Source organism: Pseudomonas sp. NPDC090592 (assembly GCF_044769185.1).
Taxonomy (GTDB): Bacteria; Pseudomonadota; Gammaproteobacteria; order Pseudomonadales; family Pseudomonadaceae; genus Aquipseudomonas.
In genome coordinates this window covers 1-56,329 of the sequence record NZ_JBIVXJ010000002.1, presented here as the reverse complement: position 1 = coordinate 56,329, position 56,329 = coordinate 1, and the positions used below count along the sequence as shown (strand labels likewise).

Annotated in this window: 54 protein-coding genes and 1 other RNA gene (1 of these 55 cut by a window edge); 15 read left to right on the top strand and 40 right to left on the bottom strand. The window is 62.0% G+C overall.

Annotated features, from left to right (window positions below; genetic code table 11):
* From ACIQUI_RS01795 to secA, 3 genes are all read right to left on the bottom strand, one after another.
* Positions 1–27, bottom strand: partial view of a glutathione S-transferase family protein gene (locus ACIQUI_RS01795; protein ID WP_403194484.1) — the 5' portion only. Its footprint begins 606 nt before the window's first position; only the first 27 of its 633 coding nucleotides appear in the window; the start codon lies at positions 25–27; its stop codon lies beyond the left edge, outside the window.
* A 154-nt stretch (positions 28–181) separates the two neighbouring features.
* Entirely contained in the window at positions 182–1,399 is a 1,218-nt protein-coding gene (gene argJ / locus ACIQUI_RS01790) for a bifunctional glutamate N-acetyltransferase/amino-acid acetyltransferase ArgJ (protein ID WP_403194482.1), read from the bottom strand.
* 173 nt (positions 1,400–1,572) lie between these two features.
* Positions 1,573–4,308, bottom strand: coding sequence for a preprotein translocase subunit SecA (gene secA, locus ACIQUI_RS01785; RefSeq protein WP_403194479.1), 2,736 nt, complete (start codon positions 4,306–4,308; stop codon positions 1,573–1,575).
* Positions 4,309–4,697: 389 nt separating this feature from the next.
* Between secA and ACIQUI_RS01780 the strand changes: the two genes are divergently transcribed.
* Positions 4,698–5,153: a DUF721 domain-containing protein gene (locus tag ACIQUI_RS01780; protein ID WP_403194477.1), complete on the top strand. Its 456-nt coding sequence runs from the start codon at positions 4,698–4,700 to the stop codon at positions 5,151–5,153.
* A 53-nt stretch (positions 5,154–5,206) separates the two neighbouring features.
* On the opposite strand, the gene lpxC is transcribed toward ACIQUI_RS01780, so the two are convergent.
* From lpxC to rsmI, 18 genes are all read right to left on the bottom strand, one after another.
* On the bottom strand, positions 5,207–6,118 hold the full coding sequence (lpxC, locus tag ACIQUI_RS01775; RefSeq protein WP_391127704.1) for a UDP-3-O-acyl-N-acetylglucosamine deacetylase: 912 nt from the start codon (positions 6,116–6,118) through the stop codon (positions 5,207–5,209).
* A 112-nt stretch (positions 6,119–6,230) separates the two neighbouring features.
* The gene (gene ftsZ, locus ACIQUI_RS01770; protein WP_284354440.1) at positions 6,231–7,427 is read right to left on the bottom strand and encodes a cell division protein FtsZ; all 1,197 of its coding nucleotides are present in this window, start codon (positions 7,425–7,427) and stop codon (positions 6,231–6,233) included.
* Between the two features lie 55 nt (positions 7,428–7,482).
* The gene (ftsA, locus tag ACIQUI_RS01765) at positions 7,483–8,745 is read right to left on the bottom strand and encodes a cell division protein FtsA (RefSeq protein WP_403194474.1); all 1,263 of its coding nucleotides are present in this window, start codon (positions 8,743–8,745) and stop codon (positions 7,483–7,485) included.
* A gap of 14 nt (positions 8,746–8,759) precedes the next feature.
* Positions 8,760–9,629, bottom strand: a complete 870-nt coding sequence (locus tag ACIQUI_RS01760) for a cell division protein FtsQ/DivIB (RefSeq protein ID WP_016498051.1) — start codon at positions 9,627–9,629, stop codon at positions 8,760–8,762.
* Positions 9,630–9,634: 5 nt separating this feature from the next.
* Positions 9,635–10,591, bottom strand: coding sequence for a D-alanine--D-alanine ligase (locus tag ACIQUI_RS01755; RefSeq protein ID WP_403194472.1), 957 nt, complete (start codon positions 10,589–10,591; stop codon positions 9,635–9,637).
* Positions 10,588–12,036: a UDP-N-acetylmuramate--L-alanine ligase gene (gene murC / locus ACIQUI_RS01750; RefSeq protein WP_016713564.1), complete on the bottom strand. Its 1,449-nt coding sequence runs from the start codon at positions 12,034–12,036 to the stop codon at positions 10,588–10,590. The genes ACIQUI_RS01755 and murC overlap by 4 nt, the downstream gene beginning before the upstream one ends.
* Positions 12,029–13,108, bottom strand: a complete 1,080-nt coding sequence (gene murG / locus ACIQUI_RS01745) for an undecaprenyldiphospho-muramoylpentapeptide beta-N-acetylglucosaminyltransferase (RefSeq protein WP_403194470.1) — start codon at positions 13,106–13,108, stop codon at positions 12,029–12,031. The genes murC and murG overlap by 8 nt, the downstream gene beginning before the upstream one ends.
* Complete coding sequence (ftsW, locus tag ACIQUI_RS01740) at positions 13,098–14,312, bottom strand: putative lipid II flippase FtsW (protein WP_060499795.1); 1,215 nt, start codon at positions 14,310–14,312, stop codon at positions 13,098–13,100. The genes murG and ftsW overlap by 11 nt, the downstream gene beginning before the upstream one ends.
* Entirely contained in the window at positions 14,309–15,655 is a 1,347-nt protein-coding gene (murD, locus tag ACIQUI_RS01735; RefSeq protein ID WP_403194808.1) for a UDP-N-acetylmuramoyl-L-alanine--D-glutamate ligase, read from the bottom strand. Before murD ends, ftsW begins: the two co-directional genes overlap by 4 nt.
* A gap of 6 nt (positions 15,656–15,661) precedes the next feature.
* Positions 15,662–16,744, bottom strand: a complete 1,083-nt coding sequence (gene mraY, locus ACIQUI_RS01730; protein ID WP_003251852.1) for a phospho-N-acetylmuramoyl-pentapeptide-transferase — start codon at positions 16,742–16,744, stop codon at positions 15,662–15,664.
* Entirely contained in the window at positions 16,744–18,111 is a 1,368-nt protein-coding gene (gene murF, locus ACIQUI_RS01725; protein WP_403194467.1) for a UDP-N-acetylmuramoyl-tripeptide--D-alanyl-D-alanine ligase, read from the bottom strand. Before murF ends, mraY begins: the two co-directional genes overlap by 1 nt.
* Complete coding sequence (gene murE / locus ACIQUI_RS01720; RefSeq protein ID WP_403194465.1) at positions 18,104–19,594, bottom strand: UDP-N-acetylmuramoyl-L-alanyl-D-glutamate--2,6-diaminopimelate ligase; 1,491 nt, start codon at positions 19,592–19,594, stop codon at positions 18,104–18,106. Before murE ends, murF begins: the two co-directional genes overlap by 8 nt.
* Complete coding sequence (locus tag ACIQUI_RS01715; protein ID WP_403194806.1) at positions 19,591–21,339, bottom strand: peptidoglycan D,D-transpeptidase FtsI family protein; 1,749 nt, start codon at positions 21,337–21,339, stop codon at positions 19,591–19,593. The genes murE and ACIQUI_RS01715 overlap by 4 nt, the downstream gene beginning before the upstream one ends.
* Complete coding sequence (gene ftsL, locus ACIQUI_RS01710; protein ID WP_003260787.1) at positions 21,339–21,632, bottom strand: cell division protein FtsL; 294 nt, start codon at positions 21,630–21,632, stop codon at positions 21,339–21,341. The genes ACIQUI_RS01715 and ftsL overlap by 1 nt, the downstream gene beginning before the upstream one ends.
* The gene (rsmH, locus tag ACIQUI_RS01705) at positions 21,629–22,576 is read right to left on the bottom strand and encodes a 16S rRNA (cytosine(1402)-N(4))-methyltransferase RsmH (protein ID WP_403194463.1); all 948 of its coding nucleotides are present in this window, start codon (positions 22,574–22,576) and stop codon (positions 21,629–21,631) included. The genes ftsL and rsmH overlap by 4 nt, the downstream gene beginning before the upstream one ends.
* The gene (gene mraZ, locus ACIQUI_RS01700; protein WP_004575120.1) at positions 22,573–23,028 is read right to left on the bottom strand and encodes a division/cell wall cluster transcriptional repressor MraZ; all 456 of its coding nucleotides are present in this window, start codon (positions 23,026–23,028) and stop codon (positions 22,573–22,575) included. The genes rsmH and mraZ overlap by 4 nt, the downstream gene beginning before the upstream one ends.
* 309 nt (positions 23,029–23,337) lie before the next feature.
* An RNA gene (gene rnpB, locus ACIQUI_RS01695) (RNase P RNA component class A) lies at positions 23,338–23,712 on the bottom strand.
* 67 nt (positions 23,713–23,779) lie between these two features.
* The gene (gene rsmI / locus ACIQUI_RS01690) at positions 23,780–24,655 is read right to left on the bottom strand and encodes a 16S rRNA (cytidine(1402)-2'-O)-methyltransferase (RefSeq protein WP_403194461.1); all 876 of its coding nucleotides are present in this window, start codon (positions 24,653–24,655) and stop codon (positions 23,780–23,782) included.
* Positions 24,656–24,841: 186 nt separating this feature from the next.
* Here rsmI and ACIQUI_RS01685 point away from each other — a divergent pair, with 186 nt between their 5' ends.
* The 5 genes from ACIQUI_RS01685 (at position 24,842) to ACIQUI_RS01665 (ending at position 28,667) form a co-directional block, all read left to right on the top strand.
* Positions 24,842–26,659 (top strand): penicillin-binding protein activator, encoded by a 1,818-nt coding sequence (locus ACIQUI_RS01685; protein ID WP_403194459.1) that lies wholly within the window; start codon positions 24,842–24,844, stop codon positions 26,657–26,659.
* Positions 26,659–27,030: a YraN family protein gene (locus ACIQUI_RS01680; RefSeq protein WP_403194457.1), complete on the top strand. Its 372-nt coding sequence runs from the start codon at positions 26,659–26,661 to the stop codon at positions 27,028–27,030. The genes ACIQUI_RS01685 and ACIQUI_RS01680 overlap by 1 nt, the downstream gene beginning before the upstream one ends.
* Positions 27,031–27,116: 86 nt before the next feature.
* On the top strand, positions 27,117–27,710 hold the full coding sequence (locus ACIQUI_RS01675; RefSeq protein WP_012274070.1) for a phosphoheptose isomerase: 594 nt from the start codon (positions 27,117–27,119) through the stop codon (positions 27,708–27,710).
* Positions 27,707–28,285 (top strand): BON domain-containing protein, encoded by a 579-nt coding sequence (locus tag ACIQUI_RS01670; protein ID WP_016713549.1) that lies wholly within the window; start codon positions 27,707–27,709, stop codon positions 28,283–28,285. Before ACIQUI_RS01675 ends, ACIQUI_RS01670 begins: the two co-directional genes overlap by 4 nt.
* A 163-nt stretch (positions 28,286–28,448) precedes the next feature.
* Complete coding sequence (locus ACIQUI_RS01665) at positions 28,449–28,667, top strand: YgdI/YgdR family lipoprotein (RefSeq protein WP_391127666.1); 219 nt, start codon at positions 28,449–28,451, stop codon at positions 28,665–28,667.
* A gap of 52 nt (positions 28,668–28,719) precedes the next feature.
* Here the strand turns inward: ACIQUI_RS01665 and ACIQUI_RS01660 are convergent, their stop codons facing one another.
* The 7 genes from ACIQUI_RS01660 to rplM all read right to left on the bottom strand — a co-directional run bounded on the left by ACIQUI_RS01660 (position 28,720) and on the right by rplM (position 33,583).
* Positions 28,720–29,148, bottom strand: coding sequence for a ClpXP protease specificity-enhancing factor (locus ACIQUI_RS01660; RefSeq protein ID WP_403194455.1), 429 nt, complete (start codon positions 29,146–29,148; stop codon positions 28,720–28,722).
* A 10-nt stretch (positions 29,149–29,158) separates the two neighbouring features.
* Entirely contained in the window at positions 29,159–29,782 is a 624-nt protein-coding gene (locus ACIQUI_RS01655) for a glutathione S-transferase N-terminal domain-containing protein (protein ID WP_403194453.1), read from the bottom strand.
* Between the two features lie 117 nt (positions 29,783–29,899).
* On the bottom strand, positions 29,900–30,679 hold the full coding sequence (locus ACIQUI_RS01650; protein WP_403194451.1) for a cytochrome c1: 780 nt from the start codon (positions 30,677–30,679) through the stop codon (positions 29,900–29,902).
* Positions 30,679–31,890: a cytochrome b N-terminal domain-containing protein gene (locus ACIQUI_RS01645; RefSeq protein ID WP_391127788.1), complete on the bottom strand. Its 1,212-nt coding sequence runs from the start codon at positions 31,888–31,890 to the stop codon at positions 30,679–30,681. Before ACIQUI_RS01645 ends, ACIQUI_RS01650 begins: the two co-directional genes overlap by 1 nt.
* On the bottom strand, positions 31,890–32,483 hold the full coding sequence (petA, locus tag ACIQUI_RS01640) for a ubiquinol-cytochrome c reductase iron-sulfur subunit (RefSeq protein ID WP_403194450.1): 594 nt from the start codon (positions 32,481–32,483) through the stop codon (positions 31,890–31,892). The genes ACIQUI_RS01645 and petA overlap by 1 nt, the downstream gene beginning before the upstream one ends.
* A gap of 264 nt (positions 32,484–32,747) precedes the next feature.
* Positions 32,748–33,140, bottom strand: coding sequence for a 30S ribosomal protein S9 (rpsI, locus tag ACIQUI_RS01635; RefSeq protein ID WP_003260797.1), 393 nt, complete (start codon positions 33,138–33,140; stop codon positions 32,748–32,750).
* 14 nt (positions 33,141–33,154) lie between these two features.
* Positions 33,155–33,583 (bottom strand): 50S ribosomal protein L13, encoded by a 429-nt coding sequence (gene rplM / locus ACIQUI_RS01630; RefSeq protein ID WP_003251819.1) that lies wholly within the window; start codon positions 33,581–33,583, stop codon positions 33,155–33,157.
* A 258-nt stretch (positions 33,584–33,841) separates the two neighbouring features.
* Between rplM and ACIQUI_RS01625 the strand changes: the two genes are divergently transcribed.
* Together ACIQUI_RS01625 and ACIQUI_RS01620 are read left to right on the top strand one after the other, a co-directional pair.
* Positions 33,842–34,882, top strand: a complete 1,041-nt coding sequence (locus ACIQUI_RS01625) for an NADP(H)-dependent aldo-keto reductase (RefSeq protein WP_403194447.1) — start codon at positions 33,842–33,844, stop codon at positions 34,880–34,882.
* Positions 34,883–35,170: 288 nt separating this feature from the next.
* A complete protein-coding gene (locus ACIQUI_RS01620; protein ID WP_391127785.1) occupies positions 35,171–36,091 on the top strand; it encodes a helix-turn-helix domain-containing protein in 921 nt (306 codons plus the stop codon).
* A gap of 123 nt (positions 36,092–36,214) precedes the next feature.
* Here ACIQUI_RS01620 and zapE read toward each other — a convergent pair whose 3' ends face one another.
* The 3 genes from zapE to ACIQUI_RS01605 all read right to left on the bottom strand — a co-directional run bounded on the left by zapE (position 36,215) and on the right by ACIQUI_RS01605 (position 39,404).
* The gene (gene zapE, locus ACIQUI_RS01615) at positions 36,215–37,309 is read right to left on the bottom strand and encodes a cell division protein ZapE (protein ID WP_403194445.1); all 1,095 of its coding nucleotides are present in this window, start codon (positions 37,307–37,309) and stop codon (positions 36,215–36,217) included.
* Positions 37,310–37,393: 84 nt separating this feature from the next.
* Positions 37,394–38,743, bottom strand: coding sequence for a tryptophan--tRNA ligase (locus ACIQUI_RS01610; RefSeq protein ID WP_403194443.1), 1,350 nt, complete (start codon positions 38,741–38,743; stop codon positions 37,394–37,396).
* Positions 38,744–38,768: 25 nt separating this feature from the next.
* Complete coding sequence (locus ACIQUI_RS01605; protein WP_403194441.1) at positions 38,769–39,404, bottom strand: alpha/beta hydrolase; 636 nt, start codon at positions 39,402–39,404, stop codon at positions 38,769–38,771.
* 135 nt (positions 39,405–39,539) lie between these two features.
* Between ACIQUI_RS01605 and ACIQUI_RS01600 the strand changes: the two genes are divergently transcribed.
* Positions 39,540–39,977, top strand: coding sequence for a ZapG family protein (locus ACIQUI_RS01600; RefSeq protein WP_391127640.1), 438 nt, complete (start codon positions 39,540–39,542; stop codon positions 39,975–39,977).
* A gap of 162 nt (positions 39,978–40,139) precedes the next feature.
* Here the strand turns inward: ACIQUI_RS01600 and ACIQUI_RS01595 are convergent, their stop codons facing one another.
* Entirely contained in the window at positions 40,140–41,336 is a 1,197-nt protein-coding gene (locus tag ACIQUI_RS01595) for a methionine gamma-lyase (RefSeq protein ID WP_403194439.1), read from the bottom strand.
* A 127-nt stretch (positions 41,337–41,463) separates the two neighbouring features.
* Between ACIQUI_RS01595 and ACIQUI_RS01590 the strand changes: the two genes are divergently transcribed.
* From ACIQUI_RS01590 to ACIQUI_RS01580, 3 genes are all read left to right on the top strand, one after another.
* Positions 41,464–41,943 (top strand): Lrp/AsnC family transcriptional regulator, encoded by a 480-nt coding sequence (locus tag ACIQUI_RS01590; protein WP_016488989.1) that lies wholly within the window; start codon positions 41,464–41,466, stop codon positions 41,941–41,943.
* A 114-nt stretch (positions 41,944–42,057) separates the two neighbouring features.
* Positions 42,058–42,378 (top strand): S-type pyocin, encoded by a 321-nt coding sequence (locus ACIQUI_RS01585; RefSeq protein ID WP_403194437.1) that lies wholly within the window; start codon positions 42,058–42,060, stop codon positions 42,376–42,378.
* Positions 42,372–42,653 carry a bacteriocin immunity protein gene (locus ACIQUI_RS01580; protein WP_403194435.1) on the top strand — a complete coding sequence of 94 codons (282 nt, stop codon included), beginning with the start codon at positions 42,372–42,374 and terminating at the stop codon, positions 42,651–42,653. The genes ACIQUI_RS01585 and ACIQUI_RS01580 overlap by 7 nt, the downstream gene beginning before the upstream one ends.
* A gap of 276 nt (positions 42,654–42,929) precedes the next feature.
* Here ACIQUI_RS01580 and ACIQUI_RS01575 read toward each other — a convergent pair whose 3' ends face one another.
* The 4 genes from ACIQUI_RS01575 to ACIQUI_RS01560 form a co-directional block, all read right to left on the bottom strand.
* Positions 42,930–43,562 carry a helix-turn-helix transcriptional regulator gene (locus tag ACIQUI_RS01575; RefSeq protein WP_403194433.1) on the bottom strand — a complete coding sequence of 211 codons (633 nt, stop codon included), beginning with the start codon at positions 43,560–43,562 and terminating at the stop codon, positions 42,930–42,932.
* Positions 43,563–44,170: 608 nt separating this feature from the next.
* Positions 44,171–46,072, bottom strand: coding sequence for a sulfate adenylyltransferase subunit CysN (gene cysN / locus ACIQUI_RS01570; protein ID WP_403194431.1), 1,902 nt, complete (start codon positions 46,070–46,072; stop codon positions 44,171–44,173).
* Positions 46,073–46,088: 16 nt separating this feature from the next.
* Positions 46,089–47,006, bottom strand: a complete 918-nt coding sequence (gene cysD, locus ACIQUI_RS01565) for a sulfate adenylyltransferase subunit CysD (protein ID WP_003251799.1) — start codon at positions 47,004–47,006, stop codon at positions 46,089–46,091.
* Positions 47,007–47,236: 230 nt separating this feature from the next.
* Positions 47,237–47,995 (bottom strand): Nif3-like dinuclear metal center hexameric protein, encoded by a 759-nt coding sequence (locus ACIQUI_RS01560; RefSeq protein ID WP_403194429.1) that lies wholly within the window; start codon positions 47,993–47,995, stop codon positions 47,237–47,239.
* A 157-nt stretch (positions 47,996–48,152) separates the two neighbouring features.
* Between ACIQUI_RS01560 and algW the strand changes: the two genes are divergently transcribed.
* Positions 48,153–49,313, top strand: a complete 1,161-nt coding sequence (algW, locus tag ACIQUI_RS01555) for a Do family serine endopeptidase AlgW (RefSeq protein WP_403194427.1) — start codon at positions 48,153–48,155, stop codon at positions 49,311–49,313.
* 129 nt (positions 49,314–49,442) lie between these two features.
* Here the strand turns inward: algW and ACIQUI_RS01550 are convergent, their stop codons facing one another.
* From ACIQUI_RS01550 to ACIQUI_RS01535, 4 genes are all read right to left on the bottom strand, one after another.
* The gene (locus ACIQUI_RS01550) at positions 49,443–50,207 is read right to left on the bottom strand and encodes an amino acid ABC transporter ATP-binding protein (RefSeq protein WP_016498022.1); all 765 of its coding nucleotides are present in this window, start codon (positions 50,205–50,207) and stop codon (positions 49,443–49,445) included.
* A gap of 10 nt (positions 50,208–50,217) precedes the next feature.
* Positions 50,218–51,315: an amino acid ABC transporter permease gene (locus ACIQUI_RS01545; protein ID WP_403194425.1), complete on the bottom strand. Its 1,098-nt coding sequence runs from the start codon at positions 51,313–51,315 to the stop codon at positions 50,218–50,220.
* A 10-nt stretch (positions 51,316–51,325) separates the two neighbouring features.
* Positions 51,326–52,504, bottom strand: a complete 1,179-nt coding sequence (locus ACIQUI_RS01540; protein ID WP_403194424.1) for an amino acid ABC transporter permease — start codon at positions 52,502–52,504, stop codon at positions 51,326–51,328.
* A gap of 67 nt (positions 52,505–52,571) precedes the next feature.
* On the bottom strand, positions 52,572–53,600 hold the full coding sequence (locus ACIQUI_RS01535; RefSeq protein WP_403194422.1) for an amino acid ABC transporter substrate-binding protein: 1,029 nt from the start codon (positions 53,598–53,600) through the stop codon (positions 52,572–52,574).
* Between the two features lie 332 nt (positions 53,601–53,932).
* Between ACIQUI_RS01535 and ACIQUI_RS01530 the strand changes: the two genes are divergently transcribed.
* The gene (locus tag ACIQUI_RS01530) at positions 53,933–54,589 is read left to right on the top strand and encodes an alpha/beta hydrolase (protein ID WP_403194420.1); all 657 of its coding nucleotides are present in this window, start codon (positions 53,933–53,935) and stop codon (positions 54,587–54,589) included.
* A 107-nt stretch (positions 54,590–54,696) separates the two neighbouring features.
* The gene (gene rhlB, locus ACIQUI_RS01525; RefSeq protein ID WP_403194418.1) at positions 54,697–56,157 is read left to right on the top strand and encodes an ATP-dependent RNA helicase RhlB; all 1,461 of its coding nucleotides are present in this window, start codon (positions 54,697–54,699) and stop codon (positions 56,155–56,157) included.
* Positions 56,158–56,329: the final 172 nt, after the last annotated feature.

Genomic DNA, 56,329 nt, shown 5'->3' with positions numbered 1-56,329 from the left:
GTCGCCGATGATCAGGTGATAGCTCATGGTTCGGCTCCATCGGTTTGGATTTTCTGGGGCTGCTTTGCAGCCCATCGCCGGCAAGCCAGCTCCCACAGGTACAGCACAGGGCCTGAAGGATACGCTGTACCTGTGGGAGCTGGCTTGCCGGCGATCGGGCCGCAAAGCGGCCCCATTTGGATCAGGTACGGTACTCGGCGTTGATCTTCACGTATTCGTGGGACAGGTCGGTAGTCCAGATGGTTTCGCTGCACGCACCACGGCCCAGTTCGATACGGATGGTGATCTCTTCCTGGGCCATCACGGCCGAACCTTGCGCTTCGGTGTAGCTTGGGCTGCGGCCGCCCTGGCTGGCGATGCACACGTTGTCCAGGTACACGTCGATCAGGCTCACATCCAGCTCCGGCACACCCGCACGGCCAACAGCGGCAAGGATACGGCCCCAGTTCGGGTCAGAGGCGAACAGTGCGGTCTTGATCAGTGGCGAATGCGCCACCGCATAGCCCACGTCCAGGCACTCCTGGTGGTTACCGCCACCGTTGACCTGCACGGTCACGAACTTGGTAGCGCCTTCACCATCACGGACGATGGCCTGAGCGACTTCCATGCACACTTCGAACACGGCCTTTTTCAGCGCGTCGAACAACGCACCGCTGGCTTCGGTCACTTCCGGCAGATTGGCCTTGCCCGTAGCGATCAGCATGCAGCAATCGTTGGTCGAAGTATCGCCATCGATGGTGATGCGGTTGAACGACTTGTTGGCGCCGTCCAGCATCAGGTCCTTGAGCACCGCCGGGGCAACCTTGGCGTCGGTGGCGATGTAGCCGAGCATGGTGGCCATGTTCGGGCGGATCATGCCTGCACCCTTGCTGATGCCAGTGACAGTCACGGTCACGCCATCGTGCTGGAACTGGCGGCTGGCACCCTTGGGCAGGGTATCGGTGGTCATGATGCCGGTGGCAGCTTCAGCCCAGTGGTTTTCCGACAGGTTGTCGAGGGCGGCCTGCAGTGCACCTTCGATCTTCTCGACCGGCAGCGGCTCGCCGATCACGCCGGTGGAGAACGGCAGTACCGATTCGGCCGGCACGCCCGTCAGCTCGGCCAGCTTGGCGCAGGTACGCTCGGCAGCAGCCAGGCCTGGCGCGCCGGTACCGGCGTTGGCGTTACCGGTGTTGGTCAGCAGGTAGCGCACGGTGCCCTGTACACGCTGCTTGGACAGGATCACTGGCGCTGCGCAGAAGGCGTTGAGGGTGAACACGCCTGCCACGCTGGAGCCTTCGGCACAGCGCATGACCACCACATCCTTGCGCCCAGGGCGCTTGATGCCGGCAGAAGCGATGCCGAGTTCAAAACCCGGAACCGGGTGCAGGGTGGGCAAAGGACCAAGACCAACAGCCATTAGAGCGCTCCTAGAAAAATCGGTTGATGTACAAAAAGCGGGGCCGCTTCGCGCCCCATCGCGACACAAGGCCGCTCCTACAGGTTGTCACTATTCCTGTAGGAGCGGCCTTGTGTCGCGAAAGGGCCGCAAAGCGGCCCCAGGATGTATCAGGTGACAACAACCCGGTCAGATCACTCGATCTGCCCGTGGCAATGCTTGAACTTCTTGCCCGAACCACACCAGCACGGCTCGTTGCGGCCCAGCTTCTGGTCGTTGCGTACAGGTGCCGAGGCAACGGCCACTTCGTCGCCCTCCTCGCTCAACTGCTCGCTCTCAAGGCCTGGGGCAGCGGCATGCTGGAACTGCATGCGGCTGGCCAGCTCCTCGGCCTCGCGGCGCAGGCGGGCTTCCTCTTCGGCCGGGTCTTCGCGGCGAACCTGAACGTGCGACAGCACGCGGATGGTGTCGCGCTTGATCGACTCGAGCAGCTCCTGGAACAGGGTGAACGATTCGCGCTTGTACTCCTGCTTCGGGTTCTTCTGCGCATAGCCGCGCAGGTGAATACCGTGACGCAGGTGGTCCATGGTCGACAGGTGGTCTTTCCACAGGTCGTCCAGCACGCGCAGCAGGATCTGCTTCTCGAAGGTACGCAGCGCGTCGATACCGGCCTGGTCTTCCTTCTCGGTGTAGGCGGTAGTGATCTCGTTCAGCAGCTTCTCGCGCAATGTCTCTTCGTAGAGGTGATCATCCTCGTCGAGCCACTGCTGGATCGGCAGCTTCATGGCGAAATCGCTGGCCAGCGAAGCTTCCAGGCCGGCCACATCCCACTGTTCAGGCAGCGACTGCGGCGGGATGTGCTGGCTGATGGTAGCGTCCAGCACTTCCTTGCGGAATTCGACGATGGTGTCGCCAATATTCTCGGCAGCCAGCAGGCTGTTGCGCATGTGGTAGATCACCTTGCGCTGCTCGTTGGCCACGTCGTCGTATTCGAGCAACTGCTTGCGGATGTCGAAGTTGCGGCCTTCGACCTTGCGCTGTGCCTTCTCGATGGCGTTGGTGACCATGCGGTGTTCGATGGCCTCGCCCGACTGCATGCCCAGGGCCTTCATGAAGTTCTTCACCCGGTCAGAGGCGAAGATACGCATCAGGCTGTCTTCCAGCGACAGGTAGAAGCGGCTGGAACCCGGGTCACCCTGGCGGCCGGAACGGCCACGCAACTGGTTGTCGATACGGCGCGACTCGTGGCGCTCGGAAGCGATCACGTGCAGGCCACCGGCTTCGATCACCTGCTGGTGACGGTTCTGCCAGCCGGCCTTGATCTGGGCGACCTGCTCGGCAGTCGGGTTTTCCAGGGTGGCCACTTCGGCTTCCCAGTTCCCACCCAGGAGAATGTCGGTACCACGGCCAGCCATGTTGGTGGCGATGGTGAGCGCACCCGGGGCACCGGCTTGCGCAATGATCTCGGCTTCTTTCTCGTGGTACTTGGCGTTCAGGACCTTGTGGTCGATGCCTTCCTTCTTGAGCAGGTTCGACATGTGCTCGGAGGTTTCGATGGTCGCGGTACCTACCAGGATCGGCCGGCCCTGCTTCATGCTTTCCTTGATGTCAGCAATGATCGCAGCGTATTTCTCGTCGGCGGTCAGGTACACCAGGTCGTTGAAGTCTTTACGCGCCAGTGGTTTGTTCGGCGGGATGACCATCACGTTCAGGGCGTAGATCGACTGGAACTCGAACGCTTCGGTATCAGCGGTACCGGTCATGCCGGACAGCTTGGTGTACAGGCGGAAGTAGTTCTGGAACGTGGTCGAAGCCAGGGTCTGGCTCTCGGCCTGGATGTTCAGGTTCTCCTTGGCCTCGATGGCCTGGTGCAGGCCTTCGGACAGGCGACGGCCCGGCATGGTACGGCCGGTGTGTTCGTCGATCAGCAGTACCTGGCCGTCCTGGACAATGTACTCGATGTTGCGGTGGAACAGCTTGTGCGCGCGCAGGCCGGCGTAGACGTGAGTCAGCAAGCCCAGGTTGTGCGCGGAGTACAGGCTCTCGCCCTCGGCCAGCAGGCCGGCCTGGGTGAGCATCTCTTCGATGTACTGGTGACCGGCTTCGTTCAGCTCGACCTGGCGGCTCTTCTCGTCGATGGTGAAGTGGCCTTCCTGGGTGACCTGGCCTTCCACTTCCTCGATGTGCTGCGTCAGGCGCGGGATCAGGCGGTTGATCTCGATGTACAGCTTGGAGCTGTCCTCGGCCTGGCCGGAAATGATCAGCGGGGTACGCGCTTCGTCGATGAGGATGGAGTCGACTTCGTCGATCACGGCGAAGTTCAGTTCACGCTGGAACTTCTCTTCCTGGCTGAATGCCATGTTGTCGCGCAGGTAATCGAAACCGAATTCGTTGTTGGTGCCGTAGGTGATGTCGGACGCATAGGCGGCGCGCTTTTCTTCCGGCGGCTGGAAGGCCGAGACGATGCCGACCGACAGGCCGAGGAACTCGTACAGCGGGCGCATCCAGTTGGCGTCACGGCGGGCCAGGTAGTCGTTGACGGTGACCACGTGCACGCCCTTGCCGGACAGTGCGTTGAGGTACACGGCCAGGGTACCGACCAAGGTCTTGCCTTCACCGGTACGCATTTCTGCGATCATGCCCTCGTGCAGGGTCATGCCGCCGATCAGCTGCACATCAAAGTGGCGCATGCCCATGACGCGCTTGCCGGCCTCACGGGCCACGGCAAAGGCTTCAGGCAGCAATTGGTCCAGTGTCTCGCCTTTGGCCAGGCGCTCCTTGAACTCTGCGGTCTTGCCCCGCAGTTGCTCGTCGGAGAGGGCCACCATCTTCTCTTCGAAGGCATTGACGATACTCACCGTCTTGAGCATGCGTTTCACTTCACGCTCGTTCTTGCTTCCAAAAAGTTTTTTTAACAAAGGCGCAAACATATCGGCAGGATCTTCCACACGTAGGGATGGAGGGCGGCCCCATGAGTCGCCCGTGCAGCCCTGAGGCCGCATGCGAACGAGCATTCTACCCGGAAACGATGGTGAGGAAAGTGGTGGATTTCCACGATGCTATTACAGCGTTTTGGCGGGGGCCTGTTTTAGATAGGGGCATTTTCCCTGAGTTCAAGGCCTGGCAACATGAAAGCTATCGAGAATTAGTCTTATCTTGTGCCGCCTGTGCCGGCCTCTTCGCGGGCTTGCCCGCTCCCACAGGATCACCACAGGTCCGGATCCTGTGAAATACCTGTGGGAGCGGGCAAGCCCGCGAAGAGGCCGGCACAGGTAACAGAGGTGTTAAACTGCGGTTCTTGCAACCTCATACGAACCCCATGGCCTACAAACCCTCCCCCGCCCAGCCACCTTCAGCCCTGCTGCGCCAGGTGCGCCCGCTGCGCCTGCTGCTGAACCAGGCCGAGCGCCTGGAGCACTTGCAGCGCCTGCTGGAGAGCCAATTGCAACCGGCTGCCCGCGAGCACTGCCATGTCGCCTCATGGCGTGACGGCACCTTGTTGCTGGTGGTAACCGACGGTCATTGGGCCACCCGCCTGCGTTACCAGCAAAAGCGCTTGCTGGCGGCGCTCCAGGCCATGGAAGCCTTCGGCAACCTGCGGCGCATCCTGTACAAGGTGCAGCCGCCGCTGGTGCCGGCCAAGCGTGGCGGGCATGCGGCCGAGCTGTCCAATACTGCGGCCGAAAGCCTGCTTGATACTGCCGAGGGGATAGCTGATCCGAAGTTGCGGGCGGCGCTGGAACGGTTGGCCGCCCACGCTCAGGGCAAGCCATAAAAAAGGCCACCCGAAGGTGGCCTTGATTACAACACTAGAGAGAGTGTTCGAACTTACACGGCCGCAACAGGGCGCATGTACGAGATCGGTGCCGTGCTGGCATCTTCGAACGTAACCACTTCCCAGGCATCGGTTTCAGCAATCAGCTTGCGCAGCAGCTGGTTGTTCAGCGCGTGGCCGGACTTGTAGCCCTTGAACTCGCCAATCAGGCTGTTGCCCAGCAGATAGAGGTCGCCAATGGCGTCGAGGATCTTGTGCTTGACGAATTCGTCATCGGAACGAAGGCCGTCTTCGTTAAGCACGCCGGTCTCGTCGACCACGATGGCGTTCTCGACACTGCCGCCCAGCGCAAGGTTGTGCTTGCGCAGGTACTCGATGTCACGCATGAAGCCGAAAGTGCGGGCGCGGCTGACTTCCTTCACGAACGACGTGCTGGAGAAGTCGACGACTGCACTCTGGGTCTGGCCCTTGAGGACCGGGTGATCGAAGTCGATCTCGAAGCTCACCTTGAAGCCTTCGAAAGGCAGGAACGTGGCGCGCTTGTCGCCCTCTTCCACGGTTACCTCACGCAGGATGCGGATGAACTTCTTGGCTGCGTCCTGTTCTTCCAGGCCGGCAGACTGAATCAGGAATACAAAAGGACCGGCGCTGCCATCCATGATCGGCACTTCCGAGGCGGAGAGCTCGACGTAGGCGTTATCGATGCCCAGGCCCGCCATGGCGGAGAGCAGGTGCTCGACCGTATCGACCTTGACGTCACCGTTGACCAGCGTCGTCGACATGGTTGTCTCGCCGACGTTGGCCGCACGCGCAGCGATTTCGACCACAGGGTCGAGGTCGGCGCGGCGGAAGACGATGCCGGTGTCAACAGGTGCAGGCTTGAGGGTCAGGTAAACCTTCTCCCCGGAGTGCAGACCGACACCTGTGGCACGGATGGTATTCTTCAGGGTGCGTTGTTTAATCATGGCATTGGCCGCTTCAGCGCAAATTGCGAACAGGTATCAACAAAGGCTGGGGATGATAACAGACCCAACCTTTGATGAATACCAATCACCTTTATACCCCTGATAAATTCCATTAATCAGCCTGACGACGCAGGAAAGCCGGGATATCGAGGTAGTCCAGGTCGTCCTGAGGGTTCAGTTTAGCGGCTGCAGCAGCACCTGCATGGGCCTGGTTGCGCATCACGGTCGGGCGCTCCAGGTCACGGTAGTTCACCGCTGGCTGCTCCTGGCGAACTGGTGCAGGGTTGGACGCTTCGTACGCCTGCTGGGCGGTCTGCAGGGTGTTGTCGACCACCTTGACCGGCTTCTCGATGCGCGCACCCAGGCCAGTGGCCACGACGGTCACGTGCAGCTCGTCACGCATGTCCGGGTCGATCACGGTACCGACCTTGACCATGGCCTGGTCAGAGGCGAAGGCTTCGATGATGCTACCCACATCGGAGTATTCACCCAGCGACAGGTCTGGGCCTGCGGTGATGTTCACCAGGATGCCGCGGGCGCCCTGCAGGTTGACGTCTTCCAGCAGCGGGTTGCGGATTGCAGCCTCGGTGGCTTCACGCGCACGGTTCGGGCCGCTGGCGCAGCCAGTACCCATCATCGCCATGCCCATTTCACCCATCACGGTGCGCACGTCGGCGAAGTCGACGTTGATCATGCCCGGGCGCTTGATGATGTCGGAGATACCGCGAACGGCACCCGCCAGCACATCGTCGGCCTTGGCGAAGGCAGACAGCAGGCTGGCATCCTTGCCCAGGATGGTCAGCAGCTTCTCGTTGGGAATGGTGATCAACGAGTCGACGCTTTCGGCCAGCATGCGGATGCCTTCATCGGCGATCTGCATACGTTTGCGGCCTTCGAACGGGAACGGACGGGTCACCACGGCTACGGTGAGGATGCCCATTTCCTTGGCCACTTCGGCAATGATCGGTGCCGCACCGGTGCCGGTACCGCCGCCCATGCCGGTGGTGATGAACACCATGTTGGTGCCCTGCAGCACTTCGGCGATGCGCTCGCGGTCTTCCAGCGCGGCCTGGCGGCCGACTTCCGGATTGGCACCAGCACCCAGGCCCTTGGTCACGCCAGTGCCCAATTGCAGGATGGTACGCGCACCGATGTTTTTCAGCGCTTGAGCATCGGTGTTGGCGCAGATGAATTCGACGCCTTCGATGCTGCTCTTGACCATGTGATTGACGGCGTTGCCGCCACCGCCACCCACGCCGATCACCTTGATGACCGGGCTTTGCGGGACGTTGTCTACGAGCTCGAACATTTTCCCTCTCCTTACAGTTCTCTAGTTGTTGCGCCTACCACTACTGCTTTGAAACTTAGAAGTTGCCCTGGACCCACTTCTTGAAACGCTCAAGCACGGGGGCCTTCGGTTCATCGCCATAGCTGTTGTTGCTGCTGTTGGTGTTACCGGTCAGGACCAAGTCCTCGGACTGCTTCAGCAGGCCGTAGGTGAGCAGGCCCACGCCGGTGGAATAGATCGGGTTGCGAACCACGTCGCTCAGCCCCCGAACGCTGTGCGGTACGCCCAGGCGTACCGGCATGTGGAAGATTTCCTCGGCCAGTTCCACGGCACCTTCCATCTTCGCGGTGCCACCGGTGAGGACGATGCCGGCCGGCACCAGGTCCTCGTAGCCGCTGCGGCGCAGTTCGGCCTGGATCAGGGTGAAGAGCTCGTCGTAACGTGGCTCCACCACCTCGGCCAGGGCCTGGCGCGACAGCTCGCGCGGTGGGCGGTCACCCACGCTCGGCACCTTGATGGTCTCGCCGGCGCCGGCCAGCTTGGCCAGGGCGCAGGCGTAGCGGATCTTGATTTCTTCGGCGTACTGGGTCGGGGTACGCAGGGCCATGGCGATGTCGTTGGTGACCTGGTCGCCGGCAATCGGGATGACTGCGGTGTGGCGGATGGCGCCCTCGGTGAAGATGGCGATGTCGGTAGTGCCGCCACCGATATCCACCAGGCACACGCCCAGCTCTTTCTCATCGTCGGTCAGCACCGAGTAGGCCGAGGCCAGCTGCTCGAGGATGATGTCGTCGATTTCCAGGCCGCAGCGGCGCACGCACTTTTCGATGTTCTGTGCCGCGTTGACCGCGCAGGTGACCACGTGAACCTTGGCTTCCAGGCGCACGCCCGACATGCCCAGTGGCTCGCGCACGCCTTCCTGGTTGTCGATCACGTAGTCCTGCGGCAGGGTGTGCAGCACGCGCTGGTCGGCCGGGATGGCCACGGCCTGGGCCGCGTCGAGCACGCGTTCGAGGTCGGCCAGGCTGACCTCCCGGTCGCGGATGGCGACGATGCCGTGGGAGTTCAGGCTGCGGATGTGGTTACCGGCCACGCCGACGAACGCCGAGTGGATGCGGCAGCCCGCCATCAGCTGCGCTTCTTCGACGGCGCGCTGGATCGACTGCACGGTGGACTCGATGTTCACCACCACGCCTTTCTTCAGGCCGCGGGACGGATGGGTACCGATGCCGACGATTTCCAGGGTGCCGTCTTCGCCCACTTCGCCGACCAGCGCCACCACCTTGGAGGTGCCAATGTCCAGCCCGACGATCATTTTGCCGCTATGCGCGTTTGCCATGGTCCTGCCTCTCTCTAATTCTTCGCAACGGCGGGTTGGGCCGTCGTCGGTGCAATCGGTTCCCGCCAGCCAACGGCAAGTCCGTTGGAATAACGCAGATCAATGCGGGCGATAGTGGTGATCTGGTCTTTGAGTGTCTTGTCGTAAATGGCGATGAAACGGCGCATCTTCTCCACCAGATGGTCGCGCCCCAACAGCAGCTCGATGCCCGGCCCGGCGCTGCTCGCACCGGTGGTCAGGAACCAGCTGCCTCGCTCGCGCAGCTCCAGGCGAGCGATGGAAAAACCCATGGGGCGCAGCATCTGGCTCAATACCTGATACTGCTGCATGACTTGTTGCTGGGCACGCTGCGGCCCGGCCAGCTGCGGCAGGTGCTCGTAGTTGGCCAGCTCGCGCGGCGTGAAGGCCTGGCCCTGGTTGTTGAGCAAGGCTTCGTCACCCCAGCGTGCCACCGGCAGTTGCTCCTCAAGGCGGATCACCACCTCGTCGGGCCACACCCGGCGTACTTCGGCGTGGGCAATCCACGGCATCTGCTCAAGCTCGGCGCGCATCGCCGGCAGGTCGACGCTGAAGAAGCTCGCCGCCACGTAGGGCGCGATACGCTGCTGCACCGACTGCTGGCTGATGTAGCTGAGGTCACCCTGCACGTCGATCTTGGTAATCGGCCGGTCGGCGTACGGCATCAGGCGAATGGCGCCCTCATAGGCACCAAAGCCGGCCGCCACCAGCAGCACCGGCCACAGCAGGCGCTTGAGGCCGCCCAGGCTTGGCCGCGGCAGGCGCGCCGATACGGGCTCGTCGGCCACCAGCCGGCTGGCACCACGCGGCACCGGCTTGCTGCGGCCGGTAACGGGTTGCTGCTGACGTATCATCGCGCCTTGCATGGTTGTTAACCTCGCGTCGCCACGCTTTCAGCCAGGATCGCCAGCACCAGCTGCTGGAAGTCCAGGCCTGCCGCGCGGGCCGCCATGGGCACCAGGCTATGATCAGTCATGCCCGGTGCGGTGTTGACTTCGAGCAGCCAGAACCGGCCCTGCTCGTCCTGCATCACGTCCAGCCGCCCCCAGCCTTCGATGCCGATGGCATCACAGGCGCGCGCGGTCAGGTCGATCAGTTCCTGTTCCTTGACGCTATCCAGGCCGCACGGGATGCGGTACTGGGTATCGTTGGCGATGTACTTGGCGTCGTAGTCGTAGAACACGTGCGGCGTACCCAGGGCGATCGGCGGCAGCACCTGGCCGCGCAGTACCGCGATGGTGAACTCCGGGCCGTGGATCCACTGCTCCACCAGTACCTGGGAATCGTATTGAGCGGCGTCCTGCCAGGCGGCGACCAGTTCCTGGGCGCTGTTCACCTTGGCCATGCCGATGCTAGAGCCTTCATGGGCGGGTTTGACGATAAGCGGGAAGCCCAGTTCCGTAGCGGCCTGCAAACAATCGCTTTCGCTCGCCAATACCGCGTGGCGCGGGGTTGGAATACCCAGGCTCTGCCACACCTGCTTGGTGCGCAGCTTGTCCATGGCCAGCGCCGAGGCAAGGATGCCACTGCCGGTGTAGGGGATGCCCAGGCACTCCAGCAGGCCTTGCATGCTGCCGTCTTCACCGCCACGGCCGTGGAGGATGATGAAGGCGCGGTCGATCTTCTCGCTTTGCAGGCGGTCGAGCAGGTCGTCACCGACATCGATGGCAACCACGTCGACACCGGCCGTGGTCAGCGCGTCGATCACCGCGGCACCGGACTTCAGCGACACTTCACGCTCGGCGCTCTTGCCACCGTACAGCACGGCAACGCGGCCGAACGCTTGTACGTCCAGGGTGGAGTGCAGCTTGTCGTAGGCGCTGGTCATTTCGACTTCTCCTGCTTGGCGCCAGCGAACAGCGGGCTTTTCATCAACTGCGGGGCCAGCCCGCCAACATCACCGGCACCCTGGCAGATCAGGATGTCGCCGGCGCGCAGCAGTGGCTTGACCAACGGCGCCAGCTCGGCACCACGTTCGATGTAGATCGGGTCCAGCTTGCCGCGCTGGCGGATGCTGTGGCACAGCTGGCGGCTGTCGGCACCCGGGATCGGCTCTTCGCCGGCCGGGTAGACTTCCATCAGCAGCAGCACGTTGGCGTCGCCCAGCACCTGGACGAAATCGTCGTACAGGTCACGGGTACGGCTGTAGCGGTGTGGCTGGTAGACGATCACCAGGCGACGGCTTGGCCAGCCGCCGCGCACGGCCTTGATCACTGCAGCCACTTCGGTCGGGTGATGGCCGTAGTCGTCGACCAGCATCACGCTGCCGCCTTCGACCGGCAGCTCGCCGTACACCTGGAAACGACGACCGACGCCCTGGAAGCCGGACAGGCCCTGGATGATCGCTTCGTCAGTGATGCCTTCGTCAGTGGCGATGGCAATGGTGGCCAGGGCGTTGAGCACGTTGTGGTTGCCGGGCATGTTCACCGACACCTCAAGCGGCTCGCGGTCGCGGCGCAGCACGGTGAAGTGGGTCTGCATGCCCTGCTGGCGCACGTTGATGGCGCGGATGTCGGCCTCTTCGCTGAAGCCATAGGTCACGGTCGGGCGCTTCACCTGCGGCAGGATCTCGCGCACCACCGGGTCGTCCAGGCACATCACGGCAAGGCCATAGAACGGCAGGTTGTGCAGGAACTCGACGAAGGTTTTCTTCAGCTTGTTGAAGTCACCTTCGTAGGTCGCCATGTGGTCGGCGTCGATGTTGGTGACCACGGCCACCATCGGCTGCAGGTGCAGGAAGCTGGCGTCGCTCTCGTCGGCTTCGGCGATCAGGTAGCGGCTGGTGCCCAGCTGGGCATTGGTGCCGGCAGCGGTCAGGCGGCCACCGATGACGAACGTCGGGTCCAGGCCGCCAGCGGCGAACACCGAGGCCAGCAGGCTGGTGGTGGTGGTCTTGCCGTGGGTACCGGCAACGGCCACACCATGGCGGTAGCGCATCAGTTCGGCGAGCATCTCGGCACGCGGCACCACCGGAATGCGCCGCTCGAGGGCGGTGGCCACTTCCGGGTTGGCCGGGTTGATGGCGCTGGACACCACCAGCACGTCGGCGGTGGCGGCGTTCTCGGCGCGGTGGCCGACGAAGATCTCGGCACCGAACGATTCCAGGCGTTCGGTAACTGGCGAGGCCTTCAGGTCCGAACCGGACACTTCATAGCCCAGGTTCAGCAACACTTCGGCGATACCGCACATGCCGACGCCGCCGATACCGACGAAGTGAATGCGGCGGATACGGCCCATCTTCGGCTGGGGCATGGCTTTCTGGCTTTCAACCATGGGCCACCTCCAGGCAGATATCGACCACGGTGCTGGTTGCAGCAGGTTTGGCCAGGCGCCGTGCGGTGCCTGCCATGACGTTGAGTTTCTCGGGTTGCATCAGCACCTCGTTCAGGCGTTCAGCGAGCTGCGCTGCGCCAGTTGTCGCTTGTGGCATCAGGAAGGCAGCGCCTTCACGGGCCAGATATTGGGCGTTGTGGGTCTGGTGGTCGTCGATGGCGTGGGGCAAAGGCACCAGCATCGAAGGCAGGCCCGCTGCCGCCAGCTCGCTGACGGTCAGGGCGCCGGCCCGGCACACCACCATGTCGGCCCAGCCATAGGCTTGGGCCATGTCCTTGATGAAGGGCTCTACCTGAGCCTCGACGCCCGCCTCGTGATAACGCTCGGCGGTAATCGGTGCATGTTGCTTGCCGGCCTGGTGGAATACCTCTGGCCGCAACGCAGCGGGTACTTCGGACAGGGCCTTAGGCAACAATTTGTTCAATGGTTCCGCACCCAGGCTGCCACCGAGTACCAGCAGGCGTGCACGGCGCTCGGCCAGGGGTGCGCGTTGCGCGTCCATGAACAGCTCCGGGCGCACCGGGTTGCCGGTGGTGCGACGCTTGTCGCTGGCCTCGAAGGTGTTGGGGAACGCTTCGCAGACCCGCGCCGAGAGTGGCATCAACAACCGATTGGCGGTACCGGCCCGGGCGTTCTGCTCGTGGATCACCAACGGCACGCCGCACAGCCGTGCGGCCACGCCGCCGGGGCCAGTCACGTAGCCGCCAAAGCCCAGTACGCAGACCGGCTTGAGCTGGCGAATGATACGCCGCGCCTGCAGCACAGCCTTGACCAGGGTGAACGGTGCCTTGAGCAAAGACAGTTTGCTTTTGCCACGCAGGCCGCTGACCTGGATCAGGTGCAGCGCCAAGCCGGCCTGGGGCACCAGTTCGTTCTCGATACCGCGCGGGGTGCCTAGCCAGTGCACGGTATAACCGCGTGCCTGGAACTCCCGGGCGCAGGCCAGGGCCGGGAACACATGGCCCCCGGTGCCGCCTGCCATGATCAGTACGTTCTTGCCGTCAGCGGCCATGACTGGTCTCCTCGGCAAAATCGCTTTCGCTGAATTCGTGTTCCTCGCTGCCAAGATGCGTGCGGCTTTCCCACTCGATACGCAGCAACAAGCCCACGCATGCGCAGCAGATCACCAACGAACTGCCGCCGTAGCTGAGGAATGGCAAGGTCAGGCCCTTGGTCGGCAGCAGGCCGACGTTCACCCCGATGTTGATCAGGAACTGGCCGATCCACAGGAACGCCAGGCCGAAGGCCACATAGGCAGCAAAGAACTGCTTGGCCTTCTCGGCCCACAGGCCGATGTACAGGGCACGCACGGTGACGAACACGAACAACGCAATGGTCACCAGTGAGCCGACTACACCCAGTTCTTCTGCCAGTACCGAGAACACGAAGTCGGTATGTGCCTCGGGCAGGTAGAACTGCTTCTGCACGCTATTGCCCAGGCCAACGCCCAGCCATTCGCCCCGACCGAAGGCAATCAGTGCCTGGGTCAACTGGTAGCCCGAACCGAACTGGTCAGACCACGGGTCGGTGAAGGTAATAAGCCGCGCCATCCGGTACGGCTGCGCCTGCACCAGCACGAACACCGCCAGCACTGCCAACACCACCATCAGGCTGAAGCGGAACAGCCCCACCCCACCAAGGAACAGCATGGCCGCTGCCGCACCCATCATCACCACGGTGGCGCCGAAGTCCGGCTCCATCAGCAGCAAGGCAGCCATGGGCAGCAGCACGATGAACGGCTTGAAGAAGCCCATCCAGGTTTCGCGCACCTCGGTCTGCCTGCGTACCAGGTAACCGGCCAGGTAGACGACCACGAACACCTTGGCGATTTCCGAAGGCTGGACGTTGAAGAAGCTGAAGCCGATCCAGCGCATGGAGCCGTTCACTTCACGGCCGATACCCGGTACCAGCACCAGGACCAGCAGGCCGAAAGCGCCCAGCAGCATCATGAAGCCCATGCGCTGCCAGGTGGCGATTGGCACCAGCATGGTCGCACCGCAGGCTACCAGGCCAAGGAACACGTACACGAGGTGGCGGAACATATGGTACAGCGGGTTGCCCGACTGCACCGCAGCCACTTCCGAGGAGGCGGAGGTAATCATTACCAGGCCCAGGCCCAGCAAAGCCAGGCAGCCGGCCAGCATCGGGAAGTCCAGGTCGATGCCGCGGCCACTGATCAGCGGCGACGGGTAGGGCTTGAAGATGCCGAAGATCATGCAAGCCCCCCCGCGGCCTGGGCGAACAGGCGCCCACGCTCTTCAAAGTTCTTGAACATGTCCAGGCTGGCGCACGCCGGCGACAGCAGTACGGCATCACCGGCCTGGGCCAGTTCGGCGCACTGTTGCACGGCCTGGTCGAGGGTCTTGACCCGAACAAGCGGCACGTCATCGCCCAGGGCTTCGGCCAGGCGCTCGGCATCACGACCCAGCAATACCACGGCGCGGCAGAAGCGCTTGACCGGCTCGCGCAGCGCCGTGAACTCGGCACCTTTACCGTCACCGCCGGCGATCAGTACCAGCTTGCCTTCGATATCGGCACCCAGGCCTTCGATGGCAGCCAGGGCAGCGCCGACGTTGGTGGCCTTGGAATCGTCGTACCAGTTCACACCGTTACGCTCACGTACCCACTGGCAGCGGTGGGCCAGGCCACCGAACTCGCGCAGCGCTTCGAGCATGGGCTCGAACGCAAGGCCCGCGGCATGCCCCAGCGCCAGGGCTGCCAGTGCGTTGCTCTGGTTGTGGGCGCCACGAACCTTCAGCTCGCGCGCCGGCATCAGCGCCTGGAACTCGAATGCCAGGTATTTCTCACCGTCGACTTCACGCAGGCCAAAGGCCTTGAAGTCCGGCTGGTTGAGGCCGAAGGTCCAGCATGGGCGGCCTTCCACCGGCAGCGGCCGGCTGAGGGCGTCCTGGCGGTTGACCACCACCTGCTTAGCGCCGCGGAAAATCCGGTGCTTGGCCAGGTGGTACGCCGGCAGCCCGCTGTAGCGGTCCATGTGGTCTTCGCTGATGTTCAGCACGGTGGCCACTTCAGCATTGAGCTGGTCGGTGGTTTCCAGCTGGAAGCTGGACAGCTCCAGCACGTACAGCTCGACGTCATCGGCCAGCAGGTCCAGCGCCGGGGTGCCGAGGTTGCCGCCCACCGCCACGCGCTTGCCTGCCTTGGCAGCCATTTCACCGACAAGGGTGGTAACGGTGCTCTTGGCGTTGGAACCGCTGATGGCAATGATCGGCGCCTTGGCGTAGCGGGCGAACAGTTCGATGTCACCGGACAGTTTCACGCCGCGCGCGGCTGCCTGTTGCAGCGCCGGGGTAGCCAGGGCAAGCCCGGGGCTCACGTACAGTTCGTTGGCGCGGCACAGGAAGTCCACGTCCAGCTCGCCACAGCGCACTTCCACCTGCGGGTAATCACGGCGCAGGGTGTCCAGTTCCGGCGGTTGCTCGCGGGTGTCGGCGACCGCAAAGGCAATGCCCCGGCTCGCCAGGAAGCGAACCAGGGACATGCCGCTCTTGCCGAGGCCGACAACGATGCGGAATTGGTCGGAAGCGATCAAGGACACGCTCATCTACCTCAGTTTCAGGGTTGCAAGGCCGATCAGCACCAGGATCACGGTGATGATCCAGAAGCGGACGATCACCCGTGGCTCTGGCCAGCCCTTGAGTTCAAAGTGGTGGTGGATCGGCGCCATGCGGAACACGCGCTTGCCGGTCAGCTTGAAGGAGGCGACCTGGATCACCACCGACAGGGTTTCCACAACGAAGATGCCGCCCATGATGAACAGGACGATTTCCTGGCGGACGATCACCGCAATGGTGCCCAGTGCGGCGCCCAGCGCCAGCGCACCGACGTCACCCATGAAGACTTGTGCCGGGTAGGTGTTGAACCACAGGAAGCCCAGGCCGGCACCGATCAGCGCGCCGCAGAACACGATCAGCTCGCCCGAACCCGGCACGTAAGGAATCAGCAGGTATTCGGCGAACTTCACGTTACCCGACAGGTAGCAGAAGATGCCCAGGGCGCCGCCGACCATCACCGTAGGCATGATTGCCAGGCCGTCGAGGCCGTCAGTGAGGTTGACCGCGTTGCTGGAGCCGACGATGACGAAGTAGGTCAGTACGACGAAGCCAACGCCCAGCGGGATGGTGACATCCTTGATGAACGGCAAAATCAGCGTGGTCTCGACGCTGGTTGGCGCGGTCTTGTACAGGAACACGGCTGCAGCCAGGCCGAATACCGACTGCCAGAAGTACTTCCAGCGGCTTGGCAGGCCACGGGAGTTCTTTTCGATCACCTTGCGGTAGTCGTCGACCCAGCCGATGGCGCCGAACGCCAGGGTGACGATCAACACCACCCAGACGTAACGGTTGCTCAGGTCCGCCCACAGCAGCGTGCTGACGGCAATGGCCGACAGGATCAGCGCGCCACCCATGGTCGGGGTGCCGGACTTGGACAGGTGCGATTGCGGGCCGTCGTTACGCACGGCCTGGCCGATCTGGCGAATTTGCAGGGTACGGATCATCCACGGCCCCAGCCACAGCGCCAGCGACAACGCGGTCAGTACACCAAGAATCCCGCGCAGGGACAGGTACTGGAAGACCGCGAAGCCTTTATGGAACTGTTGCAGATACTCGGCCAACAGCAGCAGCATTAATGTTTCTCCCCGCTGGCACCGCACAATGCCGCCACGACGTTTTCCATCGCAGCGCTGCGCGAGCCCTTGATCAAGATTGTGGTGTCGCTGGCACTTTCGGCGCTAACCGCGTCGATCAGCTCAGCTTGAGTAGCGAAATGACGGCCATTGGCGCCGAACGCCTTGACCGCATGTGTCATGTTGGAACCCACTGCGTACAGGGCATCTACCTTGCCACGCGCGTAGTCACCCACCTGACGGTGGCCTTCCTCCGCCCATTGCCCCAGTTCGCCGATATCCCCAAGCACCAGAACGGTGCGCCCGGAAAAGCCGGCGAGTATATCAATGGCCGCACACATGGAGGTGGGATTTGCGTTGTAACTATCGTCGATCACCCGCACACCGTTCGGCGCGATCTGCGCCACGGTACGGCCCTTGACCGGTTGCACGGCAGCCAGGCCCGCGGCGATGCCGCTCAGGCTCAGACCAACGGCATGGGCAGCGGCGGCGGCGGCCAGCGCATTGCTGACGTTATGCTCACCCAGCACATTGAGTTGCACAGCTACCGTTTCACCGGCGCCATGCAGCTTGAAAGACGGGCAACCACGGGCATCGCGACCGATGTCCGTGGCGTAGAAGTCGGCCTGCGGATTGCTGCGCGCAAAACTGATGACGCTGTGTGCACCGGCACGCGCCTTCCAGATCGGGAAAGCCTTGTCGTCCAGATTAAGGATGGCGATGCCGCCCTCGCCCAGGCCTTCAAGGATTTCGCCCTTGGCTTCGACGATTTTCTCCGGGCCGCCGAACTCGCCAACGTGGGCAGTACCGGCGTTGTTGATGATGACCACCTGGGGCTGGGTCAGGCCAACGGTGTAGCGGATCTCACCAATGCGCGAAGCACCCAGTTCGATCACCGCAGCGCTGTGCTCCGGGGCGATCTCCAGCAGGGTCAGCGGCGCACCGAGGTCGTTGTTCAGGTTGCCGCGGGTGGCGTGCACCAGGCCACGGGTACGCAGGATGCTGGCCAGCATTTCCTTGACGGTGGTCTTGCCGCTGGAACCGGTAATGGCCACGACAGGCTTGTCGAACGCAGCGCGGTTGAGGGCACCGAGCTGGCCGAGCGCTACACGGCAATCCTTGACCAGCAACTGGGGCAGGTCGACGTCGGCCACTGCACGTTCGACCAGGGCAGCGACTGCACCTTTGGCTTTGACATCGGCCAGGTAGTCATGGCCATCGAAACGCGGGCCGGCCAGGGCAACGAACAGCTGCCCGGCGCCGACGCTGCGGCTGTCGATGCTGACACCGGTGAACGTGGCGTCGCCACCGATTTGTTGACCACTCAGTGCCGTGGTCAGCTGGCTGAGTGACAGCGGCTTAAGCATGTGGAGCCTCCCAGGCTGCAAGTGCCTTCTCGGCTTCGATCAGGTCGGAAAAGTCATGGCGCTCGCCATTGATCTCCTGGTAATCCTCATGCCCCTTACCGGCCAGCACGATCACATCGTTGGCAGCGGCGGTGGCAATCAGGTGCGCGATGGCCTCGCCACGCCCGGCAACGAACTCGACGCTGTCAGGCCTGGTGAAACCGGGACGGATGTCGTCGAAGATACGCAGCGGGTCTTCGCTACGCGGGTTGTCATCGGTGACCACCACGCGGTCGGCCAGGCGCTCGGCCACTTCGGCCATCAGCGGGCGCTTGCCGCGGTCACGGTCGCCGCCACAGCCAAACAGGCACAGCAGCTTGCCGTGGGCGTGCGGACGCAGGGCTTCGAGCACCTTTTCCAGGGCGTCCGGGGTGTGCGCGTAGTCGACCACCACCAGGGGCTTGTCGCCGCCACCCAGACGCTGCATGCGGCCTACCGGCCCTTGCAGTTGCGGGGTGACCTTGAGGATCTCGTCCAGCGAATAGTCCAGGGCCAACAGCGTAGCTACGGCGGCGAGCATGTTGCTGAGGTTGAAGCGGCCCAGCAACTGGCTGCGCAGGGTGCGCTCACCTTGGGCGGTGACGAGCGTGGCGCGGACGCCATCGTCATCAAACCTGGCCTCAGGGCAGAACAGCGACGCGTCCCGGTTTTCCAGGCTATAGCTGATCAGCCGGGTCTCGATACGATCGGTCATCGGCTTGCGGGCAAAATCGTCAGCCAGACGACGACCGAAGTCATCATCCAGGTTGACCACCTGGCAACGCAGGCTCGGCCAGCTGAACAGCTTGGCCTTGGCGGCCTCGTAGGCCTGCATGCTGCCGTGGTAATCGAGGTGGTCACGGGACAGGTTGGTCATGACCGCGATGTCGAATTCCAGCGCGGCAACCCGGCCTTGTTCCAGGGCATGGGAGGAAACTTCCATGGCCACGGCCTTGGCGCCACCTTTCTTCAGGTCATTGAGCGTCGACTGCACGGCGATGGGGTCTGGCGTGGTCAGCCGGCCGCTCTGCAGTTCGCCATAAAAGCCTGTACCCAACGTGCCGATCAGGCCGCAGCGCTGGCCGAGCAGGTCCAGTGCCTGCGCCACCAACTGGGTCACACTGGTCTTGCCGTTGGTACCGGTCACGCCCACCAGGTTCAGCTGGCGGCTGGGCTCGCCATAGAAACGGCCAGCAATCTCGGACAGCTGGGCAATCAGGCCCTTCACCGGAATCAGCGGCACGTCGGTCAGCGGCAGCACGTTGGCGCCCTGCTCTTCATAGGCCACGGCGGCAGCGCCACGGGCCAGTGCATCGGCGATATGCTCGCGGCCATCGACCTTGGCCCCCGGCACGGCCAGGAACAGGTCGCCCGGCCGCACACTGCGGCTGTCCAGCGTCAGTTCACGGATCAGCGGGTCACGGCTGGCGTGGGCGAAAAGTTTGCTTAATGGCATTGTCATCATCCACGCCCTCCCTTGGCGGCTGCTGCATTGACTTGCGATTGCCCGGCGGGCGCTGCTGGCGCAGGTGGCGGCAGGTTGTCTGGCGGCACGTTCATCAAACGCAGGGTGCCGGACATGACCTTGCTGAACACTGGCGCCGAAACCAGGCCACCGAAGTAGCCGCCCTTGCCCGGCTCGTCGATGACCACGACGATGGCGTAGCGCGGGTCGCTCATTGGCCCGAAGCCAGCGAACAGCGAGCGGTAGGCGTTTTCGGTGTAGCCCTTGGAACCCACGGTGGCCTTACGCGCGGTACCGGACTTGCCGGCCACGTGATAGAACGGCACCTGGGCGCGGAACACGCCGCGCGGCGCCTCGATCACCTGCTGCAACATGCCCTGAACGGTTTCGGCGGTTTCCTTCGGAATGGCTTGCACCGCTTCCGGCGGCTGGTCGACCTTGAGGATCGACAGCGGCACCATCTTGCCGTCGTTGGCCAGTGCCGCGTAGGCATGCACCAACTGCAGGGCGGTCACCGACACGCCGTAGCCGTAGGACAGCGTCGCGGTCTCGGCCTTGCGCCATTCGCGGTGGTTAGGCAGGTTGCCGACGCGCTCACCCGGGAAGCCAAGGCCGGTGTACTGGCCCAGGCCAACCTGGGACATGACCCGGTAAATGGCCTCGCCGCCGATGTCGAAGGCGATCTTGCTCATGCCGACGTTACTGGAGTTGATCAGGATACCGGTCAGGTCGAGGATCGGGCCTTCGCTGCGCGATACGTCCTTGATGGTATAGCGGCCGATCTGCAGGCTGCCCGGGTAGACTTCGACCTTGTCGGTCGGCTTCCAGCGGCCGCTCTGCAGGGCCGCACTCATGGAGATCGGCTTGACCGTGGAACCGGGCTCGAACACGTCGATGATCGCCCGGTTGCGCATGGCCGCCGGGAACATGCTGCGGCGGTTGTTGGGGTTGTAGGTCGGCTGGTTGACCATGGCCAGGACCTCACCGGTCTTGACGTCCATGATCACCAGGCTGCCGGCCTTGGCGTCCTGTTCGGCAATGGCGTTACGCAGTTCGCGGGTGGCCAGGTACTGCAGGCGCAGGTCTATCGACAACGCCAAGGTCTTACCGGCCTTGGCGTTCTTGGTTACCTGGATGTCCTTGATCAGCCGGCCGCGCCGGTCCTTGATCACCTGGCGCTTGCCCGGCACGCCGGCCAGCCATTCGTCATAGGCCAGTTCCACACCCTCGCGCCCATGGTCGTCAAGGTCGGTGAAGCCGACCATATGCGCCGTGACATCACCGGCCGGATAGAAGCGGCGGAATTCTTCCAGGCCGTACACGCCTGGCACTTTCAGGTCGAGCACATGCTGGCCCTGCTCCGGGGTCAGGCCGCGGACCAGGTAGATGAACTCTTTGCTCGCCTGCTGGGTCAGGCGCTCGGTCAGCTGCTGCGGGTTTTGCCCCAACGCCGCAGCCAGCTGTGGCCAGCGGTCCCTGGACGCCTGCATTTCCTTGGGGTTGGCCCACAGGGTGGTAACCGGGGTACTCACGGCCAGCGGCTCACCGTTGCGGTCGGTAATCAGGCCGCGGTGCGCCGGGATAGGAATATGACGCAGGCTGCGCGCATCGCCCTGGCCCTTGAGGAAGTCACGGTCGACTACCTGCAGGTCGATGATGCGCCAGCAGATGGCACCCACCATGATGGCCAGCAAGCCGATCACCACGCGGAAGCGCCACGGGTAGAGTGCGCCTTCGAGCTTCATCATGGTGCCACCATCCGTACTTCGTCAGCCGAAGGCACACGCATCTTCAACTGCTCGGACGCCAGGTTCTCGATACGGCTGGCGGCAGTCCAGGTGCTCTGCTCAAGAATCAGCCGGCCCCACTCGGCCTGGGCCTTGTCGCGCTCGTTCAACTCACCGTACAGGGTGTTGAGCAACTGGCGGTTCCAGTGCGCGCTGTAAGACACGGCGATGGCCGAAACCAGCACGGCAACGAACAGCAGAAGCATCAGGAAGCTTCCGCCTGGCAAAGGCTTGGCAAACAGCCTGCTCACCGCAGCTTCTCCGCCACACGCATCACGGCGCTACGCGACCGGGGGTTGGCCTTGAGTTCGGCTTCGGAAGCGAACTGGGCCTTGCCTATAAGCTTGATTTTCGGCTCGAAGGCCTTGTGCTGTACCGGCAGGTTGCGTGGCAGGTTGTCGGCCTCGCCCTTTACCAGCTTGCGCATGAACAGCTTGACGATGCGGTCTTCCAGCGAGTGGAAGCTGATGACCGCCAGGCGACCACCCACTTCGAGCGCATCAAGCGCAGCCTCAAGGCCGGCCTCAAGGTCGCCCAGCTCGTTGTTGACGTGGATACGAAGGCCCTGGAAGGCACGGGTAGCCGGGTTCTTGCCTTTTTCCCAGGCAGGGTTGGCAACCTTGAGCACCTCTGCCAGGTCGGCAGTACGGGTGAACGGTTGTTTTTCACGGCGCTCGACCACGGCACGCGCCATCCGGCCAGCGAAGCGCTCTTCACCGTACTCCTTGAACACGCGGGCAATTTCTTCCACAGGCGCGGTGGCGATGAACTCGGCGGCACTGATGCCCTGATCCGGATTCATGCGCATGTCCAGCGGGCCATCATTGAGGAAGCTGAAGCCACGCTCGGGGTCATCCAGTTGCGGCGAGGACACGCCCAGGTCCAGCAGCACACCGCTGACCTTGCCGTGCAGGCCGCGCTCGGCCACCTCCGCGCCCAGCTCGGCAAAGCTGCGCTGCACAATGACAAAGCGGCCGTCTTCGGCCGCCAGCGCTTGCCCCGTGGCAATCGCCTGTGGATCTTTATCGAAGCCCAGCAGCCGCCCTTGCGGCCCCAGCTTGCTGAGAATCAGCCGGCTGTGTCCGCCACGGCCAAACGTGCCGTCCAGATAGCAACCGTCGGCGCGCAGGGCCAATGCCTCGACAGCCTCGTCGAGCAGGACGGTAATGTGGTTGAAGCCGCTATCTATGGTCACAGGATCAGGTCACGCAATTCGTCGGGCATGGCGCCCGGTTGTTGAATAGCTGCAAGGTCGGCTGCCGAAACCGCGTTCCAGGCATCTTCGTCCCACAGCTGGAATTTGTTCAGTTGCCCCACCAGCATCGCCTTCTTGTCGAGCTTGGCGTACTCACGCAGGCGGGGCGGCACCAGGAAACGACCGCTGCCATCGAGCTCCAGGTCAACCGCATTGCCGATCAGCAAACGCTGCAGGCGGCGGTTTTCCTCACGCAACGACGGCAAGGCACGCAACTTGGCTTCTATCTGCTCCCACTCATCGAGGGGATAAACACATAAGCAGGGATCAACGGCATCAATGGTCACGATCAGTTGGCCATTGCAACGCGAATCGAGCTCGTCACGGTACCGGCTCGGCATGGCGAGACGGCCCTTTGCATCGAGGCTGACGGCGTTGGCTCCGCGGAACACGGCTGCGATTCCCCACAATGTTAGCTTTTTTGTGCCAGAAAACCCACTTCATCCCACTTTCTGCCACTTGCGCACACTATAGGAATCCGCCCGCAGCACCGTCAAGGCACGTTCATAAGGAAAAGCCTTACAGGACGGAGATTTAGCGCGATATGGGAATGTGGAAGCACTGCCGAAGAGAAAAAAACACGAGCAAAATCAAAACCACGCAAGCACATGGAGTTCGAAGTTAAAGTGATTTATCAAGAGTAAGATTTTTTCGGTATTACCAGAGGGGATCTGCTATCGAATCAAGCAGGGAAGGAAAAGGTGGAGAGTCGATCTGTAAGCCGGGTTTTGTCGAGGACAGTCATTCCTCTACGACGGCCATCACTGGACGCCTCTAGCAACCTACCCGGTTCCGACGCGGGCCACGCCTGATGGAACCCTATTTGGTCTTGCTCCGAGTGGGGTTTACCTAGCCACGAACTGTTGCCAGCCGTGCGGTGCGCTCTTACCGCACCTTTTCACCCTTACCGGCACCGAAGTGCTTAGGCGGTTATTTTCTGTGGCACTTTCCGTAGGCTCACGCCTCCCAGGCGTTACCTGGCACTCTGCCCTATGGAGCCCGGACTTTCCTCCCCCTGCTGCTCGCACAACCAAAGTTGCGGAACAAAAGCAGGCAGCGACTGTCCGATCGACTCTCCGCCGACAAGGTTACCGGCACGCGCGCCCAAGAACAAGCGATACCGGCATTTATATCATTTTGCCACTATTCGGCTTTCTGCTTTTCCAGGGCAAGTTGATACAAAAGATTCTTGCGTACCCCGGTAATTTCCGCCGCAAGTGCCGCTGCCCGCTTCAGCGGCAACTCGGCCAGCAGCAAGTCAAGTACGCGCTGCGCCTCGGCACTGATGGCCTGCTCACCCTCGGGAGCACTCCAGCCCCCTACCAGCACCACGCACTCACCGCGCTGCTGGTTACTGTCGCCAGCAACGAATGCTCGCAGTTCAGCCAACGGCAAGCCCTTGAGGGTCTCGAATGTCTTGGTCAGCTCGCGCGCCAGCAGCGCCGGGCGCTCGCCACCAAATACCGCCTCCATGTCTTCAAGGCATTCCAGGATGCGGTGCGGCGCCTCATAGAATATCAGCGTGCGCGGCTCTTCCTTCACCTGCTCCAGACGCGCCTTGCGCCCCGCCTGCTTCGCCGGCAGGAAGCCTTCGAAGATGAAGCGGTCCGATGGCAGGCCGGCCGCCGACAACGCGGCAATCAAGGCGCACGCGCCCGGCACCGGCACCACATTCACACCCGCGGCCCGCGCCTGGCGCACCAGGTGGTAGCCCGGGTCGGAGATCAGCGGCGTACCGGCATCGGAAACCAGCGCCACGTTATCGCCAGCCAGCAACTTGGTGAGAAAACGCCCACCCTCATCGCGCTCGTTGTGCTCATGGCAGGCCGCCAGCGGCGTATCGATACCAAAGTGCTGCAACAGACGGATCGAATGACGGGTGTCTTCGGCGGCGATGAGCGCCACATCCGCCAGCACCTTCAGCGCCCTGGCGCTCATGTCGTCAAGGTTGCCGATGGGGGTTGCCACCACATACAGCGTCCCCACCGTGGATTTCGAAGCCCCTGCCACATCAGTCACTGCGCACACCTGTCATTCGGATCAAAGGCGCCATTGTAGCCCGAGCGCCTGTAACAGGGCGCAAAGAACTTCACCTGCGACCAGCGCCAGGCCACCTATAGTGAAGGATCAGCACAGCGACATCGCGCCCCGGCCAGTGCTTGGGTACAATTGCCGGCCAACTTGATCGAGTAACAGGACCTTTACATGATCGCTTGCCTGCGGCTGCTCACAGCCCTCTGCCTCGCTGCCCTGCTGGCGGCCTGCGCCAGCTCGCCCTCATCCAGCCTGGGCGAACTGCCACGCACCCCGGACGCCAGCATCGAGCAACTGCTCGAAAAGGCCGCTTCCAGCAAGTCTGCGGAAGACGCCGCCCTGCTGCGCCTGAGCGCAGCCGACCTGGCCTACAAGCAGAAGGACTTCCCGCGCGCCGCACGCATTCTCGAGCAAGTCCCGCTGGACACGCTCAAGCCGGCCCAACAAGTGTTCGCCAGCACCCTCGCTGCCGAGCTGGCCATGAGCCGCAACCAGCCCAAGGCAGCACTCACTGCCCTGGCCCACCCAAGCCTGCAGCGCGTTGCCGAACTGCCGGCAGAGCAGCAAGCGCGCACCTACAGCGTGCACGCCGCCGCCCTCGAAGCCGACGGCCAGGCCCTGGCTGCTGCGCAACAGCGCGTACTGCTGGCCCCGCTGCTGAGCGGCCAGGCCGCCAGTGCCAACAACGACGCCATCTGGGCCCTGGTTGCCTCGCTGCCGGCAGAGCAACTGCAACAGCCCGTCAACGACCAGACCCTGGCCGGCTGGACCAGCCTGGCGTTCGCCGTGAAAAGCGCAGGCACCCTGGAACAACAGCAAGCGGCCATCGAAACCTGGGTCAAACAGCACCCTGACCACCCGGCAGCACAGCAACTGCCACTGGCACTGACCAAGCTCAAGGAACTGGCCAGCCAGCCGCTGACCAAGATCGCCCTGCTGCTGCCTCAGGAGGGCCCGCTGGCCGGTGTTGCCCGCGCCCTGCGTGATGGCTTCATGGCCGCCCATTTCCAGGCCCAGCAAGCCGGCCAGCCAGCACCTGCAGTGCAGGTGTTCGACAGCTCGCGCATCGGCTCGCTTGACGACTTCTACCGCCAGGCCCAGGCCGCTGGCGTGCAACTGGTCATCGGCCCGCTGGAAAAACCACTGGTGAAGCAACTGGCGGCCAAACCGCAGTTGCCGATCACCACCCTGGCGCTCAACTACGCCGACGCCGGCCAGAAAGCGCCGCCACAACTGTTCCAGTTCGGCCTGGCTGCCGAAGACGAAGCCCGTGAAGTCGCCCGCCGCGCCCGCGCCGACGGCATGGTCCGCGCCGTGGCGCTGGTACCAAGTGGCGAATGGGGTGACCGCGTGCTGGCCGCCTTCCGCCAGGACTGGGAAGGCAATGGCGGCACCCTGCTCGCTGCCGAGCGTATTGCCCAGCCGGTTGCCCTGGCCCAGCAGATTGCCGACCTGTTCCAGCTGCGCCAGAGCGAAGGCCGCGCCAAGAGCCTGCAAAGCACGGTAGGTGGCAGCATCGCCGCACAACCGTCGCGCCGCCAGGACATCGATTTCATCTTCCTGGCCTCGACCCCGCAACAGGCCCAGCAGATCAAGCCGACCCTGAATTTCCAGTACGCCGGTGACGTGCCGGTCTACGCCACCTCGAACCTGTACAGCGCCAGCGGTGACGTGAACCAGTACAACGACATGAACGGCATCCGCTTCTGCGAAACGCCATGGCTGCTCGACACCAGCAACAGCCTGCGCCAGCAGGTTGTCCAGCAGTGGCCGCAAGCTGCCGGCAGCCTTGGCCGCCTGTATGCCATGGGCGTCGATGCCTACAGCCTCGCACCACGCCTGGGCCAACTGAAAGCGCTGCCGGACAACCGCGTCCTGGGCCTTTCGGGCAGCCTGAGCATCAACGCCAACCAGCGTGTCGAGCGCCAGCTGCCATGGGCCGAGTTCGCAGGCGGCCAGGTCAAGCGCCTGCCTGATACTGCGCGCTGATGGCAACAGCATCGCCCACCCGTGCCGGGCAAGCGGCAGAAACCCAGGCCCTTGAGTACCTTCAAGGGCAGGGCCTGCAACTGCTGGCACGCAACTGGCGATGCAAAGGCGGCGAGCTTGATCTGGTCATGCTCGACGCCGATACAGTAGTATTCGTCGAAGTCCGCTACCGGTTGCACGCGGGCTTCGGTGGCGCCCTCGAAAGTATCGACGGGCGCAAGCAGAAACGGTTGGTGCTCGCCGCCAGCCTGTTCCTGCAGCAGGAACCCCGCTGGGGCAACCACCCCTGCCGCTTCGACGTTGTCGCCCTGCAGGGTAGCCATCATGCAGGCAGACCGCTTCAATGGCTGAAAAACGCCTTCGAATGCTGAACTCACTTCGTATTTTTTGCTCTATGTATCGCGGGCTGGTCGTTGTTGCGCGTAGCAAAGGCCACCGCCCCACTTAAGGTCACCAGATGGACATGCAATCCCGAATTCGCCGGCTGTTCCAGGCCAGCATCGATACCAAGCAACAGGCAATGGACATCCTGGCACCGCACATCGAGCAGGCAAGCCTGGTCATGGTCAATGCGCTGCTCAACGAGGGCAAGATGCTCGCCTGTGGCAACGGCGGCTCTGCCGGCGATGCCCAGCACTTTTCGTCCGAGCTGCTCAACCGCTTCGAGCGCGAACGCCCGAGCCTGCCGGCCATTGCGCTGACCACCGACAGCTCGACGCTGACCTCGATCGCCAACGACTACAGCTACAACGAAGTCTTTTCCAAGCAGATTCGCGCCCTGGGCCAGCCTGGGGACGTTCTGCTGGCGATCTCCACCAGCGGCAACTCGGCCAACGTGATCCAGGCGATCCAGGCCGCACATGACCGCGAAATGATTGTCGTAGCATTGACGGGTCGCGACGGCGGCGGCATGGCTTCGCTGCTGCTGCCCGAAGACGTGGAAATCCGCGTACCTTCAACCGTTACTGCGCGCATCCAGGAAGTCCACCTGCTGGCGATCCACTGCCTGTGCGATCTGATCGACAGCCAACTGTTCGGGAGTGAAGAATGACCCCTATGCGCCTCGGCCTGATGGCCCTGACCCTGTGCCTGAGCGTCACCGGTTGCAGCTCGGTACTCACCTCTACCCGTAATTCGCCCATCGAGGACGATCGCGGCACGCGCACCATCGGCAGCAAAATCGACGATTCGCTGATCGAAACCAAGGCCGCCGTAAACATTTCCAAGGCCAGCCCTGACCTGGACAAGGGCTCGCACATCGTTGTCAGCAGCTACAACGGCATCGTCCTGCTGGCCGGCCAGACGCCACGTGCAGACCTCAAGAGCCTCGCCGAGCAGACCGCCGGCCAGGTACAGCGCGTCAAGAAAGTGCACAACGAACTGCAGGTGATGCAGCCCTCCTCGATCCTGGCGCGCAACAACGACGCCTGGCTGACCACCAAGATCAAGACGCAGATGCTGACCGACAATGCAGTGCCCAGCTCGCGCATCAAGGTGATCACCGAGAACGGTATTGTCTACCTGCTTGGCCTGGTGACCCAGCAGGAGGCCAACTCGGCCACCGCCGTGGTTCAGGGCGTGTCGGGCGTGCAGAAGATCGTCAAGCTGTTCGAGTACATCGACTGATTCACTGATTGCCTGTGCCGGCCTCTTCGCGGGTAAACCCGCTCCCACAGGGACCTCACATTTCCAAGGCTTGTGAGGTCCCTGTGGGAGCGGGTTTACCCGCGAAGAGGCCCTGACAGGCAACACAGATGCTCCATTTTTCCAGAAACCCAGGAAACACCGCATGAAAAAGCTTCTGCTGCCTGCCCTGCTGTTCGGCACCTTCGCCACCCTGGCCGGCTGCTCCACCCCTAGCCTGATCACCCTCAACGATGGCCGTGAAATCCAGGCTGTCGACGCACCGAAGTACGACCGCGACGCTGGCTTCTACGAGTTCCAGCAGCTCGACGGCAAGCGCACCCGCATCAACAAGGACCAGGTACGCACCATCAGCGACCTGTAACCCAAAGTTGGCAGCAAAGAAAAAGGCGACCCTTGCGGATCGCCTTTTTTTGTTACTTCACCACCTTCAAGCTTGGCCGACCAGTCGGCCGTGGTGGCTGGCCGCCACCCTCTGGCGGGCCATCATCATCTGGCTGTACCTCATCGTCTTCCAGCTCGTCACCCTCCAGCGGCGATTCCAGCTCAAAGACCATGCCCTGGCCATTTTCACGGGCGTAGATGCCCAGGATGGCGCCAACCGGCACGAACAGCGAATGAGCCACGCCACTGAAGCGACCCTCGAAGCTGACCGCATCGTTGTCCATGTGCAGGCTGCGCACGGCGCTTGGCGAGATATTCAAGACGATCTGGCCATCACTGGCGAAACCATCCGGCACCTGAACTTTCGGGAATTCGGCATTGACCAGCATGTGGGGTGTGCAATCGTTGTCGACGATCCACTCATACAGTGCTCGAACCAGATAGGGGCGACTGGAGTTCATCAACGGCTCCTTAAAGCTTTCGCATTTCACGTTCTACGGAGGACAGGCTCGCCTGGAAAGGCTCGCGGGCGAACTGACGCTCCATGTAATCCAGCAGCGGCTTGGCTTGCCGCGGCAACTCGATACCCAACACCGGCAAACGCCAGAGTATGGGCAATAGACAGCAATCGACCAGGCTTTGCTCATCGCTCATGAAGCAGGCGAATTCATTGAACAGTGGCGAAACGCCGGTCAGGCTTTCGCGCAGGGCCTTGCGTGCTTCGGTACGGGCAGCTTCGCTGCTGCGCGAATCGAGCACGGTATCGGCCAGGGCACACCAGTCACGCTGGATGCGGTGTATCAGCAGACGGCTGTTACCGCGCGCAACCGGGTATACCGGCATCAGCGGCGGGTGCGGGTAACGCTCCTCGAGGTATTCCATCACCACGGTCGATTCATACAACGCCAGGTCACGGTCGACCAGGGTCGGCACGCTGCCGTAAGGGTTGACCTCGGCCAGCTTCGGCGGCAGGCGGGCCGGGTCGACATCGATGACCTGTACGCTGACACCCTTCTCGGCCAGCACCAGGCGTACCCGATGAGAGTAATGATCAGCGGGATCGGAATAGCAGGCTAACCTGTTGGTTGCGCCCATGTAGCGGCTCCTCGCACGGGATGCTTGTGCAACTGTAAATGAAAACGCGCCCGGGGCACCCCAGCACTTCTGCTGGGGCGCCCCGGGCGCGTTCAACAACCAGAAACTACTGCGTGATCAGTGCACGTCCTTCCAGTATTCACGCTTGAGCAAGTAGGCGAATACGAAGAAGAAAGCCAGGTACAGCAACACATAGGTACCGATGCGCTGGCTTTCCAGTTTGACCGGGTTGGCCGAATAGGCCAGGAAGGTCACCAGGTTCTTGACCTTCTCGTCGAACTGCTCAGTGGTCAGGGTACCGGATTTCGGCGTAATGGTCAGCTGGTCACAGGCCTCGTGGGTAATCGGGCTGCCGGTCAATGGGTCGAATTGCTTCTTGCCATCGATCACCGTCTGCACCTGTTTGCAGCCAATCACCTGGTTACCCTGCAAACCGACCAGCACGTTAGGCATGCCGACGTTCGGGAACACCTTGTTGTTCACCCCGTAAGGCCGTGACGGGTCTTCGTAGAAACTGCGCAGGTAGGTGTAGAGCCAGTCGGTACCCCGCACGCGAGCCACCAGGGTGAGGTCGGGCGGCGCGGCGCCGAACCAGGTCTTGGCGTCACTGGGCTTCATGCCGATCTGCATGTGGTCACCGATCTTGGCACCGGTGAACACCAGCTTCTCGAGCATCAGCTCGTGCGGGATACCCAGATCATCGGCGACCCGCTCGTAACGCTGGAACTTGGCACTGTGGCAACCCATGCAATAGTTGGCAAAGGTGCGCGCACCGTCCTGCATGGCGGCCTTGTCGGTCAGGTCGATATCGGCCTTGTCCAGCTCCAGGCTGTGTTCGGCAGCGAAGGAAAAGGCAGGCATCACTGCCAGCAAAAATACTGCAATCAACTTTTTCATCAGCCAGTCACCCTTTCCGGAACCGGTTTGGTCTTCTCGAGCCTTGTGTAGAACGGCATCAGCAGGAAGTAGGCGAAGTACAACACCGTGCACACCTGCGACAGCAAGGTGCGCCCAGGTGTCGGCGCCAGTACGCCCAGCACACCGAGGATGACGAAGGCCACGCAGAACACCAGCAGGAAGACCTTGCTGATCCAGCCCTTGTAACGCATGGATTTCACCGGGCTGCGGTCGAGCCACGGCAGTACGAACAGCACGGCGATGGCCGCGCCCATGGCAATGACACCCATCAGTTTGTCAGGCACCGCACGCAAGATTGCGTAGAACGGTGTGAAGTACCACACCGGCGCAATGTGCTCAGGTGTCTTGAAGGCGTTGGCCTGCTCGAAGTTCGGTTTTTCCAGGAAGTAACCACCCATTTCCGGGAAGAAGAACACCACGGCGCAGAACACGAAGAGGAACACCACCACGCCGACAATGTCCTTGACGGTGTAGTACGGGTGGAACGGAATGCCGTCCAGCGGAATGCCGTTTTCGTCCTTTTTCTTCTTGATGTCGACGCCATCGGGGTTGTTCGAACCCACTTCGTGCAGGGCCAGGATGTGCAGCACCACCAGGCCGAGAATAACGATCGGCAGGGCAACCACGTGCAGGGCGAAGAAGCGGTTCAGGGTAATCCCCGAAATCAGGTAGTCACCACGAATCCACTGGGTGAGGTCACCACCGATCACCGGGATGGCACCGAACAGGGAGATGATCACCTGGGCACCCCAGTACGACATCTGCCCCCACGGCAGCAGATAGCCCATGAAGGCTTCGGCCATCAGTGCCAGGTAGATCAGCATGCCGAACAGCCACACCAGCTCACGCGGCTTCTGGTATGAGCCGTAGAGCAAGCCACGGAACATGTGCAGGTAGACCACGATGAAGAACGCCGACGCACCGGTGGAGTGCAGGTAGCGCAGGATCCAGCCGTATTCCACGTCACGCATGATGTACTCGACCGAGGCGAATGCCTCTTCCGCCGAGGGCGTGAAGCTCATGGTCAGCCACACGCCGGTGACGATCTGGTTGACCAGTACCAGCAATGCCAGGGAGCCGAAGAAGTACAGGAAGTTGAAGTTCTTGGGCGCGTAATACTTGCTCAGGTGGTCTTCCCACATCTTGGTGGCGGGGAAGCGAGCATCAATCCAGTCCATGAACTTGCTCATCATGCTTTCTCCTGGTCGACGCCGATGACGACGATTTCGTCCGACTCATATGAGTGCGGCGGCACGGGCAGGTTGAGAGGTGCCGGCTGCGACTTGTAGACACGGCCAGCCAGGTCGTAGTGGGAGCCGTGGCACGGGCAGAAGTAGCCCCCCACCCATTTCGGACCAAGGTCGGCAGGTGCAACTTCCGGGCGGAAGGTGGGCGAGCAGCCCAGGTGCGTGCACAGGCCAACGAGAATGAGGATTTCCGGCTTGATCGAGCGAACCTCGGGGTCGACATAGGTCGGCTGCACCGAGGCCTTGGAGTCCGGGTCAGACAGCTCGCCGGTGATTTTTTTCAGGTTGCCGAGGATCTCCTCCGTTCGCCGCACGATGAACACCGGCTGGCCACGCCACTCGGCCACCATCTGCTGCCCGGGCTCGACCTTGGCGATATTGACCTTCACCGGTGCACCTGCGGCTTTCGCCTTGGCACTGGGAAACCATGACCCCACGAACGGTACCGCAGCCCCCACTGCTCCCGCTGCCCCGACCACGGATGTCGCGGCTACGAGGAAGCGGCGCCGGCCTGCGTTGACGCCGTCATTGCTCATTCAGTCCTCTCCCATCAGCTTGCTTTGGCCTGTTGAACCAGACCTGTATTTAGGTTGTGTCAGTGGCACTAAAATTTGGTCGTCATGGTAAGAAACAAATCCACACACTGACAAGGTGATTACCCCGGCAAGGGCCCTCTACCCGCGCTTTGCTTGATCTGCGTCTATGCGACAAGTGGTCAATGACATGCTGACAGGTTAGTTCAAGCCAAAAAAAAAGCCCGGTTCCAAGGAACCGGGCTTTTCTCGACTGCCGAAGCGCTATTAACGCTTGGAGTACTGAGGACGCTTACGCGCTTTACGCAGACCCACTTTCTTACGCTCGACTTCACGAGCATCGCGGGTGACGTAGCCAGCACGACGCAGAGCGCCACGCAGGGTTTCGTCGTATTCCATCAGAGCGCGGGTGATACCGTGACGGATCGCACCGGCTTGACCGCTGACACCACCACCGGAAACGGTGACGTAGATGTCGAATTTCTCAACGGTTTCGGTCAGCTCGAGCGGCTGACGAACAACCATGCGAGCGGTTTCGCGACCGAAGAACACGTCCAGAGAACGGTTGTTGATGGAGATGTTACCAGTACCCGGACGCAGGAATACGCGAGCGGTTGCGGTCTTGCGACGGCCAGTGCCGTAATTTTGAGTCGCCGACATAATGAACTATCCCGTTAGATCTTCAGTTCTTGAGGCTGCTGAGCAGTGTGTGGGTGAGCAGCACCCGCGTACACTTTCAGCTTACGGTACATGTCGCGACCCAGCGGGTTCTTAGGCAGCATGCCTTTGACCGCGGTTTCGATAACACGCTCAGGGGCCTTGGCGATCAACTTCTCGAAGTTGATTTCCTTGATACCGCCCGGGAAACCGGAGTGGGAGTAGTACATTTTGTCGGAAGACTTGGCACCAGTCACACGAACCTGCTCGGCGTTGATAACGACGATGTAGTCGCCAGTGTCAACGTGAGGGGTGTATTCTGGTTTGTGCTTGCCACGCAGACGGGTAGCGATTTCGGTAGCCAGACGACCCAGGGTCTGGCCAGCGGCGTCGACTACGAACCACTCGCGCTTTACTGTTTCCGGTTTAGCAGTAAAAGTTTTCATTCTCTAAAGCCTCAGAGGCCGCCCAGCGAAAAATAGACGGCGAATCTTACTGGATAGTGCACAGCTTGCCAAGGGCAAGCGCGCAGCCGAACACAGACGCTTTTGGGGGCTCGGGTCGGGCACGCCAATGTTCGACGGGGTTCTTCCTGCGTGATGGTGCATCACTTCCGCCACGCGGAGAGGGGCTGAATTATCCAGATTGCGAGAAAAATTTCAACCTGCTTTGATGGGCATCTATTGCCAAGGAGTGTCTAACCGATGGAATACCGCCAGCTCGGCCGTACCGACCTCAATGTCAGCGCCCTGTGCCTGGGCACCATGACCTGGGGTGAACAGAACGTTCAGGCCGAAGCCTTCGAACAGATTGCCCGGGCCAAGGCCGCCGGGGTCAACTTCATCGACACCGCCGAGATGTACCCGGTGCCGCCACGCCCGGAAACCTATGCGGCCACCGAGCGCATCATCGGCAACTGGTTCCGTGCCAATGGTGATCGCGACGACTGGGTGCTGGCCAGCAAGGTCGCAGGCCCAGGCAACGGCATCAGCCACATCCGCGACGGCCAGCTCAAGCACAACCGCCAGCACATCGTCGCGGCGCTGGACGAGAGCCTGAAGCGCCTGCGGACCGACCGTATCGACCTGTACCAGCTGCACTGGCCGGAGCGCAGCACCAACTTCTTCGGCAAGCTGGGTTACCAGCACCTGCCGCAGGACCATTTCACCCCGCTGGAAGAAACCCTCGAAGTACTCGACGAGCAGGTGCGTGCAGGCAAGATCCGCCATGTCGGCCTGTCCAACGAAACCCCGTGGGGCACCATGAAGTTCCTGCAACTGGCCGAAAGCCGTGGCTGGCCGCGGGCGGTGTCGATCCAGAACCCTTACAACCTGCTCAACCGCAGCTTCGAGGTGGGCCTGGCGGAAGTCGCCATCCGCGAGCAGTGCGGCCTGCTGGCTTATTCGCCACTGGCCTTCGGCATGCTCTCGGGCAAGTACGAGAACGGTGCACGCCCGGACAACGCACGCCTGACCCTCTTCAGCCGCTTTGCCCGCTACTCCAACCCGCAGACCGTTGCAGCCTGCAGCCGCTACGTGCAACTGGCCCGCGAGCATGGCCTGGACCCGGCGCAGATGGCCCTGGCGTTCGTGACCCGGCAGCCTTTCGTGACCAGCAACATCATTGGCGCTACCAGCCTGGCACAACTGGACAGCAACCTGGCCAGCATCGAGTTGAATCTGAATGACGAGCTGCTGGCAGCGATCGAGGCGCTTCACCAGGAACAACCGAACCCGGCGCCTTGAGCTGAAAGGGGCCGCTTTGCGGCCCAATCGCCGGCAAGCCAGCTCCCACAGGATTGCGTAGAACCCGAGGCCTGCGCTGTACCTGTGGGAGCTGGCTTGCCGGCGATTGGGCTGCAAAGCAGCCCTCTGTTACATGGGGTAGACACAATCGCCAAAAAATAAGACGATCCAGCCGGTGATTGACCACTCTACCCTATAAGAACAATGACAATGATGTTTACCCAACCCTCCGCGTCGCTGCGGCGCGTCAGCATCCTGGCCATTGACAAGGTATTTGCTTCTACCTTGATGCAGGCCAAGGACTTCTTCCACCTCGCCGCCCTGCGCTACAGCAAGCAGCTTGGCCTGGGCTTGCAGCCCATGTTCGAAATCCGCCTGGTGAGCCCAGACGGCCAGCCCGTGGACAGCTTCAGCAATGTACAGCTGCCGGTCGACGGTGGCCTGGACGACGCTGATGTGATCATCCTCCCGGCCTACTGGGACGACTTCGACAACCTGCTGCAACGTTACCCACAGGTGCTGCCTTGGCTGCGTGACCAGCATGCGCGTGGCGCGGTGCTGTGCGCCGAGGCCAGTGGTGTGTTCTGGCTGGCCGAGTCCGGCCTGCTCGATGGCAAGGAAGCGACCACCTACTGGCGCTTCTTCAACACGTTTGCCGAGCGCTTCCCGAAGATCCGGCTGAACCAGGACAAGCACCTGACCGACGCCGACAATATCTATTGCGCTGGCGGTGCCACCTCGGCCTGCGACCTGTACATCTACCTGATCGAACGCTTCTGCGGCGCCAACGTGGCCCGCGCCGTGGCCCGCGACATCCTCTACGAAGTGCAGCGCAACTACACGCCAGGGCGCATGGGTTTTGGCGGGCAGAAGCTGCACCAGGACCTGATCATCCTGCAGATCCAGCACTGGCTGGAAGAGCACTTCGCCGACAAGTTCCGCTTCGAGGACGTGGCCCGCAACCACGGCATGAGCATCCGCAACTTCATGCGCCGCTTCCAGGGCGCAACGGGTGACAAGCCCCTGCACTACCTGCAACGGCTACGGATCGAGACAGCCAAGGGGTTGTTGTCGAGCACGCGCAAGAGCATCAAGACCATCAGTTATGAGGTCGGTTACGACGATGCCAGCTTCTTTGCGCGCTTGTTCCGCCAGCATACCGAGTTGTCGCCGAACCAGTACCGGCAGCAGTTCATGCAGGAGGCTTGAGGCCCAGGGGGCTGCTTCGCAGCCCATCGCGACACAAGGCCGCTCCCACAAGGTCCTGCATACACAGGTCAATGTGGGAGCGGCCTTGTGTCGCGAAAGGGCCGCAAAGCGGCCCCAAAAATCTTAAGGCTTGTGCGCCCGCGACAGGAATTCGTGCGACTGCATCTCCAGCAACCGGCTCAGGGTGCGCTGGAACTCGAAGCTCAGACGCCCACCGGTATACAGGTCTTTCAGCTCCACCTCGGCCGAGATGATCAGCTTGACGTTGCGGTCGTAGAACTCGTCCACCATGTTGATGAAACGGCGGGCGATGTCGTCGGTGGCGACGCCCATCTGCTCCACGTTGCTCAGCAGCACGGCGTGGAAGATCTTGCCCAGTTCGATGTAGTCGTTCTGGCTGCGCGGCCCGTCGCACAGGGCGCGGAAGTCGAACCAGGCCACGTCGTCGCAGGTAAGCAAGGCATGGATCGGGCGGTTCTCGATCATCAGCACATCGTTTTCGACCGCCTGGGTGCATTCCGGGGTCAGCGCCTTGAAGCTGGCGCGCATGCTCTGGTGCGCAGCGTCATTGAGCGGGTAGTGGAACAGCTCGGCCTGCTCCAGGTGGCGCAGGCGGTAGTCGACGCCGCTGTCGACGTTCACCACATCGGTGAACTGCTTGATCATGGCAATGGCCGGCAGGAAGCGCGCACGTTGCAGGCCGTCCTTGTACAGGCCGTCCGGCACGATGTTGGAGGTGGCCACCAGCGACACGCCGTTCTTGAACAGCTCTTCCATCAGGGTGCCGAGGATCATGGCATCGGTAATGTCCGACACGAAGAATTCGTCAAAGCAGATCACCTTGGCTTCTTCGCTGAAGCGCTTGGCGATGATGGTCAGCGGGTTCTTTTCGCCCTTGAGGGTTTTCATTTCCTCATGCACACGCTTCATGAAGCGGTGGAAGTGCGTGCGCATCTTCTGCTTGAACGGCAGCGCCTCATAGAAGGTATCGACCAGGTAGGTCTTGCCTCGCCCTACCCCACCCCAGAAGTACAGGCCCTTGACCGGGGTCTGTTCCTTCTTGCCGAACAGCTTGCCGAACACGCCCGGCTTGTTGTTCTGCGCGTGTACCAGGTCGTCGTACAGGCGCTGCAAGTGACGCACCGCAGTTTCCTGCGCCGCGTCATGGAAGAAGTCGGGACGTTTCAGATCTGCTTGATAGCGTTCTAAGGGAGTCATGATTCGTTAGCGAGGCAACAAAAAACGGGCCGTCACTGTAGCGACAGGCCCGCCTTATGGCAATCAGACTTGCGTCAATATGCCTCAGTCCTGCTGTGGCGCCAGGGCATCGCGCAGGCTTTGAATGGCTGCATCAAGCGCCTCGGCGCTGTCGAACTGCGGCCCGTCGGCAACCTGCTCGCCATTGAGCCACAGGCCGAAGCCCAAGCCTTCGACGCGCACATCAGGCTCGCCACCTTGCTGCAGCTGCTTGCTCACGGCGCCCGCGCTCTTGCCATCGGCAAAGCTGCGCGACAGCAGCAGTTGCTCGCCGTCGGCGGCCAGCAGGCGGAAGCGGAAGCTGCCGTCTTCATCACGGAAGCTGACGAAGCGCGCGCTCTTGGCGGCTTTCTTCTTCACTTCGGTATTGGCCTGCACGCCACTGCGGAACGAACGCAAGCCAACAGACTCGCGCAGTTGTTCGAGGAACGGCGTGGCGATCTTGCGGGCCTTGGCGGCGCCGGCCAGCAGGATGTCTTCCAGGTCTGCCGGGCGGGCAATCAACTGGTGGTAGTACTCGCGTTTTTCGGCCAACTGGCCGTCCAGCAGCTGGAACAGGCGCTGCTTGGCATCGCCCCAGCCCAGGCCCTGCAACAGCTCATCACGGAATTCAGCGCACTGCCCTGGCGTCGCGAAAGCCTGGTAAAGGGTGAACAGGTGCGAGTTGTCCGGGTCTTTCGCTTCGCCTGGCGCGCGCGAGTCGGTGACGATGCGCGAGATGGCGTCTTTCATATCCTTGGCGCTGGTGAACAACGGGATGGTGTTGTCGTAGCTCTTGGACATCTTGCGCCCGTCCAGGCCAGGCAGGGTCGCAACGCTTTCCTCGATCACCGCCTCCGGCAGGGCGAAGAAGTCCTTGCCCTGGCCGAACAGGTGGTTGAAGCGCTGGCCGATGTCGCGGGCCATTTCCACGTGCTGGATCTGGTCACGGCCGACCGGCACCTTGTTGGCGTTGAACATGAGGATGTCGGCGGCCATCAGCACCGGGTAGCTGAACAGGCCCATGGTCACGCCGGCGTCCGGGTCTTCGCCGGCCTCGACGTTCTTGTCCACCGAGGCCTTGTAGGCATGGGCACGGTTCAGCAGGCCCTTGGCGGCAACGCAGGTCAGCAGCCAGGTCAGCTCGGGGATTTCCGGGATGTCGGACTGGCGGTAGAAAGTCACCTTGTCCGGGTCCAGGCCACCGGCCAGCCAGGTGGCGGCGATTTCCAGGCGCGAGCGCTGGATGCGCAGCGGGTCATCGCACTTGATCAGGGCGTGGTAGTCGGCCAGGAAGTAGAACGAGTCGACACCGGGCTGCTGGCTGGCACGGATCGCCGGGCGAATGGCGCCGGCGTAGTTGCCCAGGTGCGGAGTGCCGGTGGTGGTGATACCGGTAAGAATGCGCGTGGTCATGGGTGTTCGCTTATTCAGGCTTGGCTCAGTTCGAAAGGCGCGGCAGCAGCAGATCCTTCAGATCGGTCAGCTTGCCATGGAAGAAGTGGCCACATTCTGCCACTTTCAGCAGCTCATGGGGGCGCGACAGGCTGTCGGACCATTGGTAAACCAGCTGCGGCGCGACCACTTCATCGGCGTCTGGCTGCACCACGGTGATCGGGCAGTGCTGTGGCAACGGGAATTCGGCCGTCAGGCGCATGACTGCCGGGGCAATCATGAACAAGTGTTGCAGCGATACCTTGGCAGCTTCCAGGCGGCCGGCCAGGCTGGTAGCGACAAAGCCACCGAACGAGAAGCCCATCAGTACCACTGGCAGCTCGGGGTGTTTCGCACGCAGCCAGGCTGCGGCAGCCTCGGCATCGGCCACTTCGCCAGCGCCCATGTCATGGCTGCCGGCGCTCTGGCCGACACCACGGTAGTTGAAACGCAGGGTCACGTAGCCGGCATCGCGGGCGGTGCGTTGCAGGGTCGAGACCACCTTGTTGAGCATGGTGCCGCCCTGGACCGGGTTGGGGTGGCAGATCAGCACCACGCCGCGGGCATCGGCCACGTCCAGGTACAAGGCTTCCAGCTGGCCGCTGGGGCCATCGATGAACAAGGGGGTTTCGCGGACAAGCAAGGCACTACTCCGTGACCTCGGGGAGGGTCGATTCGTCTAGGTGAGGAATTCTGTTCTGATTTGCGATCGCTCGCGGTATACAGCGCAGGTCTGAGCCGTTAACGTAAAGCAAAGCCGTTTATAGAGGAAGGACTCGTGGAACTCTCGCTCCTTGTTTGGTTGTTGCCGACCCTGGCCCTGGTCATTGGTGTGGTAGTTGGTTTCGTCGTGGCCCGCCTGCTGCCCAATGCCGCGCCCAGCAGCACCCAGCGTCAGTTGGATGAAATGCAGAAGCGCTTCGACAGCTACCAGAACGAAGTGGTGACCCACTTCAACAGCACTGCGGTACTGGTGAAGAAGCTGACCCAGAGCTACCAGGATGTCCAGGACCACCTGGCCGACGGCGCCAATACCCTGGCCCTCGACGAACTGACCCGTCAGCGCCTGCTGGCCGCGCTGCACTCCGAAGGCAGCCAAGGCCCACGCGATCGCCTGACGCCGCCGAAGGACACTGCTGAAGTACCCCGCGACTACGCGCCAAAAGCGCCGAACTCGCCGGGCATGCTTGACGAGAGCTACGGGCTCAAGCGCTAAGTTGCCAAACATGAAGAAGGCCTCGAAAGAGGCCTTTTTTGTGCGCTGGATTTACCGGCCTCTTCGCGGGCACGCCCGCTCCCACAGGTATTTCACAGATTTTGAATTCTGTGATGTCCCTGTGGGAGCGGGCGTGCCCGCGAAGAGGCCGGTACAGACTGCCTATTTACACGCCTGCAACGCCTGCTCGACATCCGCCAGCAGGTCTTCCACATCTTCCAGCCCCACCGACAGGCGCACCAGCCCCTCCGAGATCCCGTGATGCGCCCGCTCCTCTGGCGTATAGCTGGAGTGGGTCATGCTCGCCGGGTGCTGCGCCAGCGACTCTGCATCCCCCAGGCTCACCGCCCGTGCGAACAGCTGCAGCGCATTCATGAAACGCCGCCCCGCCTCGATGCCACCCTTAAGCTCAAAAGCAATCATCCCGCCCGGCAAACGCATCTGCCGCTGCGCCAGTTCGTACTGGGCGAACGATGGCAAGCCAGGGTAGTGGATCAGCTCGACCTGAGGCTGCCGAGCCAGGAACTGCGCCACCTCCAGTGCATTGGCGCAGTGGCGGTCCATGCGCAGCGCAAGGGTCTTGATCCCGCGCATCAATAACGCAGCGTCATGCGGCGATAGCACCGCCCCGGTCATGTCTTTGAGCCCTTCCAGGCGAATGCGGTCGATCAGCGCCTTGCGCCCCACCACCAGCCCGGCGGTGATATCGCCATGGCCGCTGAGATACTTGGTCGCCGAATGCACCACCAGGTCTGCCCCCAGTTCCAGTGGCCGCTGCAGGTATGGCGTGCAATAGGTGTTATCGACCACCACCCACACATCATGCCCCCGCACCGCCTCGGCTACCGCAGCAATGTCCACCAGTTGCATGTTGGGGTTGGCCGGTGTTTCGCAGTAGATCATCCGCGTTTTGCTGTTGATCGCCGCCTTAAGCGCCTTGGCATCGTTGAGGTCGACATGGCGGACCTTTACCCCGAACTCACCAATGCCGTGGTGCAAGAAAGCAAAGGTGCAGCCATACACCGTGCGCCCGACAATCAGCTCGTCGCCGGGCCGCAGCAGGGTCCAGATGGTCGAGGTAATCGCACCCATCCCCGACGCCAGCGCCAACCCCGCTTCGCCGCCCTCCAGCGAGGCCATGCGCTGCTCCAGCAGGGCCAGGGTAGGGTTGGAGATACGGCTATAGAAATGCCCCGCCTCTTCGCCGGCAAAGCAGGCAGCGCCGTATTCGACGGTGGGAAATGCATAGGTGGCGGTCTGGTACACCGGCGGCACAAGCGCGCCACCGTGGGACAGCGGGTCGTAGCCATGGTGAATGGCCCGGGTGGAAAAACCGGTGTTGTTATGGGAGTCGCGCATGGCAACAGCCTCTGGTGGTTTGTTATAAGTTTATGCCACCAAGCTGCCCGATTTTTTCCAAAATGGCCCATGCATGCGGGTGGTTATTGGGACAAAAACAATAATTGAATCACCAGGAGGGCAAATCATGCCTTCGAGCCTCGACCGCACCGACCGCGCCCTGCTGGCTGCCCTGCAGGACAACGCCCGCCTCACCGTTGCCGAACTTGCCGACCAAGTGGCGCTGACCACCTCGCCCTGCTGGCGACGGGTGAAACTGCTGGAAGACAACGGCTACATCACTGGCTACCAAGCCATCCTCTCGCCTAAGTCCTTGGGGTTTGGTGTAACGGCGTTCGTCAGCATCATGATGGATTCGCACACCAAGGACATGGCGCTGGCGTTCGAGCAGCGGCTGATGGAGATTCCCGAGATTGTCGCCTGCCACAACATTTCCGGGCGTTATGACTTTTTGCTGGAGATCCTGGCGCGTGACCTGGAGTCGTTCGGGGAGTTTACTCGCGAGGTGCTGCAGCGGTTGCCGGGGGTGAAGGAAATCTATTCGAGTTTTTCGTACAAGGCGGTGAAGGAGAAACGGGTAATACCTGTGTCGGAAAAACACATCTGAGACAGATCTTTCCAATCAGCAGGAACGCTCCTACTGACAGACAGCCCGCCTCCGACATACAAACAGAGCATCCCTGGGCACAATTTCCAAGCCTTTCACCCAAGGGACGACTCCATGGCCAGCTTTCTTCCAGAGTTCATCATCCAAAAACTCGCAGGTCGAACATTCGACAGCTTCGACCACTTCTCCCGTTCCTTCTGGCTAGCAATTGCAGAAGACCCGATCTACAGCCAGCAATTCATCCCCGCACAACTCAACCGCCTCAAGAACGGCTGGCCACCCCGCGCGCCCTTCTGTGACACCGCGAAAGGCTTGCGCTCCTACCAGATTATCCACCTGCACCTGCCCGAATGGGGTGGGTTGATGTACGACGCCGCAAACCTGCGAATCATGAGCGCCATCCAGTATGCACTGTCATCGGAGGCGCCATGGTGACCAGCGGGAAGCACTGCCTTGCGGACTATACATACGCTGAGTTTCAGTCGATTGTTGAAGCGTTGATCCAGGCGGAGGGTTCTTCAGCCTGGCAGGACCGGCTACTGGAGCTGTTTATCGAGTTGGTAGCACATCCCGCCGGCTCGGACCTGATCTACTACCCAGGTAACGAAGAGGATGGCAATGCCGAAACAGTAATGGCGCTCATCGTTAAGTGGAGAAAGTCGAAGGGGCTACCACTGTTCAGGGATCAGAAAGGTGAGCCAAATAGCTGATCAGGCGCAGGAGGCACTGAACAAGCACCAGGCGTTTTTTTAGATGCAGTGTTGATGGCCTGCTTTATCCGTCAGCGGTCTACACCATTACCGGCTCAATGAAAGGGTGCAATGTCGTGCTGTTCGAGGGCCGCTCAGAGCAGGTCGAAGCGATAAGCCATCAACCGGTGATGGCGGCCGTTCTGGCGAACGGGGAAACGGTACTAGAGTTTCTGGATAGCATGGGTGTAGCAGTGGAGTAGAGGCACAAGCCGAATCTGTTGGGAAGGCCAGATTTCACTGTCCATCGTCAAAAGCATTCACAAAGTCACGCTTGATGATTTCCACGGCTGCGCTGTCATCCAGCAATTCGAAACGTGGCAACTCGCTACCCGGCCCTCCAGGTTCGGAGTAGTCCATCCTGCCGACCAAATGCTGAACCAGAAAATTCATGGCTTCGGTGTCAGCAGGATCTACATCGAGCGAAGTGATCAACTCCTCAACAACTGCTCTCGGCTTGTTTTCGGCAAACTGAAACGACGGATAGAATTTTCTGCGATTGCCAATATTGGTGTAGGCGAGCAGCTTGCCTGCCTTTGTCTTCTGGCTCAGCGCTTGTTTGCTGATACCCAGTATTTCACAGACCGCCTTGGCATCCAGCAACTCGCAACGGCTGGAGACACGCTCGAATGCGCGCGCCTTCATCCTGGCGATGGCTTCCTGATTCCGCGTTGCAACGGTGCGTATCGCACCAACGTCTACCTTGGCAAGGGCAGCAAAAGCCTTCTCGTCCGCAAGGCCTACCGCTTTCAGCACTACCGCTTCCGACGCACGTGCAAGATGCTCCTCGAAGCGCTGTCTCAATGCGGCTTTGGCAGCTTCAATACAGGCGAACCCCGGGTGGATCGAGTCACGAGTAGCGGTAGTCATGCGGGCCTCCTCACGCCTGAACAATCTCGTTGTGAACAGGCTAGGCTCCCTCATACATCATGTCAATTTGTCAATTAGTCAACATGTAAATACGTCGTTCACTCTGCACAGAACCAACATATAACTCTTTGATTTATCAGGGAACCTGTGGGAGCGGGCATGCCCGCGAACACCGGCACAGCCGGTGCCATACACCGTGTCACATTCTTCGCGGGCTCGCCCGCTCCCACAGAGTACGCGGCACTCGATAAAAAAAGGCCTCAAAAGAGGCCTTTTTTATACTTCTGACTCGACTCGGGAGCCGCCTGCAGAGCGCCCCCCATTTCAGATCAAGGCTTACGCCAGGACTGACCACCTTCATCGTCGTCACCGCCGCAGCGGCAAATGAACAGGTCGATGTATTTCGGGAATACGCTCATGGTAATACGCCTCTTGGATGCACTGGCCAATTCACCAGCTCATCCAGAGTGCCGCCACCTGGCTTTTTCGGGCATTGGGCAAAAATTCCCTTTCCGGTGGTTCAGGCACGGACATTACACGCAGCAAAAGAGGCACTTTACACGTGAAAAAAACCCCGCCGAAGCGGGGTTTTTCTTGCAGCCCAGCGCTTAGATCGCGCCACGCTGACGCAGTACGTCCAGCACCAGCTTGACGCCTTCGTCGACGCTGATCGACTGGGTGTCGATTACCAGGTCCGCGTCCAGCGGCACATCGAACGGGAAGCTTTCGCCCGGAATGTTGTCACCGCCAGCAGCATACAGGCCCTGTGGGTCGCGCTCGCGGCAGGCCAGCGGCGAGGCCTGGACGTAAACGGTCACCAGGCGCTCCTTGCCGATCAACGCCTTGGCCTGTTCACGGCCTTCGGCATCCGGGGCCACGAACGCAGCCAGGGTCAGCATGCCGGCTTCGTTGAACTGGCGCGCCACATGGGCGGCGCGGCGCCAGTTTTCGGTGCGGCCGGCGCGGTCCTGTGGCAGGCCCTTGTTCAGGTCGTGGCGCAGGTTCTGGCCATCGAGCACGTACACTGCACGGCCCATGTCGAACAGCTTGCGCTCCACGGCATAGGCCAGGGTGCTCTTGCCAGCGCCGGACAGGCCGCTGAACAGCACGGTGGCTGGCTGCTGGCCGAAGCGCAGGGCGCGCTCTTCGGTGGACACGTGGGCCTGCTTGCCATGCTGGCCGGTGCTGCCGTGCGGCAGGACTGGCTGGGCGATGATCATGCCGGCGCCGACGGTGCCGTTGGTCAGGCGGTCGATGACGATGAACGCACCGGTGGTGCGGTTGCTGTCGTAACCGTCCAGGGCAATGGCGCTGTCCAGGGAGACCTTGACGCGGCCGATCTCGTTCAATTGCAGGGCGCTGGCAGCGTCCTTTTCAAGGGTGTTCACATCGACCTTGTGGGTGATGCTGGCAATCGAGCCCGGCACATAGCTGGTGGCGCGCTTGATGTCGTACTTCTTGCCCGGGAGCATCGGCTCCTCGGCCATCCACACCAGCATGGCGTCGAACTGGTCGGTCACCGGTGGCACGTTGTCGGCGTGTACCAGCAGGTCACCACGGGAGATGTCGATCTCGTCTTCCATGGTCAAGGTCACGGCCTGGCCTGGGCCGGCGTTTTCCAGTTCACCTTCGTAGGTGACGATGGACCTGACCCGGCTGCTCTTGCCCGACGGCAGTACGACGATTTCGTCGCCCTTGTGCACCACGCCGCTGGCGAGGGTGCCGGCAAAGCCGCGGAAGTTCAGGTTCGGGCGGTTGACGTACTGCACCGGGAAGCGCAGGTCGGTGAAGTTGCGGTCGGCCGAAACCTCGACGGTTTCGAGGATTTCCATCAGCGTCGGGCCGCTGTACCACGGCGATTGCTCGCTATGGTTGACCACGTTGTCGCCCTTGAGCGCCGACATTGGCACGAAGTGCAGGCTGCTCGGGGTCAGGTTGATGGCTTCGGCAAACTTCAGGTAGTCGGCCTTGATCGACTCGAACACGCCTTCATCGAAGCCCTTCAGGTCCATCTTGTTGACCGCGACCACAATGTGCTTGATGCCCAGCAACGAGGCAATGTAGCTGTGACGGCGGGTCTGGGTCTGCACACCGTAGCGGGCATCGACCAGGATGATCGCCAGGTCACAGGTGGACGCACCGGTGGCCATGTTGCGGGTGTACTGCTCGTGGCCCGGGGTGTCGGCGATGATGAACTTGCGCTTGGCAGTAGAGAAGTAGCGGTAGGCGACATCGATGGTGATGCCCTGCTCGCGCTCGGCCTGCAGGCCGTCGACCAACAGCGCCAGGTCGACTTCTTCGCCGGTGGTGCCGGACTTTTTCGAGTCACGGGTGATGGCCTCGAGGTGGTCCTCGTAGATCATCTTCGAGTCGTGCAGCAGGCGCCCGATCAGGGTGCTCTTGCCGTCATCCACGTTGCCGCAGGTGAGGAAACGCAGCAGTTCTTTACGCTCGTGCTGAGCCAGATAAGCGAGGATGTCTTCGCTGATCAAATCGGATTGGTGCGACATGGAGTAACCCTGAAAATTAGAAGTAGCCCTGACGTTTCTTGTCTTCCATGGAACCGGCGCCATCGTGGTCGATGACCCGGCCCTGGCGCTCGGAAGTGCGCGTCAGGAGCATTTCCTGAATGATGTCGGTGAGCGTTTCGGCTTCCGACTCGACAGCGCCCGTGAGCGGGTAGCAGCCGAGGGTACGGAAACGCACCTTCTTCTTGACGATGCGGGCTTTTTCTTCCTCGGAGAGGTGCTCGAGGATGCGCTCGTCGTCGATCATGATCAGGGTGCCGTTCTTCTCGATGACTTCACGCTCGGCGGCGAAGTACAGCGGCACGATCGGGATGCCTTCAAGGTAGATGTACTGCCAGATGTCCAGCTCGGTCCAGTTCGACAGCGGGAAGACGCGGATCGACTCGCCCTTGTTGACCTTGCCGTTGTACACGTTCCACAGCTCCGGGCGCTGGTTCTTCGGGTCCCAGCGGTGCTTGCTGTCACGGAACGAGTACACACGTTCCTTGGCCCGCGACTTCTCTTCGTCGCGGCGCGCGCCACCGAAAGCTGCATCGAAACCATGCTTGTCCAGTGCCTGTTTCAGGCCCTGGGTCTTCATGATGTCGGTGTGCTTGGAGCTGCCATGGGTGAACGGGTTGATGCCCTGCGCCACACCCTCGGGGTTGACGTGGGTGATCAGTTCCAGGCCCATTTCCTCGACCATCTTGTCGCGGAAGCTGTACATCTCCTGGAATTTCCACTGGGTGTCGACGTGCATCACCGGGAACGGCAGCTTGCCCGGGAAGAAGGCCTTGCGCGCCAGGTGCAGCATCACGGCGGAATCCTTGCCGATCGAGTACAGCATCACCGGGTTGTCGAACTCGGCGGCCACCTCGCGGATAATGTGGATGCTTTCCGCCTCCAGCTGTTTCAAGTGCGTCAGTTTGTCGACCATGGCTACTCACGAAAAACGATCTTATGGACGGCCTGCGGGCCGTGTTCGAGCGAGCCACTTTATCACAGCGGCTTCTTCTATTTAGGCGGCGGGCTAGATCGAAAAGGTCTAACGATATGACTGCGGGTTTGGCTTGGCAGGGCCGGCCTCTTCGCGGGCACGCCCGCTCCCACAGGTACGGCGCAGGCCTTGTGGGAGCGGGCGCGCCCGCGAAGAAGGCAACGCCGACCTCAGATCGGGTTCGGGCAATCGATGAACAGGTGTTCCACGGCAAAGCGCCGCGCCAGATAGTCACCCAGCGCCTGCACGCCATACCGCTCGGTGGCATGGTGCCCGGCGGCGATGAAGCTGACGCCGTTCTCGCGTGCACTGTGGTAGGTCTGCTCAGACGCCTCACCGGTCAGGTACAAATCGACCCCGGCCGCAATCGCCGTGTCGATGTAGCCCTGCCCGCCCCCGGTGCACCAGCCGACCCGGCGGATCATCTCGTCACCTTCAACCAGCAACGGCTCGCGCCCCAGCACCTCCTGCACCCGCCGGGCAAAATCGCGCGCGGTCATCGGCTCGGCCAGCGAACCGACCAGCCCGACCACCTTGGGGTTTTCCGGGTCCAGCGGCCCTTCGACGGTAATCTCCAGTTGCCGCGCCAGCTGCACGTTGTTGCCCACCTCAGGGTGAACATCCAACGGCAAGTGGAACGCCAGCAGGCTGATATCGTTGTTCAGCAAGGTCTTCAGCCGACGCTGGCGGATACCGGTGATGCAAGGGTTCTCCCCCTTCCAGAAGTAACCATGATGGACCAGCACCAGGTCGGCCTCGGCTTCGACCGCTGCATCCAGCAGCTCCTGGCTGGCGGTAACACCGCTGACGATACGGCTGACCTGCGGTCGGCCTTCGACCTGCAGGCCATTGGGGCAATAATCCTGGATCTTCGCGCTGCCCAGGTAGCGTTCGGCTTCCTCGACCAGGGTGTTGAGAGCGACGGCCATGAAAATCTCCTCGAAAACTGCGCATTTCTGGGGCGTAACGCCCGTATAATGCCGGCCATTATGGGCCGTCGTCGGCACCGGGGGAACCGGTGTATGATCGCGCGCGTTCATGCCCCGCTGCGCGGCCAGTGGCCCCCGCTCTTTCCAGGATTCGTTCATGTTCAAGGCGTTTCGTTACTTTGGCTGGCCCCTGCTCACCGGCGTGCTGATCGCCATGTTGATCATCCAGCGGTTCCCGGAGTGGGTCGGCCTGCCCAGCCAGGACGTCAACCTGCAACAGGCACCGCAGACCACGCGCATCATGCAGGGCCCGGTATCGTATGCCGACGCCGTGACCCTCGCCGCACCTGCGGTGGTCAACCTGTACACCACCAAGGTGGTGAACAAGAGCGCCCACCCGCTGTTCGAAGACCCGCAGTTCCGCCGCTTCTTCGGCGACAACCTGCCCAAGCAGCGCCGCTGGGAATCAAGCCTGGGCTCGGCAGTGATCATGAGCCCCGAGGGCTACCTGCTGACCAACAACCATGTCACCAGCGGCGCCGACCAGATCGTGGTAGCCCTGAAGGATGGTCGTGAGACCCTGGCACGGGTAATCGGCAGCGACCCGGAAACCGACCTGGCCGTGTTGAAGATCGACCTGAAGAACCTGCCGGCAATCACCATCGGCCGTTCCGACACCATTCACATCGGCGACGTGTCGCTGGCCATCGGCAACCCGTTCGGCGTCGGCCAGACCGTCACCATGGGTATCATCAGCGCCACCGGCCGTAACCAGCTGGGCCTGAACAACTACGAAGACTTCATCCAGACCGATGCCGCAATCAACCCGGGCAACTCGGGCGGCGCCTTGGTCGATGCCAATGGCAACCTGGTCGGCATCAACACCGCAATCTTCTCCAAGTCGGGTGGCTCGCAAGGCATCGGCTTTGCCATCCCGGTGAAACTGGCACTGGAGGTGATGAAGTCGATCGTCGAGCATGGCCAGGTAATTCGTGGCTGGCTGGGCATTGAAGTGCAGCCGCTGAGCCAGGAACTGGCCGAGTCGTTCGGCATGAAGGACCGGCCAGGTATCGTGGTGGCAGGCATTTTCCGCGAAGGGCCGGCGGCAAAGGCCGGGTTGCAACTGGGTGACGTGATCCTGAGCATCAATGGCGAACCGGCCGGTGACGGGCGCAAGTCGATGAACCAGGTGGCGCGGATCAAGCCTAACGAGAAGATCACCATCGAGGTGATGCGCAATGGGCAGCAGCTGAAGCTGGTGGCAGAGGTGGGGCTGCGGCCGCCACCGGCGCCGGCGGCTGTACAGGAAGAGAAGTAACGCTGGGGCCGCGTGGCGGCCCTTCGCGGGCGCGCCCGCTCCCACAGGAATAGCGTAGGGCCTGAAGCCAGCGCCGGACCTGTGGGAGCGGGCATGCCCGCGAAGGGCTGCAGCGCAGCCCCGACAGCATCAATGCAGGATCTGGCTCAGGAACAACCTGGTCCGGTCACTGCGCGGCCGGTCGAAGAAGTCGTCCGGCGCCGCCTGCTCCACAATCTCCCCCTTGTCCATGAAGATCACCCGGTTCGCCACGGTGCGGGCAAAGCCCATCTCGTGGGTCACGCAGAGCATGGTCATGCCATCTTCGGCCAGGCCCACCATGGTATCGAGCACTTCCTTGACCATTTCCGGGTCCAGCGCCGAGGTCGGCTCGTCGAACAGCATGATCTTCGGCTTCATGCACAAGGCGCGGGCAATCGCCACACGCTGCTGCTGGCCACCGGACAACTGCCCCGGGTACTTGTGCGCCTGTTCAGGAATACGCACGCGCTCCAGGTAATGCATGGCAATTTCCTCAGCCTTGCGCCGGGGCATCTTGCGCACCCACATCGGCGCCAGGGTGCAGTTTTCCAGAATGCTCAGGTGCGGGAACAGGTTGAAGTGCTGGAACACCATGCCCACTTCGCGGCGGATGGCCTCGATCTGCTTGAGGTCGTTGGTCAGCTCCACGCCGTCCACCACGATGCGCCCCTGCTGGTGTTCTTCCAGGCGGTTGAGGCAACGGATGGTGGTGGACTTGCCCGAACCGGACGGCCCGCACAGCACGATGCGCTCACCCTGGCGCACGTTCAGGTTGATGTCCTTGAGCACGTGGAACTGGCCATACCACTTGTTCACACCCTGCATCTGGATGATGCCTTCGGGGCCGGCAGGCTGCTTGATCGCTTCACTCATTTCGAAACTCCTAACGCTTGTGGCCAGTGTCCAGCTTGCGCTCCAGGTGCATGGAGTAGCGGGACATACCGAAACAGAAAATCCAGAACACCAGGGCGGCGAACACATAGCCCTCGGTAGCCATGCCCAGCCAGGCCGGGTCGGCAGCGGCTTGCTTGACGCTGTTCAGCAGGTCGAACAGGCCGATGATGATCACCAGGCTGGTGTCCTTGAACAGGGCAATGAAGGTGTTGACGATGCCCGGGATCACCAGCTTGAGCGCCTGAGGCAGAATCACCAGGCCCATCGAGCGCCAGTAGCCCAGGCCCATGGCCGCAGCGGCTTCATACTGGCCTTTGGGAATGGCCTGCAAGCCACCGCGCACCACCTCGGCGATGTATGCCGACTGGAACAGGATCACGCCGATCATCGCCCGCAGCAGCTTGTCGAAGCTCATGCCCTCGGGCAGGAACAACGGCAGCATCACCGACGACATGAACAGCACGGTGATCAATGGCACGCCGCGCCAGAACTCGATGAAGGTCACGCACACCACCTTCACCGCCGGCATTTTCGACCGCCGGCCCAGCGCCAGCAGAATGCCCAGCGGCAAGGCGCCGACGATGCCCACGGTGGCGATCACCAGGGTCAGCATCAGCCCGCCCCACTGGCTGGTGGCTACCGTTTCCAGGCCAAGCACACCGCCATGCAGCAGGGTGTAGGCCAGGATCGGGTACAGCACCAGAAAGCCCAGGCCGTAAAAGGCCTTGCGCGGGAAGCGCTTGATGAACAGCGGCGCGGCGCCGAGCACGGCAAGCCACACGGTCAGGTCCACGCGCCAGCGCAACTCGGCCGGGTAGTAGCCATACATGAACTGGCCGAAGCGTTGCTGCACGAACACCCAGCAGGCGCCTTCCTTGGTGCAGTCGGCACGGGTGGTGCCGACCCAGTTGGCGTCGATCAACGCCCACTGGACAAGCGGCGGCACGATCAGCCACACCAGGTAGATGGCAAACAGGGTCAGCAGCGTGTTGAGCCAGCTGGAAAACAGATTGGCACGCATCCATGCGAGCACGCCGACGGTTTTCACCGGTGGCGGCATGTCGGGTTTGAAAACATGGGCATTCACGGGCGTATCCTCACCGCTCGATCAGCGCAATGCGCTTGTTGTACCAGTTCATCAGCAGCGAAATGCTGATGCTGATGGCGAGATAGACACTCATGGTGATGGCAATCACCTCGATGGCCTGGCCGGTCTGGTTGAGCACGGTACCGGCGAACAGCGAGACCATCTCCGGATAGCCGATACCGGCCGCCAGCGACGAGTTCTTCGCCAGGTTCAGGTACTGGCTGGTCAGCGGCGGAATGATCACCCGCAGTGCCTGGGGGATGATCACCTTGCGCAGGGTTGGCCCTTCGCGCAGGCCCAGCGAGCGTGCGGCTTCGGTCTGGCCATGGCTGACCGAACGGATGCCGGAGCGCACGATTTCAGCGATGAAGGCTGCCGTATAGATCGTCAGGGCCAACGTCAGCGCCAGCAGCTCAGGGATCAGCACCCAGCCACCGACGAAGTTGAAGCCCTTCAGCTGCGGCACTTCCCAGCTCACCGGGCTGCCGAACAGCAGCACGCTCAGGCCCGGGATGGCGATGAGCAGCGCCAGCCCCACCCAGAACTTGTGGAACGGCACACCGGTCTCGTCGAAGCGTTTGTTGGCGTAACGCACCATCACGACAATGGCGGCAATGGCCACTGCCAAGGCAACGACGAACGGCCAGAAGCCGTCGGCCATCGAAGCGCCGGGCATGTTCAGACCGCGGTTGCTGATAAAGAAGGTGTCATCGATGTTGATGCTGCCCCGCGGTCCCGGCAGGGTCAGGAACACGGCGAAGTACCAGAACAGGATCTGCAACAGCGGCGGGATGTTGCGGAAGGTTTCCACGTACACGGTCGCGAGCTTGTTGATCATCCAGTTTGGCGACAACCGCGCCACACCAATGATGAAGCCCAGGATCGTCGCCAGGATGACGCCGATGAAGGTCACCAGCAGGGTATTGAGCAGGCCGATGACGAACACCCGCGCATAGCTGTCGGACTCCACATAGGGGATCAGGTGCTGGGCGATGCCGAAGCCGGCGCTGCGCTCGAGAAAGTCGAAGCCCGAGGTGATACCCCGGTGTTGCAGGTTGGTTTGCGTGTTGTGGAACAGGTACCAGCCCAGGCCGACCACGAAGACGATCGTGAGGATCTGGAACAGCCACGCGCGCACACGCGGATCATTAAGGGACAAGCCCTTGGGTGCGCCGATTTGATTTTGCATGAAGTGCCCCGGACAGTAGGGATTCGAACAGCCTGCGGCGGCGGGATGCCGCCGCAGGGTGCAGCCATCAGCGCACAGGTGGCGCGTACTGGATGCCGCCGTTGTTCCACAGGGCGTTCATGCCACGGTCGATCTTCAGGTCGGTGCTCTGGCCCAGGTTCTTCTCGAACACTTCGCCGTAGTTGCCGACTTGCTTCACGATTTGCACTACCCAGTCTTTGGGCAGCTTGAGGTCCTTGCCGTACTCGCCGTCACCACCCAGCAGGCGAGCCACGTCCGGGTTCTTGGTGGCCTTGGCCTCGGCTTCGACATTCTTCGAAGTGATGCCCGCCTCTTCGGCATTGAGCATGGCGAACAGGGTCCACTTGACGATGCTGAACCACTCCTCGTCGCCTTTACGCACCACCGGGCCCAGGGGCTCCTTGGAGATGGTTTCCGGCAGTACCACGTACTCGGTTGGCGCGGCCAGCTTGGAACGCTGGGCGAACAGCTGCGACTTGTCCGAGGTCAGCACGTCGCAACGGCCCGATTCCAGCGACTTGGCGCTTTCGTCCGAGGTATCGAAGGTGATCGGGGTGTACTTCAGGTTGTTGGCGCGGAAGAAGTCCGACACGTTCAGCTCGGTGGTGGTACCGGCCTGGATGCAGATGGTCGCGCCATCGAGTTCCTTGGCACTGGATACACCCAGCTTCTTGTTGACCAGGAAGCCGACACCGTCGTAGTAGGTGACACCGGCAAACACCAGGCCCATGCCGGCATCGCGCGAGCTGGTCCAGGTAGTGTTGCGCGACAGCACGTCAACCTCGCCCGACTGCAGGGCAGTGAAGCGTTCCTTGGCGTTGAGCTGGCTGAACTTGACCTTGGTGGCATCGCCGAACACGGCGGCGGCCACGGCGCGGCACACGTCGGCGTCGATACCGACGATCTTGCCTTGCGCATCAGGTACCGAGAAGCCCGGAAGACCGTCGCTCACGCCACACTGGACGAAGCCCTTCTTCTTGACCGCATCGAGGGTGGCGCCGGCCTGGGCATTGCTCACGGCGCCCAGTGCGGCGGCAGCGGTCAGGACTGCCAGGGTGGTTTTCAACATCTTCATTCACAACCTCCAAATCGCTCTTGTTGTATCGAGCCGGAATTGCACCGCACCCTTTTGAGGCGTATCCGACCCGTATTGGCTTGTTATTGGGTCAATTGGCGCAATGGGCTGTTCTGTGACAGCCTTCGCTTACAAAGGTTGTTACCGTCACGGCCTGCCCTTTGCATCGGAGGTTGAACTGCAAAGCGCGTACCAAATCTACTGGCTGGAGCGTTTAAGTGCTCGTCAAGTAGGGAAAGTTGTATCGTTGCGACATTCTTTTTCCGACAATCATTTCCTGCGCCTTTTTTTCACGCACGCCATAACAAGACCCGCACACTTTCGGAGCAGTCATGACCAATCCGCTGATTCTCGAACCCCAGAAAACCGCTGACGCCTGTGTGATCTGGTTGCACGGCTTGGGGGCCGACCGTTACGACTTCCTACCAGTGGCCGAATTCATGCAGGAGCGCCTGCTCAGCACCCGCTTCGTCATGCCCCAGGCGCCGACCCGCCCGGTGACCATCAACGGCGGCTATGCCATGCCCAGCTGGTATGACATCAAGGCCATGACCCCGGCCCGCGCCATCGACGAAGCGCAGCTGGAAGAATCGGCCGAACAGGTCATTGCCCTGATCAAGGCCGAACAGGCCAAAGGCATCAGCTTGTCGCGGATCTTCCTCGCTGGTTTCTCCCAGGGTGGCGCGGTGGTGCTGCACACTGCCTATATAAAGTGGCAAGAAGCGCTGGGCGGGGTGATCGCCCTGTCCACCTACGCCCCGACCTTCACCGACAGCCATCAGCTCAGCGCCTGCCAGCAACGCACCCCGGCCCTGTGCCTGCACGGCGTGCACGATCCGGTGGTGATCCCGGCCATGGGCCGTACCGCCTTCGAGTACCTGAACACCTGGGGCGTTGCCGCCCGCTGGCACGAATACCCGATGGAACACGAAGTGGTGGTCGAAGAGCTGAACGACATCCACGACTGGCTGGCCAGGCAACTGCAATGAGCCGTAGCCGCTTGTACCTGTAGTTGTGAGGCTATTCCACTACGCCGCGCCCGATTCTTGCTTTACACTGCCCGGCGTACATTCCTTAACCAGTTGATGAGACGATCGTGCTCAAGGCACTCAAGAAAATTTTCGGCAAGGGAGACGCCGCGCCACAGGCCGTCGCTCCTGCTGCCAGCGTGACGCCGCCTGCGCCCGCCCCCGCCGCAGAGGCCCGGCCCGCGCCCAAACCGGCCGCCCCGCGCGCCAAACCTGCCCCAAAGGCCGAACGGCCTGCCGCCACGCCCACAGCCGATACCCCGGCCAAGGACAAACCGCGTCGCGAGCGCAAGCCCAAGCCGCAGGCCAGCCTGTGGAAACCGGAAGACTTCGTGGTCGAGCCACAGGAGGGCAAGACCCGCTTCCACGACTTCAAGTTGTCCAACGAACTGATGCACGCCATCCACGACCTGGGCTTCCCATACTGCACGCCGATCCAGGCGCAGGTACTGGGTTACACCCTGGCTGGCCAGGACGCCATTGGTCGCGCCCAGACCGGTACCGGCAAGACCGCGGCGTTCCTGATTTCGATCATTTCCCAGCTGCAGCAGACGCCACCGCCCAAGGAACGTTACATGGGCGAACCGCGCGCGCTGATCATCGCGCCTACCCGCGAGCTGGTGGTACAGATCGCCAAGGACGCCGTCGCCCTGACCAAGTACACCGGCCTGAACGTGATGAGCTTTGTCGGCGGCATGGACTTCGACAAGCAGCTCAAGGCCCTGGAAGCGCGCCACTGCGACATCCTGGTGGCCACCCCTGGCCGCCTGCTGGACTTCAACCAGCGCGGCGAGGTGCACCTGGACATGGTCGAGGTGATGGTGCTGGACGAAGCCGACCGCATGCTCGACATGGGCTTCATCCCGCAGGTACGCCAGATCATTCGCCAGACGCCACCCAAAAGCGAGCGCCAGACCCTGCTGTTCTCCGCCACCTTCACCGACGACGTGATGAACCTGGCCAAGCAGTGGACCACCAACCCGGCCATCGTCGAGATCGAGCCGGAGAACGTGGCCAGCGATACGGTCGAGCAACACGTGTATGCGGTAGCGGGCAGCGACAAGTACAAGCTGTTGTACAACCTGGTGACCCAGAACAAGTGGGAACGGGTGATGGTGTTCGCCAACCGCAAGGACGAAGTGCGGCGCATCGAGGAAAAACTGGTACGCGACGGCATCAATGCCGCCCAGTTGTCGGGCGACGTGCCGCAGCACAAGCGCATCCGCACCCTGGAGAGCTTCCGCGAAGGGCGCATCACCGTGCTGGTGGCGACTGACGTGGCCGGGCGAGGCATTCACATCGATGGCATCAGCCACGTGATCAACTTCACCCTGCCAGAAGACCCGGACGACTATGTGCACCGCATTGGCCGGACTGGCCGTGCCGGGGCCAATGGCGTGTCGATCAGCTTTGCCGGTGAGGATGACTCCTACCAGCTGCCAGCGATCGAAGAGCTGCTGGGGCGCAAGATCAAGTGTGAGATGCCGCCGGATGAGCTGCTGAAGCCGGTGCCGCGCAAGCATCACTGATTTAGCAGCGCTAGCCGCGCCCTTGTAATCGATGGACTCGCCCCCGCCGAGGCATCACAGTGCCACGGTGGCGTTCAAAGAAGCCAACGGCAGCGAGGGCGAGACCATGAAAAAGCATAGTTCGAAGCAAGTAACCCTGTCTTCCACTGATGTGGAGCTTTGCACAACGATC

Bases quoted from the DNA above. Each gene is read 5' to 3' on its own strand.
- argJ (WP_403194482.1), bottom strand. From the start codon at position 1,399: ATGGCTGTTGGTCTTGGTCCTTTGCCCACCCTGCACCCGGTTCCGGGT.
- secA (WP_403194479.1), bottom strand. From the start codon at position 4,308: ATGTTTGCGCCTTTGTTAAAAAAACTTTTTGGAAGCAAGAACGAGCGT.
- ACIQUI_RS01780 (WP_403194477.1), top strand. From the start codon at position 4,698: ATGGCCTACAAACCCTCCCCCGCCCAGCCACCTTCAGCCCTGCTGCGC.
- lpxC (WP_391127704.1), bottom strand. From the start codon at position 6,118: ATGATTAAACAACGCACCCTGAAGAATACCATCCGTGCCACAGGTGTC.
- ftsZ (WP_284354440.1), bottom strand. From the start codon at position 7,427: ATGTTCGAGCTCGTAGACAACGTCCCGCAAAGCCCGGTCATCAAGGTG.
- ftsA (WP_403194474.1), bottom strand. From the start codon at position 8,745: ATGGCAAACGCGCATAGCGGCAAAATGATCGTCGGGCTGGACATTGGC.
- ACIQUI_RS01760 (WP_016498051.1), bottom strand. From the start codon at position 9,629: ATGCAAGGCGCGATGATACGTCAGCAGCAACCCGTTACCGGCCGCAGC.
- ACIQUI_RS01755 (WP_403194472.1), bottom strand. From the start codon at position 10,591: ATGACCAGCGCCTACGACAAGCTGCACTCCACCCTGGACGTACAAGCG.
- murC (WP_016713564.1), bottom strand. From the start codon at position 12,036: ATGGTTGAAAGCCAGAAAGCCATGCCCCAGCCGAAGATGGGCCGTATC.
- murG (WP_403194470.1), bottom strand. From the start codon at position 13,108: ATGGCCGCTGACGGCAAGAACGTACTGATCATGGCAGGCGGCACCGGG.
- ftsW (WP_060499795.1), bottom strand. From the start codon at position 14,312: ATGATCTTCGGCATCTTCAAGCCCTACCCGTCGCCGCTGATCAGTGGC.
- mraY (WP_003251852.1), bottom strand. From the start codon at position 16,744: ATGCTGCTGCTGTTGGCCGAGTATCTGCAACAGTTCCATAAAGGCTTC.
- murF (WP_403194467.1), bottom strand. From the start codon at position 18,111: ATGCTTAAGCCGCTGTCACTCAGCCAGCTGACCACGGCACTGAGTGGT.
- murE (WP_403194465.1), bottom strand. From the start codon at position 19,594: ATGATGACAATGCCATTAAGCAAACTTTTCGCCCACGCCAGCCGTGAC.
- ACIQUI_RS01715 (WP_403194806.1), bottom strand. From the start codon at position 21,339: ATGAAGCTCGAAGGCGCACTCTACCCGTGGCGCTTCCGCGTGGTGATC.
- ACIQUI_RS01685 (WP_403194459.1), top strand. From the start codon at position 24,842: ATGATCGCTTGCCTGCGGCTGCTCACAGCCCTCTGCCTCGCTGCCCTG.
- ACIQUI_RS01680 (WP_403194457.1), top strand. From the start codon at position 26,659: ATGGCAACAGCATCGCCCACCCGTGCCGGGCAAGCGGCAGAAACCCAG.
- ACIQUI_RS01675 (WP_012274070.1), top strand. From the start codon at position 27,117: ATGGACATGCAATCCCGAATTCGCCGGCTGTTCCAGGCCAGCATCGAT.
- ACIQUI_RS01670 (WP_016713549.1), top strand. From the start codon at position 27,707: ATGACCCCTATGCGCCTCGGCCTGATGGCCCTGACCCTGTGCCTGAGC.
- ACIQUI_RS01665 (WP_391127666.1), top strand. From the start codon at position 28,449: ATGAAAAAGCTTCTGCTGCCTGCCCTGCTGTTCGGCACCTTCGCCACC.
- ACIQUI_RS01660 (WP_403194455.1), bottom strand. From the start codon at position 29,148: ATGAACTCCAGTCGCCCCTATCTGGTTCGAGCACTGTATGAGTGGATC.
- ACIQUI_RS01655 (WP_403194453.1), bottom strand. From the start codon at position 29,782: ATGGGCGCAACCAACAGGTTAGCCTGCTATTCCGATCCCGCTGATCAT.
- ACIQUI_RS01650 (WP_403194451.1), bottom strand. From the start codon at position 30,679: ATGAAAAAGTTGATTGCAGTATTTTTGCTGGCAGTGATGCCTGCCTTT.
- ACIQUI_RS01645 (WP_391127788.1), bottom strand. From the start codon at position 31,890: ATGAGCAAGTTCATGGACTGGATTGATGCTCGCTTCCCCGCCACCAAG.
- petA (WP_403194450.1), bottom strand. From the start codon at position 32,483: ATGAGCAATGACGGCGTCAACGCAGGCCGGCGCCGCTTCCTCGTAGCC.
- rpsI (WP_003260797.1), bottom strand. From the start codon at position 33,140: ATGTCGGCGACTCAAAATTACGGCACTGGCCGTCGCAAGACCGCAACC.
- rplM (WP_003251819.1), bottom strand. From the start codon at position 33,583: ATGAAAACTTTTACTGCTAAACCGGAAACAGTAAAGCGCGAGTGGTTC.
- ACIQUI_RS01625 (WP_403194447.1), top strand. From the start codon at position 33,842: ATGGAATACCGCCAGCTCGGCCGTACCGACCTCAATGTCAGCGCCCTG.
- ACIQUI_RS01620 (WP_391127785.1), top strand. From the start codon at position 35,171: ATGCAGGCCAAGGACTTCTTCCACCTCGCCGCCCTGCGCTACAGCAAG.
- zapE (WP_403194445.1), bottom strand. From the start codon at position 37,309: ATGACTCCCTTAGAACGCTATCAAGCAGATCTGAAACGTCCCGACTTC.
- ACIQUI_RS01610 (WP_403194443.1), bottom strand. From the start codon at position 38,743: ATGACCACGCGCATTCTTACCGGTATCACCACCACCGGCACTCCGCAC.
- ACIQUI_RS01595 (WP_403194439.1), bottom strand. From the start codon at position 41,336: ATGCGCGACTCCCATAACAACACCGGTTTTTCCACCCGGGCCATTCAC.
- ACIQUI_RS01590 (WP_016488989.1), top strand. From the start codon at position 41,464: ATGCCTTCGAGCCTCGACCGCACCGACCGCGCCCTGCTGGCTGCCCTG.
- ACIQUI_RS01585 (WP_403194437.1), top strand. From the start codon at position 42,058: ATGGCCAGCTTTCTTCCAGAGTTCATCATCCAAAAACTCGCAGGTCGA.
- ACIQUI_RS01580 (WP_403194435.1), top strand. From the start codon at position 42,372: ATGGTGACCAGCGGGAAGCACTGCCTTGCGGACTATACATACGCTGAG.
- ACIQUI_RS01575 (WP_403194433.1), bottom strand. From the start codon at position 43,562: ATGACTACCGCTACTCGTGACTCGATCCACCCGGGGTTCGCCTGTATT.
- cysN (WP_403194431.1), bottom strand. From the start codon at position 46,072: ATGTCGCACCAATCCGATTTGATCAGCGAAGACATCCTCGCTTATCTG.
- cysD (WP_003251799.1), bottom strand. From the start codon at position 47,006: ATGGTCGACAAACTGACGCACTTGAAACAGCTGGAGGCGGAAAGCATC.
- ACIQUI_RS01560 (WP_403194429.1), bottom strand. From the start codon at position 47,995: ATGGCCGTCGCTCTCAACACCCTGGTCGAGGAAGCCGAACGCTACCTG.
- algW (WP_403194427.1), top strand. From the start codon at position 48,153: ATGTTCAAGGCGTTTCGTTACTTTGGCTGGCCCCTGCTCACCGGCGTG.
- ACIQUI_RS01550 (WP_016498022.1), bottom strand. From the start codon at position 50,207: ATGAGTGAAGCGATCAAGCAGCCTGCCGGCCCCGAAGGCATCATCCAG.
- ACIQUI_RS01540 (WP_403194424.1), bottom strand. From the start codon at position 52,504: ATGCAAAATCAAATCGGCGCACCCAAGGGCTTGTCCCTTAATGATCCG.
- ACIQUI_RS01535 (WP_403194422.1), bottom strand. From the start codon at position 53,600: ATGAAGATGTTGAAAACCACCCTGGCAGTCCTGACCGCTGCCGCCGCA.
- ACIQUI_RS01530 (WP_403194420.1), top strand. From the start codon at position 53,933: ATGACCAATCCGCTGATTCTCGAACCCCAGAAAACCGCTGACGCCTGT.